We start from the raw sequence: 57,671 nt of genomic DNA, 5'->3' as shown, positions 1-57,671 counted from the left end.
GTCAGCGACGCCGAGGTCGAGGCGGCGCTCCTGCACCTGATCGGTTCCGAGCCGGTCGACGCGTTCCTCGACCTCGGTACCGGCACCGGCCGCATCCTGCAACTGTTCGAGGGCCTCTACCGGCGCGGCGTCGGCGTCGACGCCAGCCGCGACATGCTGGCGGTGGCGCGCGCCAACCTCGATCGTGCCGGCATCACCAAGGCGTCGATTCGCCACGGCGACATCTTCAACCTGCCGCTCGAGCGTGACGAATTCGACGTGGTGACGATCCACCAGGTGCTGCACTTCCTCGATGAGCCGGACGCGGCGATCGCCGAGGCGGCGCGCATGCTGCGCCCGGCCGGCCGGCTGGTCATCATCGATCTCGCGCCGCACGATCTGGAACATCTGCGCGACGAGCACGCCCATCTGCGCCTCGGCTTCCCTCACCAGCTGGTGCAGGAGTGGCTCGAGCAGTCGGGGCTGACCCTCGAGCGGACGATCGATCTCACGCCCGCCGGCGGCGGCGCCGACGCGCTGACGGTGACGATCTGGCTGGCGCGCGACCAGAGACCCGTGGAGAGCGCCGTCGGCGCCGAACCGCTCATCGCCATCGGACGGAGGATCTGACATGACGACTGGCCACGGCGCTTCCCGTCGGCAAACCCCCGGACTGTCCTTCGAGTTCTTTCCGCCCAGGACGGCGGACGGAGAACGGCAGCTCTGGGAGACGATCGAGGCGCTGGCGCCCTACGCGCCGGACTTCGTGTCGGTCACCTATGGAGCGGGCGGCTCCACCCGCGAGCCGACGCTCGCCACGGTGTCGCGGATCCTGCGCGACACGCCGCTTGCCGCCGCCGCGCACCTGACATGCGTCGGCGCGCGCAGGGGCGAGGTGGACGCCGTCGTGGAGGAATTCCGCGCCGCCGGCGTCCGCCACTTCGTGGCGCTGCGCGGCGACCCGGCGGGCGGCGTCGGCGCCGCCTACCAGCCGCATCCGGGCGGCTACGCCAATGCCGCCGAACTTGTCGCCGGCCTGCGGGCCATCGGCGATTTCGAGGTGTCGGTCTCTGCCTACCCGGAAAAGCACCCCGAGAGCCGCGACGTGTCCGCCGATATCGACATGCTCAAGCGCAAGGTCGACGCCGGCGCCACACGGGCGCTGACCCAGTTCTTCTTCGACAACGACCTTTTCGAGCGCTATCTCGGGCGGGTGCGCGCGGCCGGCATCGACATTCCGATCGTGCCGGGCATCCTGCCGGTCCACAATCTGGCCCAGGTGCAGAAATTCGCCGGACTTTGCGGCGCCACCGTGCCCCAGTGGCTTGTCGAGCGCCTCGCTCCGCTGGACGACCGACCGGACGCGCGCACAGCGATGGCCGCAGACATCGCCGCGCGCCAAATGGAAGGGCTGATTGCGCTTGGCGTCGCCGAATTCCATTTCTATACGATGAACCGTTCGGGCCTCGTCGGCTCGGTGCTCGACCAGGTCGGCTTCGGGCACCAGCCGGGTACGGCCCGCAACTCAGCGACAGGCGCCGCCGCGTGATGTGATTTGGACGCACGCGTGCGACGGCGCCACACATAAAAAACGCATGACGCCTTGCGGGGTCATGCGTTGGTGTGAACGGGTCACGAATTGGTTTCTCTGCGTTTATTTGTCCGTTTGGACGACGCTGTCGCTCAGATGAAAATCATGGTGGCGACGAAGAGGAATGCTGCACCGATCATCAGAACATTCAAGGAATGTGTGAGTCCCATGGCTTACCTCCTTGCGTTGCGCGGGCATCATAAGTCCGAAAAATCCCGCTTGAAAAGTTGTTTGTGTGTTGCACTGCGGCACCACTGCTGGTGCCACAGCTTTTCCACAAGGCTAAATAACTGTTCTTGCAAGATTAATCTCTGACTGGTTTTTTTCACGAAATCTTCGTTTTCGTTAACGCCGATACCGCCGCTTTCACAATTTGTGAACCGCGAATCGGCAGCCGCTGCCGGCTGCCGATCACGTCAGGCGCCTGATCAGGCGACCATCGAGAATCACTAGGCCGGCCATTACCAGCAGCATGCCGGCGGAACCGTTGGCGGTCAGCCGCTCGCCGAGAAAGAGCATTCCGGCAAGGATCGCACTCGGCGGCACCAGCAGCGTCACCAGCGAGGTGTTGGTGGCGCCGGCAGCGGCCATGATCCGGAAGAAGAGAATGTAGGCATAGGCGGTGGAAACGAGCGCCAGCGCGAGCACAGCCATGATGACGCCCGCCGATGGCGCCGGCAGGGCCCAGGGCTGGTCGATCGCGGCGGCCAGCGGCAGCAGCACGATGGTGGAGGCGGTGAGCTGTCCGGCGGCGGTCACCGGGGCCGCAACGTCGCGGAAGCGGCGCCCGTAGGTCGCGGAAAAGCCGTAGGAGAGGGCGGCTGCGATCGGCAGCAGCAGCGACCAGAGGGGCGGGCCGCCGTCTCCGCCGGTGAAGGGGGCCAACGCCTGCGGACCGACGAGGACGGCGGTGCCGACAAGCCCGACGAGGCAGCCCGCGATCTTGGCCGGCGTCATTTTCTCGTCCGCGGTGAGGCGGTTGGCGATGATGACGGTGAAGACCGGCGTCGTCGCGTTGAGGATCGCTGCCAGGCCGGCGCCGATCTGCGTCTGGCCGGTGAAGATCAGGATATGCGGGATGACATTGTTGATCAGTCCCATCGCGAGAAATTCGCGCCAGCGTCGCCGCAATGTCCCATACAGGCCATGGCGTCCGGCAAGGTAGATGTGGAGCGCAAGGGCCGCGAGACCGATCCGTAGCAGCACCAGTGTGACCGGCGGGATGTGCTGCACGGCAATGCGGGCGAAGAAGAAGGAACCACCCCAGATCAGCCCGAGCAGAACCAGCATGGTCCAGGTCTTCGCGGTCATTTCGTATCCGGGGCGCATGTTGGCGGTCTGATCCATTTTTCCTTCTGCCTTGCATCGTTTGCGATCATGCGGGTGCCGCCGTGCGGCCATCGAGCGGGAACGGGCTGCATCCCGTCGTCGCTCGTCGCGAACCCGGCGCAAGCCCCCGCGACACAGCTTTAGCGCGCGGAAAGTTGCCCAGCCACCCGGTTTCGTTATGATCAAGCCAATGGCCATCGACTCGCTCATCACGTCCAGCATTTCCGATACCGCTGCCCATGGTCAGTCGCTCGTCTCGATCGCCCTCGTCATCGCGGTCGCGGCGCTGCTGGGTCTTGCGTTCCTGTGGCTGCGGCAGCCGCCGCTCGTCGGGTTCATCCTTGCCGGCCTTGCGCTGGGACCGACCGGCTCCGGTGCGATCCAGTCTTCCGAGAACGTGCAACTGCTCGCCGAGATGGGGGTGGTGGTGCTGCTGTTCTTCATCGGCATGGAACTGTCGATCAAGGCCTTCGTGCTGACGATCCGCCAGGCGTTGCTCGTGGCGGGCGGACAATTGCTGGCGGCGCTGGCGGGCGCCTGGGTCCTCGGCTTCCTGCTCAATTCCAGCCTGTCGGAGACGATCATCCTGGGTTTCATCTTCGCGCTGTCTTCAACGGTCGTGGCGATGAAGATGCTGGACGACATGGGCATGCTGCGGGGCGAGGCCGGACGCGTCACGATCGGCGTGCTGATCGCCCAGGACGTAGCGGTCGTGCCGATGCTGATCTTCGTCACGAGTCTCAGGGGCGGGGAGATCGACTACGGCGCGCTGGCCGCCAAGACCCTGCTGGCGGTGGGCCTGCTCGGCGGGCTGTTGTGGTGGCTCGGCCGCCGCAACAAGCTGAAGGTCCCCTTTGCCGAGGCGATCGAGGAAAAGGTCGAGATCCTGGCACTCGGCGCGCTCGCGGTCTGCTTCAGCGCGGCCGCCTTTTCCGGCGCACTCGGGCTGTCCACGGCCTACGGCGCCTTCATCGCCGGCATCCTGATCGGCAATACGACCTTGCGCAGCCGGATCATCCCGGTGATCGAGCCGATCCAGAGCGTGTTGCTGGTGGCCTTCTTCCTGTCGATCGGGCTCCTGATCGACCTCGACTTCATCTGGGCCAACCTGTGGCAGGTCCTGTCGGTATCGCTCGTGGTGATCGTCGCGAAGACGGTGCTGAACGTGTTCTTGCTGCGCAAGACCGGAACCGCGGCGTCAACGGCGCTGATTGCCGGGCTGTCGATGGCGCAGATCGGGGAGTTCTCGTTCGTGCTCGCGTCGGCCGGCTTCAGCGTCGGCGCCCTCGGCTATGACAACTATCGCGTGGCGATCGCGGTGACGGCGATCACGCTGCTGCTGTCGCCGGTGTGGACGGCGGTGATGCATCGCCTGGAGCAGGTGGCAAGCGAGCACCTTGAGACCTATCGCAAGGCCATCGCGGTGGCCTATGCCAGCGAGATCAACGCCGTCTCGCGCCAGCGCGTGATCGTCATCGACACCGTCTGGGCGTTCAAGGTGCGCTATCGTGCCGTGCGCAAGGCCATCCGGAAGGGACAACAGCGGCGCCGGGAGGAGCCCCCCGAGACGCCGCCGGTGTGAAACCTGCCGAGCCGGGAAACCGCTTCAGAGCGCGCCGAGCAGCGAGGGGGTCGCCCAGCCGTCGGCCGGCATGCCGAGGCGGAGCTGCTCCTTCTGGATCGCCGCACGCGTGCCCGAACCGAGAATGCCGTCGATCTTGCCGACATCGTGGCCGAGTTCCGACAGCCTGGTCTGTAGGGCCTTCATGCTGCTGTCGTCGAGGCCCTGCTCGGGCTGGCCCTTCTGGTAGGGCGGGGCGCCGCCGAGGCGGGTGGCGAAATAGGCCGCCGAGGTCGTATAGATGAACGACTGGTTCCACTCGAGATAGATGTTGAAGTTCGGGTAGGTGATGAAGGCTGGGCCCTTGCGGCCCTGCGGCATCACCAGCGACGAGGCAAGATCGGCAAAGCGGGTGTCGCCGTCGCGCGGCGTCACGCCGAGCGCGAACCAGTCACCCGCGGTCATGCCGGCCTGCAGGCCGGTCTTCTCCCAGGGCAGATCATCCGGCAGAGACACTTCCTGGATCCACGGCTGTCCCTTGGTGAAGCCGAGGTGCTGGATGAACTTCGCCGCCGTCAGGATGGCGTCCGGCGCACTCTGCTTGACATCGACATGGCCGTCGCCATCGCCGTCGACGCCAAAGGCGATGATGTCCTCCGGCAGCATCTGCACCTGGCCGATTTCGCCGGCCCAGGCTCCGGTCGTGGTGGCCGGGGCGAGGTCGCCGTGCTGGACCATTTCGATCGCCGCGATCAGTTGCGGGCGGAACAGCTCCGGCCGACGGCAGTCGTGCGCGAGCGTCACGAGCGCATTGCGGGTGTTGAAGTCGCCCTGCACCGCGCCGAAGTCGGTCTCCATCGCCCAGAAGGCGGCGATCACCGGACCCGGCACGCCGAATTCATGCTCGGCGCGGGCAAACACGTCCGACAGCTGCTGCAGCTTCTTGCGGCCGATGTCGAGGCGCGACTGGCTGACGGTTCGCTGCGAGAATTCCAGGAAGGTCTGGCGGAAAACGCCCTGGGCGCGGTCGCGCGAGAGCACCTTCTGGTCGATTGCCGCCCCGGCCAGGGTCCGGTCCGCGGCCTCCGCCGACAGCCCCTTCCCGGTCGCCTCCGTCTTCACGCCCTGCAGGAAGGAGGCGAAGTCGCCGCCGCAGGCTGCCTTGGCAGCGCTGTCGGCCGTTTGCGCGATCGCGGTGCCGGAGAGAAGCAGCACCATCAGGGCGCCGATCGGCAGAAGTCTCGGTTGCATTGGGGGTCCTTTCATTCGGTTGCCTCCGATTCTCAGATTAATGTGACGGAAGCAAGAAGGAAGCGCGCGGTGGCGCGTCGAAGGCAGATCAAATCTTTCGTGATATCGCCCGGTTCGGCCAGCGGTTGCCGACTCTACTGCGAGACCTTTGCAAGCCAGCTGTCCCAGTTCTTGCGCGAGCCGGCATAGACGTTGATGTCCGTGTCGCCCTTGATGCCGGGTACGATCCCGGTGCTGGTATACTGCCAGAACGACCATTTGCGGCCGTAGACGTTCTCCGGATGGTCGGCGACCGACCGCAGCCAGAGGTGATACTTGTCGAAGTATCCGACCATGTTGTCGCGATGGAAGTCGACGGTCGTGTAGATGATCGGACGCTTGCCGTAGTGCCTTTCGATCCGGTCGAGGAAGCGCTGCAGCTCGGCCCGCACGACTTGCGGCGGCGGCCGCTTCTTGCAGGTCGGGGAGGCCGGGTTCCATTCGGCGTCCAGAACCGGCGGCAGCTGCACCGCGCTCTTCGGCACGTTGCGGATGAACCAGTCGGCCTGGTCGTCCGGCGTCGAGCAGAAATAGTAGAAGTGGTAGGGCGCGTGTGCGACCCCGGCGGCGCGCGCGCCCCGCCAGTAGCCGTCGAAACGGTCGTCGACACGATCCTTGCCCTCGGTCGCCTTCAGGAAGGCGAAGGACACGCCGGAACGCTTCACCGTCGGCCAGTCGATGTTGCCGTTCCACTTGGACACGTCGATTCCGTGTACCTGATGGTGATGCGGCGTACGGGCGCCGAAGTCCTGCGGGTCGTTGTCCTTGAAGAGCGGCCGTACCGTCGAGGTCGAGACGAGGTCGTAGTCGGTCGTCGAGCACGATGCCGTGAGCAGGGCCAGGGGCAGGAGAGCCAGAGTGAGCCGACGCATGGATGTCCCGGACGGTGGAGGTTGGCGGATACTGCCCGATGCGCGGGATTCGGTAAAGGGGCCCCACGCATCCGGCGTGAGGCCCCTTTGCAGGCAATTGTGGTGAAATTGCCGCCGAAGCGTGTTGATGGCCGTCCTTGAGGTCCGCCGGACGGCCATCTCCGCCGGTCAGAACTTCCAGCCGAGGCCGAACATCACCGAATTGCTGCTGAGATCGGTGTCGACGCCGAGAAGGTCCTTGCTGCCGTAGTCGGTGTAGCGATACTCGGCGCGGCCGACGAGGTTCTCCGTGAAGGCCTGCTCCAGACCTGCACCGATCGTCCAGCCGTTGAAGGTCCCGTCCTCGCTGTCGCCGGTATCACGGTCGGTCAGCTCCGCATTGGTGAAGGCATAGCCACCGGTTGCGTAGACCAGGGTGCGGTCGAAGGCGTAGCCGAGACGGGCGCGGAGCGATCCGCCCCATTTCGTCTCGAGCTCCATCGGAATGCCGCCGAGATCGAAGTTGTCGCTGTTCCAGTCATACTTGACGTCGCCTTCCAGGCCCATCACCCAGGGGCCGGTCTGGTAGTTGTAGCCGGCGTAGCCGCCGAGGGCCCAGCCATCGAGGCCGGGGCTGGCGGAAAAGCCGGCATCGGACGCATCGGCGTCGGTCCAGCCATAGCCGGTCGCGGCACCGACGTAGAAGCCGTTCCAGTCATAGATGCCCGATACTTCGGTCACCTCCAACGGCGCCTCCGGCGGTGCGGCGGGCGCGAGGTCGGCCGCGGAAGCGGACGTCGCGACTGTGGCCATCACGAAGGCAGCGGCGCCGAGATACAATGCTTTCATCGTTGTCTTCCTTATGCTTCGAACCATGCAGACGCAGCCCCAGGCGTCAGCAACGAGATACAACGCTCTCACGGCGCGAGAGGTCCCACAGAAAGACGCAGAAAATCGGGCAGGATGCTGCGCTGCGGCAAAAAGCCCGTCAGCCCGGCAATTTTGCAACGGCCAGCCAGGCGTAGCCGCCATAGGGCGTTTCGGTCGTCAGCCCGGCGCCGCGATCGTCCGCCGCGGCCTGCATCACCGCGAAAAGGTCTGCCCGCGGCGTCACGTGGAAACGTGCCAGCCAGGCCTGCAGCGGACCGCGCAGCAGCGGCAGGCGCTCCTGCTGGCCGAAATCGACGACATGCAGCGATCCGCCGGGATTGAGAGCGCTGAACGCGCAGGCGACGGCACCCTGCCAGACCGGAATCATCGACAGGGCATAGGAAATGACGATCCGGTCGAAACCGTTCGCACCGAAATCGCCGGCGGAAAAGTCCGTCGCGTCGGCGACGCGCAGCAGCGGGCGGGGTCCGGTCGCCCGGCCGAAGCGCTTTTCCGCCGTCTCGAGCATCGCCTTCGAGATGTCCAGGCCGTAAAGGCGTGCCCGCGGGTACAGGTGCGCCATGTGCTCGAGATTGCGCCCGGTGCCGCAGCCGACCTCCAGGACCGATTGTCCGTGATCGGCCGCAAGGCCCTTCAGCAGCCGGTCGCGCCCGAGGAGATAGTATTTGCGTGTCAGGTCGTAGACATGGCGCTGGTAGCGGTACTGCCGGTCCATCCGCTCGGCGTGGCCGACATCCAGCGGCATTCCCTCGTTCCCGCCGCCGCTCGGGCTCATCGCGCCTTCTTCCGGTAGATGTGGAAGCCGCCGTAGATCGCCGAGCGGTCGCGCTTGCCAAGCTCCGCCGATCGTGCCTGCTCGTACTGCCAGAGGTCGAGCAGCGCCGGCGACACCTTGCCGTCGAGGATGCTGCGCTCGGCGGCGGTCCGGAAGATGACGATCGCCCCCTCCGAAGCGGTGCGGGTGATCTCGGTCCACAGGGCGTTGATCTGCTTCTCGTTCATCCAGTCCTGCGCGTCGAGCAGCACGAAGCGGTCGACGGCGCCGGCCGGCCGCTTCGCCAGCAGTTCGGTGAAACTCGCGTGGTGGACGCTGACCCGGTCGGCATTGTCGCGGATGGCGCGGTAATGCTCGCTGCGCAGGTAGTCGGCCGGCCGGCCTTCCTGCTCCGTCGGATAGCGCCGGGCGAAGGCCTGCCAGGCGAAATAGTTGTTCCTGGAGGGGAAGTGGCAGGTGAGTTTTTCCAGGCGCTGCCTCAGCACCGGAGCGAGCGATTTACCGTCGCACAGGCTGGCCAGTTCGTCGAACTGCTGCGGCGGAATGCCGAGGCCGAACAGAGCCGCCTTGCGCGAGGTCATCCAGCGGATCAGCGGGCGCTCGAACAGCGGCGCGATGCGGGTGTCGAAGAAATGTCGCTGTTCGCGCAGCGAGCGAGCCTTGGCGAACTCGCGCGGATCGACACCGTGCAGCCGCGCCACGATGTGGCCGAGCAGGATGAACCGGCCGAGCAGGCCGGTCCGATAGATGTTCCGGTTGAAGACGTCGACGCGCCGGCGCCCGAGAAGACCGCGCCCGTTCCAGTAGTCGCGCGTTTCAGCATCGAGCACGGGCTCGATGAACATGTAGTAGGCCTCGCGATTGGTGTCGGTGTTGCTACCGCCGAGGAAGCGGGTGACGTCGGCGTGCGAGGGCAGGTTCTGGAAGGCGGCGAGCTTCAGCCGGTTCAGCGCCACATGGTGGGGGTTGAGATCGACGACGTCGATGCTTTCCGGTGCGCGCGAGAGATAGGCGAGCATGTTGCAGCCGCCCGAGCCGATGGTGACGATCCGGTGTCGCTCGTTCAGTTCCATCGCCTCGATGTCGACGGCCGGGTCCTCCCAGATCTGCGGATAGACGAGCCCGGTGAACAGCAGTCCGAAGAACCGCTCGGACAGGCCCGCGAGCGAAATCGCCCGGTGCTGCAGCAGTGCCGACTTCAGCTTCGCGTTGCGTCCGTATCCTGCATTCCTGGCCAGTTCACTCATGGCGCCTCTCGTCCTTTGCGTGTTCGGACGGGCATAGCGGCCGCGCGCTACAGTTTGATGACTGCGGCAGTGGACAGGGCTACACGGAAAAGCCGGCCGGCCTCAGGTCGAGCGCCGGATGAATCGCGGCGCGGGGAGGGGCCTTTTCATCCGCACGGAATCCTGATTGTCTGCGGCGCGAACAGGGAGAGACGGATGGCTCGATTTCGGCGTATGGCGACGAAGACGTTGCTCGGCATCGTCATTGTCCTTGCGATTGCCGGTGCCTGGCTGATCGCCCGGCCTCCAGACCTGCTCCGGGTCGGCTCCGCCTACGCTGCCAAGATCGTCTGCTCGAACGTGTTCATCGCCAACCGGGACCCCGACGTCGTTCTCGGCGAGGACGTGCAGGCACCGGGGCATCCGCTGCTGCGCCTGATGAGCCAGTCGGTGGATTTCTCCGAGAGAACCGTTACCGCGGCGCTGCTCGGCGTGTTCGCGCCCGGCTACGCCGCCTATCGCGACGGCTTCGGCTGCGCCGGGGTCCCCGATGGCGACTTCGTGACCGCCCGACAGGTCGTGGCGGAAGTGCCGCTGCCGGAGATCGCGCCGATGGCTGCGGACCGCCCCTGGCCGCAGGGCGAAGCGGGCAGCGAGGATCCGAGGCTGGCCGGTATTCTCGACGACCCTGACTTGCTCGGTCCGGGCATGCGGGCCGTGGCCGTGATCCACAATGGCCGCCTCGTCGGCGAGCGTTATGGCGATGGCTTCCGCGCCGACACGCCGCTGCTCGGTTGGTCGCTGACCAAGACGGTGAACGCGGCAATCGCCGGTCGGGTGATGCTGGAGGGGCGATTGTCGGAGCGGCAGGCCGGGCTCTTCCCGGAGTGGGGCGAGGACGCGCGGGCGAAGATCACCGTCGCCGACCTGCTCGCCATGCAGAGCGGACTTGCGTTCAACGAGGCCTATGGCGAGGTCACCGACGTGACGCGCATGCTGTTCCTCGAGCCCAACATGGCCCGTTACGCCGCCTCCTTTCCGCTGGCGGCCAACCCCGGCGAGGCGTTCAGCTATTCCAGCGGCACGGCCGTGCTGATCTCCCATGTCTTCATGAACGCGCTCGGCGACCGCTGGCGGGCGCTGTCCTATCCCGCCACCGCGCTGTTTGCTCCGCTCGGCATGAGCAGTGCCGTGATGGAGACGGACGAGACGGGCATCTTCGTCGGCTCCTCCTACATGTACGCCACCGCACGCGACTGGGCACGCTTCGCCCAGTTGCTGCTGGACGACGGCCGCTGGAACGGCGAGCGGCTGCTGCCCGAGGGGTTCGTCGCCGCGATGGGGACGCCGGCAGCGGCCTCCAACGGTGCCTACAGCCGGATGCAGAGCTGGATCGACGGGCCGGGAGGTGAGCCGAACTCGCGTTTCGGCCTGCCGCAGGACACCTTCTGGATGCTCGGGCATGACGGCCAGTCGATCGCCATCATCCCGTCGAGAAACATCGCGGTGGTCCGGATGGGGCTGACGCCGGCCTGGCTCGACTACCGCCCGCAGCGGCTGGTCGGCGCGGTGGTGGATGCGCTCGCGGCGGGGTGACTATTTCAGGCCGGTTTCTTCCAGCAGGCCCTTGCGCTTGGCGGTGTAGTAATAGCCGCTGGCATAGAGGCGAACCGCACCGTCGTGCTGGTTGTCGGCCACCATCAGGGCGCCGCGCAGGTATTTCGCACCGTACTTGATGTTGGTCTCGGCGTCGAAGAGCCCGTCGGGCGTGCCTCGGTAGCCCATGCCCTTGGCCGTGTTGTAGCGGATCTGCATCAGGCCGTAATTGCCGGCATTGTAGGCCTTGGGATTGTAGCGGCTCTCGCGCTTGATGACGCGGTGAAGCAGAGTCTCGGGAATCTCGTAGATCGCGGCATATTTGGTGACGAGGTCATCGATCGGCGTGCCGGACTTCTCGATGGCCTGCGATGCCTGGGAGAAGCCGCCGCCGGCCTGTGGCGCCGCGAAGGCGACCGGCTGCAGCGCCGGCTTGGCCAGCGGGACGATCTGGTGCGAGGCGACGAGCTGCTCCAGCCCTTCCGGCTCGCCGGTGTCGAATCCGGGCTCCATCACCGCGGCCTCGAAGGAGGCGGGCATGAATTTCGCGGGCGCCGGCGCCTGTCCGGTCGGGACCGGCATCGCCGACGCCGTCAGCCCCGCGTCGGCACCGCCCGCCTGCGGCGTCGCCGCGGCGATCGCCATGTCGGCGTTGGCGGCCCGGGTCGCTTCCACGACCGTCGACATGGTCTGCACGCCGCCGGTCTGCGTGGCCTCCGCGACGAGTTCGGTCGCGGCCGGATCGATGACGGGCGCCGGCAGCGCGTAGGCCGTCATCTCGGTGCCTGGCTTGGCGATCGGCATGACGGTCTGGACGGCAGCGAGTTCCTCCGCCGGCGTTTCGATGACGCTGGCGCATCCGCCGAGCATCAGCACCGCAGTCGCGCAACCGGCGGACAGGAAACGCTTCGCATGGGTCGGGAACCTGTCTGTCATCAGTCGCTCTCGTCTTGCCTGGAGGCTCGGAAACAGGACGTTTCCGGCACGGCTGCAAATCAACGGCGCTTCGACCGTGTTTCGTCAAATAGCCGATCGCGCCCGACCGGGCAACCCGCGAAGGCCGGGCCGAGAGGGCCGGCGGCCGTGAGGCCGGCTTTGGGGCATGGGAAGGGCCCCCACCCGGCGGCAAAAAAAATCCCCGGAGAGCCCCCCCGGGGAAAGATGGTGTTGCGGGGGGGGGGCGCCCCTCGTTGCGGGGCGAACGACGCCCGGCGCCTGCGTCAGACCGGCGACCACTGCTGGCCGATCACGTCCATGACCTCGCCGAACCACTTCGCACTCGTGTCGAAGTGCTTGCCGCCCTTGATGCGCGGAAACTCGATCGTGCGCAGCTTGCCGTTCTGGTCCTCGTCATGGCCGGTAACGCCGGAAACCTTGTTGAGGGCGCTCTCGACGGCGAGGTCGACCATGCTCTGGATCAGGCGCAGGTCGTCGGCGTTGGCCGGCGCGGAGCGCGCATAGTAACCCGACTTCTGGACCATGGCGCGCTCGGCGCCGAGCAGGCTCGCGAACTGCTTGGAGAACCAGTTGCCGACATTGATCGTGTCGATCTTCACGTGACCGAAGGCATCGCGCTTGATCGTCTCGCCGGCCGCCTCGCGCTCGGCGACGATGGCGTCGAGGCAGGCGCCTTCGGAGACGAACAGCGTCACGAAGCCGGTGGTTTCCATCACCTTGCGCAGGCGGTCGGCCTCGGCCTGCAGGTCGAAGGCGAGCTCCGGCAGGTACAGCCCGTCAATGCTCTTCAGCGTCCGGTTCATCATGAAGCCCTCGACATACTCGTTGCCGGCGGTCTTCTGGATGTAGGCGCGGGCGGTCGCCGCGGTCAGCCAGCCGCAGTGGCGGCCCATGACCTCGTGCACGACCAGCGTCCGCGGCGCGGCGCTCTGCTCGTTGGAGACATTGTCGAAGAAGCCGGCGCCGACTTCGGCCGCCGTCCAGGCGCCGAGCGACTGGCGGATCGGCACGACGTCGTTGTCGACCGTCTTTGGCAGGCCGACGACCGTCAGGTTGTAGCCGTTGGCGCCGAGATAGGCGGCGAGATCCGCCGCAGTCGTGTTGGTGTCGTCGCCGCCGATCGTATGCAGGATGGTCACGCCGTCCGCGGCCAGCCGCTCGGCCGCCACGCGCAACGGGTTGTCGCCCTCCTTGACGAGTCCGCGCTTGACGCAATCGGCGGTGTTCGTCAGCTTCACCCGGCTGTTGCCGATCGGCGATCCGCCGTAGCGGTGCAGCAGATGCGCCTTCTCGCGCACGTCCCTGGTGATCTCGATGCGGTCGGCCAGCAACAGGCCCTGGTAGCCGGAGCGATAGGCAACGAGCTCGATCTCGGGCGCGATGTCCGTGTAGCGTTCGATAAGCCCACCGACAGCGGACGAAAGGCAGGGCGCAAGACCCCCTGCGGTGAGCATTGCGACTTTTTGCTTGGCCATGTTTCCTCCTCGCCGAACGACCTGATCGATCGGCGGATGTCTACTCCAGAATCCCCGGCAGGGGAATCACGGAACGGTACTTATCCGCTGTCCATGACGGAATGATGCGGTCAGGCGCGGCCGCCTGCGGGAACGGCGGCGGCGAATTTCGCCTTGCGGCCGAGCCACACGACAAAGGCGACCGCGAGCGCGAAGCCGAGCGTCGCCGGGTCGATGGCCTCGCCCAACAGCAGCGCGGAAACCGCGAGCGTGACGAAGGTCTGGAACAGCTGCACCTGCGCCACCCGGGCGATGCCGCCGAGCGCTAGGCCGGCGTTCCAGAAGATGAAGCCGCCGAACATCGACATCAGGCCGAGGTAGAGCAGGCCGCCGTACTCGACGAGGCCCGGCGCCGTGATGCCGGTTCCGGCGAAGAGAACGGTCCCGGCGAGCGTGAAGGGGGCGCAGAGGACGAGCGCCCAGCCGATGACTTCCCAGCCGGGCATGACGCGCGCCAGCTTGCCCGACAGTACGTAGGAGAAGGAGGCGGAGATCGCGGCGAGAAGCAGCCAGAAATCGCCCGGCCCCGGATGGAAGCCGCTTTCGCGCAACGAGAAGGCGATGACCAGTGCCGAGCCGGCGATGCCGCATGACCAGAACATCGGGCCCGGGCGCTCGCCATCGACCAGGGCGGCGAAGATCGAGGTCAGGAGCGGCAGCACGCCCAGCACGACGCCGCCGTGACTTGCGGGAATCGTCTGCATCGCGATCGAGGAGAAGATCGGAAAGCCGAACACTGCGCCAAGGCCGACGCCAACGAGCGCCGGCAGATGTTCGCGCGGGAAGGGCCGGCGAAGGACGAGGAGGGCCGTCCCAGCCGCCGCGGCCGCGATCGCGGCGCGGCACATGGTGATGAACAGGGGGCTGAAACCCTCCAGCGCGATCCGGGTCATCGGCAGCGTCGCGCCGAAGATGGTGACGCCGACAAGGCCGAGCAGCATGCCGGCGGCATGGTTGGACAGGAGGCGCACCGGAATATCCTCGCTACAGGCCGTTCGTCATCCGCCTCTGCTCGCACCGGGCGGCCATGCCGTCAAATTCATATGGCTGATCGCTCGATCAAAAAATCAAATGCATCCACTTGATGAGGGCCATCACAAATTTGTGAGACCATATACAATGGTCTAGCGTGGCTTGCTTTTGTGGCCAATGTCTGGTCAAGATCACTATATGTTCTCACACATGGGTAACGCCTGATGACTTCCATCTGGGACCGGCTGGTAACCATGGTCGCCGGGGCGGCCAGCAATGCGCTCTCGGGCGTGGTCGAAGCCATGCGCACGCTGCTCGAGGGGGATCCCGAGACGCGCCGGCAGGTCGCCTTTTCCGTTGCCATGATCGCGCTCTCGGCCAAGATGGCGAAGGCCGACGGGGTCGTCACGACCGCCGAGGTCGATGCCTTCCGCGACATCTTCAAGTTTCCGGCCGACCAGGCCGGCAACGTGGCGCGGCTCTACAATCTGGCGCGGCAGGATGTCGCCGGCTTCGAGGCCTATGCCGAGAAGATGGCCGCGCTGTGCGCCTCCTGCGAGCGCAATTGCCCGATCCTCGAGGACATCATCGACGGGCTGTTCCACATTGCCAAGGCGGACGGGCTGATCCACGATCGCGAAATGGCGTTCCTATCGCGCATCGCCGAGATCTTCGGCATGGCGCTGGAGCGCTTCGAGCAGATCACAGAGCGGCACATCCATGTCGGCGGGCGCGACCCCTACAAGGTCCTCGGCGTCTCGCCGAGCGACGATTTTCCGACCATCCGCAAGCGGTACCGCGTGCTCGCTTCCGAGAACCATCCGGACCGGCTCGTGGCGCGCGGGGTTCCGGCCGAGTTCCATCGCATCGCGAACGACCGGATGGTGGCGCTCAATCACGCCTATGCGGCGATCGAGCGCGAGCGCCAGGCGGCATGACCGCATTCCGTCCCGATTTTTCCGGCGCGGCGGTCGCTCCGTCGCCGAACCACGGCGAGCGCGCCGGCGGTCGCCGGCCCGACATGATCATCCTGCACTACACCGGCATGGAGAGCGCCGAGGGGGCGCTTGCCTGGCTCTGTTCGGAACAAAGCGAGGTGTCGAGCCATTACTTCGTTTACGAGGATGGTCGCATCCTGCAGCTCGTGCCGGAGGAGCGCCGCGCCTGGCACGCTGGAAAGAGCCGGTGGAAGGGTGAGGCCGACATCAATTCCTGTTCGATCGGCATCGAGATCGCCAATCCCGGTCACCCGGGCGGGCTGCCGCACTTCCCGGACGCGCAGGTCGCGGCGGTCGTCGAACTGTGTCGGAACTGTGGCGAGAGGTGGGAGATCGCGCCGGAAAGGGTGCTCGCGCACAGCGACGTCGCACCGATTCGCAAGGTCGATCCGGGTGAAAATTTCCCCTGGCGGCGATTGCATGAGGGGGGGGTCGGGCACTGGGTCGAGCCGGCGCCGATCAGTGGTGGACGGTTCTTCCAGCGCGGCGATGCGGGCGGTCCGGTCGAGGCGTTGCAGGCGATGCTGTCTATCTATGGTTACGCGACGGAAATCACTGGTGTTTTCGACGCGGGAACAGAGGGTGACGTGGCTGCTTTCCAGCGCCATTTCCGCCCCGAGCGGGTCGACGGAATCGCCGATTTCTCGACGATCGACACGCTGCACCGGCTGCTTGTCGGCGTCTCCGAGCGACGGCGCGCGGTCGTATGATTCTCACGAAATATTTCAAATCGTAACACAAGTTTAACCTTTCGCCACATCCTGACCGGATTGGGAATGTCTTTTGCCCGTGCTTTCGGGTTCGGCCGGGCGGCGGTGCTTCCAGCGCCCCTCCTGACATGTCGGCCGAGGCGTTCGGGCGTTCGCCGGTGGGAGCCAGGGTCTCCTCCGCGTTTGCCCTTGGTCCGTGTTCTCTGAGGGGCGGACCACTCCACGAATGAAAATCGTTGCGCGGGACTTCGGCCGAGGGGTCGGGGCCTCAAGGCCTAGCCGTGCGCCTATGTGACCGGAGATTTTGGAATAGATGAGGAATTCGATTACGGCCGCGGGGGCGGCTTGCCTTCTTGCAGTGCTTGCGCAGACCATTTCGGCGAATGCCGGCCCGATTGACGGCGCCTCGGAGAAGAAGTCGCTCAAGACGGTGACGCGGACCGCGGGGTATCCCAAGCTGGGCGCGCCGGCCGGCTACTCCACCCTGATCAAGACCTATGCGAAGCAATATGGCGTTCCGGTCGACCTGGCCCATGCCGTCGTACGCGTCGAAAGCAACTTCAATGCCAAGGCGCGCGGCGCCGCCGGCGAGATCGGGCTGATGCAGATCAAGCCCGCGACGGCTCGTATGATGGGCTACACGGGCAACGCCAAGGGACTGTACGACCCGGAAACCAACATCAAGTACGGCATGAAGTACCTCGCCAAGGCTCACGATCTCAGCGGCGGGACCACCTGCGGCACGATCCTGAAATACAACGCCGGCCACGGCGCAAAGCGAATGAACCCGGTCTCCAAGAACTACTGCGGCAAGGTTCAGAACCTGCTCGATCTCTGATCTGGCAGGATCGGACTGGCGGACCTGCCGCCCGTTCAGGGCCCCGGACCGGAAACGGTCGCGGGGCCCTTCCTTTTGACCGGGGCGACGAATGGGGAGGTGCTCGCCCGCGAGCGTCGTGCTATGGCGGTCGCGGTCGGGGAAGGGGCGGTCAATGGTGCGGCAGTTCGAGTATGTGGTGGTCGGCAAGGGCATGATGGGGACGGCGGCGGCGCGCCATCTGGCGGCTGCGGGCGCCGATGTCGCCATCGTCGGCCCAGACGAGCCGGCCGACCGGGAACGCCACGACGGCGCATTTGCCAGTCATTACGATCAGGGCCGCATCACCCGCTCCATCGATCGTGACGCCGACTGGGCGCGACTGGCCCGTCGCTCGATCGCCCGCTACCGTGCGATCGAGGCGGAAAGCGGCATTTCCTTCTTCACCGAGGCAGGTTGCCTGATCAGCGGAGCCCGGCCCGACGGTGGGGGCGGCTATCTCGACGACGTCGTGGCCGCACGCGACCGGCTCGGCATCGACGCCGAGGTCCTGGATCGGCGCGCCCTTGCCGAGCGCTTTCGCTGGTTCGACGTGCCAGCGACCTCGGCCGGCGTGTACGAGGCCCTCGGCGCGGGGTACATCGACCCGCGGGCATTGGTCGCGGCCGAGACGGTCTGTGCCGAAAGGGCCGGCGCCGTCGTGATCCGCGCAGAGGTCGAGGCGCTCAGGCCCACGCCGCGGGGCGTGGAGATCAGGCTGCGCGGCGGCGAGGCCGTCCATGCCGGGCGCGTGCTGGTAGCCGCCGGCGGCTTCTCGATCGCAGCGGGCCTGCTGCCGCGCCCGGTCGACCTCACCGTCAAGGCGCGAACCGTGCTCTTCGCCGAGATCGCCCAGGACGATCTGGCCGCGTATGCCGGAATGCCAGCCTGGATCGACGAGAGCTGGCGACCCGACGAGCACTTCTACCTGCTGCCGCCGATCCGCTATCCGGACGGCAAGTGGTACCTGAAGATCGGCGGCGATCCCGCCGACGTGGTGCTGCCGGACGTTACCGCTGTCCGTGCCTGGTTCCGCGGCCGCGGCAGCGCCGACGCCGCGCGCCATCTCCACCGGGTGCTGATGCGTGCGCTGCCGGGCCTGAGGCCCGCCTCGCTCTCCAGCAGCCCTTGCGTCACCACCTTCACCGCCCATGGCTATCCCTATGCCGGCTTCGTCGACGGCGACCGGGTGGCGTTGCTGGCCGGCGGCTGCGGTGCGGCGGCCAAGAGTTGCGACGAGATCGGCCGGATCGGGGCGCGGCTCTTGGCGTCAGGCCGGATCGACGAGCCGGACTACGGCACCGATTTCGCGGTACGCTGCCGCTAGGACCGGTGTCGTTGTTTTTTCTGGCCTTTGTGACCGCCTTTCGCTAAGGAACGCGGGCCAGTTGGCCGGGCAGCCGCGCCGCGCAAGGGCCGAAAGGCCGCGTGGTGAGGAAAGTCCGGGCTCCACGGAAACACGGTGCCGGATAACGTCCGGCGGGGGCGACCCCAGGGAAAGTGCCACAGAAAGCAAACCGCCTTCCACGGAAGGTAAGGGTGAAAGGGTGGGGTAAGAGCCCACCGCGGACATGGCGACATGGACGGCACGGTAAACCCCACCGGGAGCAAGACCGAATAGGGATGACGCGAACGGCGCAAGCCGCTTCAGCCCGTTTCCGGGCCGGTCATCCGGGTGGGTTGCACGAGGCCTGGCGCAAGCCCGGTCCCAGATGAATGGCTGCCACGTTCCGGCCCCGGCCGGAGCCATACAGAACCCGGCTTACAGGCCAACTGGCAATTTTTCTCCTTCTCGATCCGAATCGGTTGGACGCCGGCCCCGCGGCACGCCGTTGCGGTGCCTCACGGGGGCGCTGGCCTCCCTTTTTTTCGGAGCAACTGGCCCGACGCCGCCGCGCGGAGAAGGCTGACCCCGGCTTCGTGTTCGATCCGATTTTTGATTGAATCCAGAGGCTTGTCTGTCCGATCGTAACCATTCGTTAAACTTAACGGCTTATAAAGATTTGCTGGTTTCAATCCCGGGAACGGATCCGCTCCCATTGACGCCCATATGGTCCCATGGTATCCCATAAACATACCGCACAGGGGCGAATGATCGCCCGTCCATCGCAAAGTATCGAGGTGCTCCAATCGGGGGCGGCGCAGCGTGAAGGCGGCGTGTCCGATGCGATTCGTGCGGTCGGGTTCTGTGGGGATTTTCCGGTGCCGGCGGGTTCGGTGCCGGTCAGGGAAGCGGACGTAGCGCGTCATGAACCGGTTCCTGTCCAATGCGACAAACAGGATCGATGCCAAGGGGAGGGTGTCAGTGCCTTCGCCGTTTCGGTCGGTGCTTGCGCATCGCGACGTCCGGGAGCTCTATTGCTTCCAGGATTTTGTGTTTCCGGCGATCAGCGTCGGCGGCCCGGACCTGCTCGATCGCTTCGAGCGGCAGATCGCCAGCGAGGATCCGTTTTCGCCGGAGGCGAACCAGATGTCGCTCCTCATTCACGGGGGCGGGGTCTTCATGAAGCTCGATTCCGAGGGGCGGTTGATGGTCACGGACTTCATCCGCGACTACACCGGCATCACTGCGGACGTAACGTTCGTCGGGCGAGCGGATCATTTTCAGCTTTGGGCGCCGCAGACGTTCGAGGCAATGCAGGCGGCGGCCAGGACGGAGCGCAGATTGCGAGGTCTGGGCTCGGGATAAGGTGGAGAGACGGGATGGCGGCGGATATTGGCGGAGGACATTCTGAAGCCGATGGCGGACCGGTCCGCCACATTCCGGTTCTTCTGGACGAGGTGATCGCGGCGCTGCAGCCGCAGCCGGGCGAGGTTATTCTCGACGGCACGTTCGGCGCCGGCGGCTACACCACGGCCATCCTGTCGAAAGGGGCGACTGTGATCGCCCTCGACCGCGATCCGAGCGCCATCGAGGCCGGGCAGATTCTGGTTGCGGCCTCCGGCGGACGCCTGTCCCTCGTCCATTCGCGCTTTTCCGACCTTGCGCGCCATGCCCCGGCCGACGGGCTTGACGGGGTCGTGCTCGACATCGGCGTTTCCTCCATGCAGATCGACGAGGCGGAGCGTGGCTTCTCCTTCCAGAAGAGCGGGCCGCTCGACATGCGCATGTCGAGCGCGGGCGTTTCCGCCGCTGACGTCGTCAACCGGGCGAAGGTTTCGGACCTGATCCGCATCTTCGGGTTCCTCGGCGAGGAAAAGCAGGCCGGGCGCATCGCCCGCGCCATCGAGAAGCGACGGGCCGAGCAACCCTTTGCCACCACCCGCGACCTTGCCGGGCTGATCGAAGTCGTCACGCCGCGCAAGGCAAAGGACAAGATCCACCCCGCCACGCGCGTCTTCCAGGCGCTGCGCATCTTCGTCAACGACGAGCTCGGCGAGCTGGCGCGGGCGCTGTTTGCCGCCGAGCGGGCGCTGAAGCCGGGCGGGCGCCTCGTTGTCGTCAGCTTCCATTCGCTGGAAGACCGGATCGTCAAGAAGTTCTTCCAGGACCGGTCCGGCAAGGCCTCGGGATCGCGCCACCTACCGGAGATCCATCAGCGCGCCGCAACCTTCGCGCCAGTTGGGAAGTCCATGGTGGTCGCAGGCGAGGAGGAATGCGCGATCAATCCGCGCGCGCGGTCGGCCAAGCTGCGGGCGGGCGAACGCACCGCGGCACCGCCGGGCGCGGACGATCTGTCCATTTTCGACCTGCCCGAGCTTGCAAGTCTCGAGAAGATTGGAGGCTGAAGGATGTTCCGTACCTTTGATTTCATCCTGGTTGTCGTCATGACGGTGGCCGCGACGGCCACCTACACCATCAAGCACAAGGCCGAGAACAGGCTGGAGGAAGTCCGCAAGCTCGATGCCGAAATCCGGCTGGAGGAGCAGACGATCGACCTTTTGCGTGCGGACTGGGCGCTCCTGACCCAGCCGGCACGCCTGAACCGGCTGGTGAAGATCTACGGGCAGGACCTCCAGCTGGTGCCGACCGAATCGACCCAATTGGCGCAGCCGATGGAATTGCCGATGCGGGCCGATGAGTTGCTGGCGCTGGAAGCGGAGCAGGCCGACGACGCCGGTACCGCCGCGGCAAAGGCCGGCGGTCGCGGACAGGGCACGGACAAGATCGCAACAGGATCGGTGGCGCGCTGATGTCGTTTCTCTCCCGCATCATGGACGTCAAGAGCAAGGCTCACTTCTCCCATGGCGGCAGTGGCCGCCCGGCCGATGCCGGCGTCGCCACCGCCTTCCAGGGCTACCGCAAGCGCAGCGGCAAGCAGGCCCGCAGCCGCGTCGCGGTGATCATGGCCTGCTTCGGCCTCGCCTACTGCGTCGTCGGCGGGCGGCTCGTGCAGTACGGCATGGCGCAACCGGAGTCGGTGTCCAGCATCGGCCCGGCCGACAACCTGCTCGCCTCGCGCCCGGACATCATCGATCGCAACGGCGAACTGCTGGCGACCGACATCCGCACGGTCTCGCTCTATGCCGAGCCGCACAAGATCGTCGACGTCGACGAGGCGTTGGAGCTGCTGCAGACGGTCCTGCCCGAGCTGGACCCGAAGACGACCTACAAGAAGCTCACCTCCAACTCGCGCTTTCAGTGGCTGCAGCGCCAGCTGACGCCGAAGCAGCAGAGCCGTATTCTGGCGCTGGGGATCCCTGGCGTCGGGTTCCGACCGGAGAAGCGTCGCTTCTATCCGAGCGGCAAGGCTTCGGCCCACATCGTCGGCTACGTCAATATCGACAATCGCGGCATCGCCGGGATGGAGCGCTATATCGACAATCAGGGGCTGGCCGATCTGGCCGCACTCGGCATGACGAGCGACGCCAAGCTGGAGCCGGTGCGGCTGTCGATCGATCTGCGCGTGCAGTCGATGCTGCATGACGTCCTGACCGAGGCCATGACGAAATACGAGGCGGAAGCCGCCGGCGGCGTGGTGCTGGATGCGCACACCGGGGAGGTGCTCGCCATGGCGTCGGTGCCGGACTACGACCCGAACAATCCCGCCGAGAGCGCCAAGGACGGCTGGCTCAACCGCATGTCGGACGGCACGTTCGAGATGGGCTCGACGTTCAAGACCTTCACGACCGCGATGGCGCTCGATTCGGGCAAGGTCACGCTGAAGGACAGCTTCGATGCCCGCTACCCGATCCGCATCGGCGGTTTCACCATCAAGGACTTCCACGGCAAGCACCGCGTGCTGACGGTGCCCGAGATCTTCCAGTACTCCTCCAACATCGGCACCGCCAAGATGGCCGACATCGTCGGCATTCCGGGCCAGAAGGAGTTTCTCACCCGCCTCGGGCTGCTCACCAAGATGCAGACGGAACTGCCGGAGGTGAAGACGCCGAGCCAGCCGCGCGAGTGGAAGAAAATCAACTCGATCACCATCTCCTTTGGCCACGGCGTCTCGACCACGCCGTTGCAGACGGCGGTCGCCGGCGCGGCGCTGATGAATGGCGGCAAGTACCTGCCGCCGACCTTCCTGCCACGGGAGCGCGAGGAGGCCGACGCCATCGCCCAGGCGGTCGTCAAGCAGAGCACCAGCGACGACATGCGCTACCTGATGCGGGTGAACGCCATGAGCGGCTCGGGCAAGCGCGCGCTGGTGCCCGGCTTCAACGTCGGCGGCAAGACCGGCACGGCGGACAAGGTCGTCAACGGCCGCTACGCCAAGAACGGGCTCAACTTCAATGCCTTCCTCTCCGCCTTCCCGATCGACGATCCGCGATATGTCGTGCTGACCTTCATCGACGCCCCCAAGAGCGGCGAAGGGGGCGGCCGTACCGCCGGATCGAATGCGGCGCCGATGGTCGGCGAGATCATCCGCCGCAGCGCCCCACTTCTCGGTGTAAAGCCGAAATTCGGGGAGGACGGTTCTGCCTTGCTCGTGTCTTATTGAGCGCAGAATGAACGGGGAGGGCCGATTCGCGGGCGAAGCGGCGTCCACCGACGATAAGAAGAGCTGCACATGAAGATCACAGACCTTGCCGGAAGCGAGATTTCAGGGCTGGGCGCCGCATCCGCAACCGAGATTGGCGGGATCGCCGCCGACAGCCGCAAGGTCACGACCGGCGATCTCTTCGTCGCCCTGAACGGGACGAAGACCGACGGCGCCGCCTATGTCGCCGACGCCGTCGCACGCGGCGCTGCGGCGATCGTGGTCGGGCGCGGCACCCAGGTGGAGGCGCCGGTCCCGGTGATCGCCGTGGACGAGCCCCGCCGCTTCCTCGCGCTCGCCGCCGCGCGGTTCTTCGGACGCCAGCCGGAAACAATGGTGGCCGTCACGGGCACGGCCGGCAAGACTTCGGTCGCCTCGTTCACGCGCCAGATCTGGGCGCATGCCGGCCACGCCGCGGCGATGATCGGCACCACCGGCGTAACGGCGCCGGGCCGGGAGGAGTACGGCTCGCTGACGACGCCGGATCCGGTGGCGCTGCACCGGCTGCTCGCCGAACTCGCCGAGGCCGGCGTTACCCATGCGGCGATGGAAGCCTCCAGCCACGGCCTCGACCAGGCGCGGCTCGACGGCGTCCGCCTTTCGGCCGCCGCCTTCACCAACCTCGGCCGCGACCACATGGACTATCACCCGACGGTCGAGCACTATCTGGCGGCCAAGATGCGCCTGTTCGACACGCTGCTGCCCAAGGGGGCGCCGGCCGTCATCTTCGCGGACGACGAGTGGTCGGCGGCGGCAATGGCAGCCGCCAACGGGGCGGGTCTCGATGTCCGCAGCGTGGGCCGCAAGGGTACCTACCTGACGCTGAAGCGGGTGGAGCATTTCCGCCACAAGCAGACCGCGGAGGTGCATTTCGGCGACGACATCTTTGAAGTCCATATCCCGCTGGCCGGCGATTTCCAGGTCGCCAACGCCCTCGTCGCGGCAGGTCTTGCCATGTCGACCGGCGTCTCGGCCAGGGACGCGATGGCCGCGCTCGGGCATCTGGCCGGTGCGTCCGGACGGCTCGAACTCGTCGGCCATGCCAGGAACGGGGCGCTCGCCTACGTCGATTACGCCCACAAGCCGGATGCGCTTGAGAACGTGCTGACGTCGGTCCGCCCCTTCACCACCGGTCGGGTGATCGTCGTCTTCGGTTGCGGCGGCGACCGCGACAAGGGCAAGCGCCCGATCATGGGCGAGATCGCCAGCCGGCTCGCCGATGTCGTCATCGTCACGGACGACAACCCGCGCTCGGAGGTGCCGGACGTGATCCGTGCCGAGATCATGGCAGCCGCGGCCGGCGCGACGGAAATCGGCGACCGGGGCGCGGCGATCCGCGCCGCCGTCGCCATGCTGTCGGTGGGCGACACCTTGATCGTTGCCGGCAAGGGGCACGAGGAGGGGCAAACGATCGGAGGCGTCACGCTGCCGTTCTCGGACCATGCGGAAATCCGCAAAGCGCTGGAGGAGCTTGACCTTTGACCATGCTCTGGACCATCGAGGACCTGATCGCGGCCACGCACGGCCGGCCGCTCGGCCCGATGCCGGCGGGGATCTCCGGCATCGCCATCGACAGCCGCTCGATCGGCCGCGGCGAGGCCTTCTTCGCCATCAAGGGCGACCGGGTCGACGGCCATGACTTCGCCGGCCTCGCCTATGCCAACGGCGCAGCGCTGCTGGTGGTCAGCGAGGGCAAGCTACCGGCGCTCGGCCGCCTGACCGCGCCGATGCTGGTCGTCAACGACGTCCTGCAGGCACTCGTCGACCTCGGCTGTGCGGCGCGCGACCGCAGCGCCGCCAAGGTCATCGCGGTGACCGGGTCGGTCGGCAAGACTACGACCAAGGAAATGTTGCGGCATTCGCTCGCCGCCTGCGGCACCGTCCATGCCTCGGCCGCGTCCTTCAACAACCACTGGGGCGTTCCGCTGACACTGGCACGCATGCCGGAGAACACCGCCTATGGCGTGTTCGAGATCGGCATGAACCATCCCGACGAGATCCGGCCGCTGGTCAAGATGGTGCGACCCCACGTCGCGATCGTCACCACCATCGCCGCCGCCCATCTCGGCAATTTCAAAAGCCTCGAGGAGATCGCGGACGCCAAGGCCGAGATCTTCGAGGGCACGGTCGCCGGCGGGCACGCTCTGATCAATCGCGACATCGACCAGTACGAGCGTCTGGAAGAGGCTGCCAGGGCCGCTGGCGTCGAGCATATCCACAGCTTTGGCGCCGATCCCCGCGCCGAGTTCCGTCTGGTCGAATTCATGGCAGGTCCGCAGGGCAACGTGCTCTGGGCCTCGGTGGGCGGGAAGACGCTGGAGATCCCGATGGGCGCGCCGGGCCGCCACATTGCCGAGAACGCGGTGGCGGTCCTCGGCGCGGCGCATCTGGCCGGCGCCGACATCGAGCGGGTGATGAACGCGCTGGCCTCGATCCAGCCGGAGCAGGGGCGGGGTCGCCGCTACCGCCGTCGCATCGACGGCGGTCACTTCACGCTGATCGACGAGAGCTACAATGCCAATCCGGCGTCGATGCGCGCGGCCATCGCGCTCTTGCGCGACACCGTGCCGGGCGACGGCGGCCGCCGGATCGCGGTGCTCGGCGACATGCTCGAGATGGGGGAATTCTCCGCGCAGGTTCATGCCGAACTGGCGCAGCCGCTGGCGGAGGCGGGGATCGAGGACGTGTGGATCGGCGGTTCCGAGATGGCGGCGCTGCGCGAAGCGCTCGGCGAGACCGTCCGGGTCGAGTACCGGCCGGATGCCGACCGCGTCCAGGAACTGGTGCTCGAGGCGGTGCGTCCGGGCGACGTGGTTGTGGTCAAGTCGTCGAAGTCCACGGGATTCAGCCGGATCGTCGCCGCGTTGCTTGACAAATATGAGGCGTTCTCCGACACGGAGCGCGCCGAATGAATGAGCCGCGTGCCCTCGGGCGCGCGGCTTCTTGACGATTGGCACATGCGCATGGCCCTGGACCGGACCGGCCCCGGGTGCAGGCGCGAGGGGACGCGCCGGGGAAGCCCTGCGTGTGAATGTTTCGATATAGGGGCGGTCACTCTCCGATCCGGACTGTCTCCGGCGGCCGCGACCCCCGCAGAACCTTTGGGGAAAGGTCACGAATGCTGCTTTGGCTAGTCGAACTGGCGGATCAGGTCCAGGTCTTCAACCTGTTTCGCTACATCACGTTCCGCACCGGGGCCGCGCTGTTCACCTCCGCCGCCATCGTGTTCCTGTTCGGACCGTCGATCATCGCCTCGTTGCGCGTGCGGCAGGGCAAGGGGCAGCCGATCCGTGCAGACGGGCCGCAGACACATTTCAAGAAGGCCGGCACGCCGACCATGGGTGGGATCATGATTCTTGCCGGTATCGTCGGCAGTTCGCTGCTGTGGGCCGACCTGTCGAACATCTATGTCGTCGCCACGCTGCTCGTGACGCTGGGCTTCGGTGCGATCGGCTTCTACGACGACTACCTCAAGGTGACGAAGCAGACGGAGAAGGGTTTCTCCGGCAAGGCCCGTCTCGGCCTTGAATTCGTCATCGCCGGCATCGCCACCTATTTCATGATGCGCGCCGCCATTTCCTCAGGCGCTGCAGGCTCGGCCCTCGGCACCTCCGTGGCCTTCCCCTTCTTCAAGGATTTGCTGCTCAATCTCGGCATCTTCTTCACCCTGTTCGGGGGCTTCGTGATCGTCGCCGCGGGCAATGCGGTGAACCTGACCGACGGGCTGGACGGCCTTGCAACCGTGCCGGTGATGATCTCCGCCGCCTCCTTCGGCGTCATTGCCTACCTCGCCGGCAACGCCGTGTTCGCCAACTACCTGCAGATCCACTTCGTACCGGGCACGGGCGAACTCGCGGTCATCCTCGGCGCGGTCATCGGCGCCGGGCTCGGCTTCCTCTGGTTCAATGCACCGCCGGCCGCCATCTTCATGGGCGACACCGGTTCGCTGGCCCTCGGCGGGCTGATCGGCACGGTGGCCGTGGCCACCAAGCACGAGGTCGTCATGGCCATCATCGGCGGCCTGTTCGTGATGGAGACGTTGTCGGTGATCATCCAGGTCGCGTCCTTCAAGATGACCGGCAAGCGCGTGTTCCTGATGGCGCCGATCCACCACCACTTCGAAAAGAAGGGCTGGACCGAGAGCCAGGTGGTGATCCGCTTCTGGATCATCGCCGTCATCCTGGCGCTTGTCGGCCTCTCGACGCTGAAGCTGCGGTAACTTCGATGATCGCGGTCACCACCCTCAAGGACAGGAACGTCGCGCTCTTCGGGCTCGGGGGATCGGGCCTGGCGACTGCCCAGGCCCTTGCCGCCGGCGGGGCGAGGGTTCTCGCCTGGGACGACAACCCGGACAGCGTCGCTGCGGCCGCGGCGGCCGGCATCGCCGTGGCCGACCTGCGCCACATCGACTGGGCGGCGATGTCGGTGTTCGTGCTGTCGCCGGGCGTGCCGCTGACGCATCCCAAGCCACACTGGAGCGTAGACCTCGCGCGGGCCGCAGGCGTCGAGATCATCGGCGACGTCGAACTCTTTGCCCGCGAGCGCCGTGCGCACGCGCCCGACTGCCCGTTCATCGCGATCACCGGCACCAACGGCAAGTCGACGACGACGGCGCTGATTGCGCACATTCTCAAGGCGAGCGGACGCGACACGCAACTCGGCGGAAACATCGGCACCGCCGTGCTTACGCTCGAGCCGCCGAAGCCCGGCCGGTTCTACGTGGTCGAATGCTCCTCCTACCAGATCGACCTGGCCCCGACGGTCGACCCGACCGCGGGCATCCTGTTGAACCTGACGCCGGACCACCTCGACCGTCACGGCACGATGCAGCACTACGCCGACGTCAAGGAACGCCTCGTCGCCGGTAGCGACACGGCGATCGTTGCGGTCGACGACAGCTACACCGCGCGGATCGCCGACCGCATCGAGCGCTCCGGCACCAGGCTCGTGCGCGTCTCGCGCCGGCACCCGTTGGCCGACGGCATCTTTGCCGACGGGACGCGGATCCGGATCGCCCACGGCGGGACGGCGCGGCAGATGGCCGACCTGACCGAGATCCAGACGCTCAGGGGCGGCCACAATGCCCAGAACGCCGCGGCGGCGATCGCCGCATGCCTGGCCGTCGGCGTCAGCGAAGAAGAGATCCGCGCCGGCCTTGCCTCCTTCCCGGGCCTGAAGCACAGGATGCAGCCGGTGGGCCGCAGGACTGGCGTCGTCTTCGTCAACGACTCCAAGGCGACCAACGCCGAGGCCGCCGCGCCGGCGCTGTCGAGCTACGACCGCATCTACTGGATCGCGGGCGGCCTGCCGAAAGAGGGCGGCATCGCCAGCCTGTCCGGCTTCTTTCCGAAGATCGCCAAGGCCTATCTGATCGGCGAGGCGGCGGCCGCCTTCGCAGCGACGCTGGGCGACGCGGTCGCCTACGAGATTTCCGGAACGCTGGAGCGGGCCGTGCTGCACGCGGCGGCGGATGCCGGGAGGGACGAGACCGGGCCGGTTGCCGTCCTGCTGTCCCCGGCTTGCGCAAGCTTCGACCAGTACAAGAACTTTGAAGTCAGGGGCGATGCCTTCGTCGGCCACGTCGCCGCCCTCCCGGGCGTGACCATGCTGATCAAGGCGAACGGTTAGGGGAGATACGATGGTTAGTCGTGCCGAGCGGGGTCCGGTTGCCGACTGGTTCTGGACGATAGACAGGTTCTTTCTGGCGGCGTTCATCCTGTTGCTGGGGATCGGCTTCATGCTGTCCTTCGCCGCCAGTCCCGCGGTGGCCGAGCGGCTCAACCTCGACAGCTTCCACTTCGTCAAGCGCCACGCCGCCTTCCTGCTGCCGGCGATCGCCACCATGGTGGCGATCTCGTTCCTGTCGCCACGGCAGGTCCGGCGAACGGCGGTGATCCTTTTGGTCGTGTCGCTGGCGATGATGGTGCTGGCGCTGTTCATCGGCGTCGAGGTCAAGGGTGCTCGGCGCTGGATCTCGCTCGGCAGCCTGTCGATCCAGCCGTCCGAGTTCATGAAGCCGGCCTTCGTCGTGATCTGCGCCTGGCTGTTCTCCGAGCACGCACGGCAGCCGGAAATTCCCGGCAACCTGTTCGCCATCCTGCTCTTCGGCATCGTCGCTGCCCTGTTGGTGGCCCAGCCCGACCTCGGCCAGACGATCCTGGTCACCGCCGTCTGGGGCGGCATGTTCTTCATGGCCGGCATGCCCTGGATCTGGATCGTCCTGCTCGGCGGGGTCGCCGTCGGCGGCTTCGTCTCGGCCTATTTTCTCTTTGACCACGTGGCCGGCCGCATCGACCGGTTCCTCACCGGCGAAGGAGACACGTTCCAGGTCGACACCGCGCGCGAGGCGATCATCCGCGGCGATTGGTTCGGCAAGGGACCGGGCGAGGGCGTGGTCAAGCGCATCATTCCCGACAGCCACACCGACTTCATCTTCTCCGTCGCGGCGGAGGAGTTCGGCATCGCCTTCTGCATGGTCATCGTCGCGGTCTTCGCCTTCGTCGTGCTGCGCGGGCTGAACCATGCCTTCAAGGAGCGCAACGATTTCACCCGCTTTGCCGTTGCCGGCCTGGTGCTGCTGATCGGCACCCAGTCGATGATCAATGTCGGCGTGAACCTCGAGCTCTTGCCGGCCAAGGGCATGACCCTGCCGCTCATCTCCTATGGCGGCTCGTCGATGATCGCCATCTGCGTCACGGCGGGCTTCATCCTGGCGCTGACGCGCCACCGGCCGGAAAAGCGCGCCGTCGAGCGGAGCCTTTTTCGCTCCGGAATGATCGCCGCGGAGTAGATCGATGAGCAAGGGCATTATCCTGCTGGCCGCCGGGGGGACCGGAGGCCATCTCTTTCCCGCCGAGGCGCTGGCGCACGAACTGAAAGCGAGCGGCTGGTCCGTGCACCTCGTCACCGACAGCCGTGCCGAGCGCTTCGCCGGCCGGTTCCCGGCCGACGAGATCCATGTCGTGCCGTCGGCGACGATCGGCTCGAAGAACCCGGTGAAGGTCGTCACCTCGCTCCTGACGCTGTGGAAGGGCCTGCGCGCGGCGCGCAGGCTGCTGTCGCGGTTGCGGCCGCATGCCGTCGTCGGGTTCGGCGGCTACCCCACGCTGCCGCCGCTGCTTGCGGCGACCGGGATGGGGATTCCGGCGATGATCCACGAGCAGAACGCGGTGATGGGGCGGGCCAACCGGGCGCTGGCCGCGCGCGTGCAGGCCATCGCCGGCGGCTTCCTGCCCGAAGACGTGGGAAGCCATGCCGCCAAGACCGTGACTACCGGCAACCCGGTGCGGCCGGCGGTTGTCGAAGCCGCCGCGGTGCCCTACGAGCCGCCGTCGGCGGATGGCGAGTTCCGTCTCGTCGTCTTCGGCGGCAGCCAGGGCGCGCAGTTCTTTTCGAAAGCGGTGCCGCAGGCGGTCTGCCGGCTCGGCGACGCCAAGCGCGCGCGCATCCGCGTCACCCAGCAGGCCCGCCCGGAAGACCGCGAAGGCGTCGTCGCCATCTACGACCGGCTCTCGGTTCCGGCGGAGGTCTCGCCGTTCTTTGGCGACATGGCCGAGCGGCTGGCCAAGGCTCATTTCGTCATCTGCCGGTCCGGCGCCTCGACGGTGTCGGAGATCGCCGTCATCGGCCGACCGTCCGTGCTGGTGCCCTATCCCTACGCCCTGGACCATGACCAGGCGGCGAACGCCGCCGCCCTGGCCGCCAATGGCGGGGCGCAGGTGATCGCGCAGGCCGAGTTGTCGGCCGAGCGGCTGTCGCAGATCATCGCCGAGGCGATGAGGAGCCCGGAGCGCCTGGCGGCGATGGCCGAGAGCGCCCGCAAGACCGGCAAACCCGACGCCGCGCGCTTGCTCGCCGGGATGGTAGAGGCTATTGCGGGCGGAAAGTCGATCGCTGAATTCAAAGGAGAACGGCCATGAAGATGCCGAAGAGCATAGGGCTCGTTCATTTCATCGGGATCGGGGGCATCGGCATGAGCGGCATCGCCGAGGTGCTGCACAATCTCGGCCATCGGGTGCAGGGCTCCGACCAGTCCGACAGCGCCAATGTGCAGCGCCTGCGCGAGAAGGGCATCAAGGTATTCGTCGGCCACCAGGCCGAGAACATCGGCGACGCCGAGGTCGTTGTCGTCTCGACCGCGATCCGGCCGAGCAACCCTGAGCTTGCGGCGGCCCGCGAACGGCTGCTGCCGGTGGTGCGCCGGGCGGAGATGCTGGCCGAGCTGATGCGCTTCCGCAACGCCATTGCCATCGGCGGCACCCATGGCAAGACCACCACCACCTCGATGGTGGCGGCGCTGCTGGAGGCCGGCGGCCTCGACCCGACGGTCATCAACGGCGGCATCATCAATGCCTATGGCACGAACGCGCGCATGGGCGAGGGCGAATGGATGGTCGTCGAGGCGGACGAATCCGACGGCACCTTTCTCAAGCTCCCGGCCGATGTCGCGGTCGTCACCAACATCGATCCCGAACACCTCGACCACTACGGCAGCTTCGACGCCGTGCGCGCGGCCTTCCGCCAGTTCGTGGAGAACGTACCCTTCTACGGCTTCGGCGTCATGTGCCTCGACCACCTGGAGGTTCAGGCTATGGTGAGCCGCATCGAGGACCGCAAGGTCATCACCTACGGCGAAAACCCGCAGGCCGACGTGCGCTTCGGCAACGTACGCATGGACGGCGCCACCTCGGTCTTCGACGTCGAGATCCGCAAGCGCCGCACGGGCCAGGTGATCGAGATGAAGGACCTGCGCCTGCCGATGCCGGGCCGCCACAACGTCTCCAACGCCACCGCCGCGATCGCGGTGGCGCAGCGCCTCGGCATCAAGCCGGAAGCCATTGCCAGGGGGCTGGCGTCCTTCGGCGGGGTGAAGCGGCGCTTCACCCTCACCGGCACGGTCAACGGCATCAGCATCTACGACGACTACGGACACCATCCGGTCGAGATCAAGGCGGTGCTGAGGGCGGCGCGCGAGGCCTGCCAGGGGCGAATCATTGCCGTGCACCAGCCGCACCGCTACAGCCGCGTGCACAGCCTGTTCGAGGAATTCGCCGGCTGCTTCAACGACGCCGACACGATCATGATCGCGCCGATCTACGCAGCCGGCGAGGAGCCGATCGAGGGAACGACCGCGGAAGCGCTGGTTTCCCGGATCAAATCCGGCGGGCATCGCGATGCCCGCTACCTTGAGGGGCCGGAGCAACTTGCCTCCACCATTTGCGAGATTGCTAAGCCCGGCGACTTTGTGGTTCTCTTGGGAGCTGGCAGCATCACCTACTGGGCTGCAGCGCTGCCCAATGAACTTGCAGGCATTTCGGGAAACACGGCATGAAACAGGTGGATGGCGGGAAGTTGCTGGCGTCGCTGGGCGACGGCCTCAAGGCGGTTCGCGGCAGGCTGACGGCGGACGCGCCGATGGACCGTGTCACCTGGTTCCGGGCCGGCGGCCTCGCCGAGGTCATGTTCCAGCCGCATGACGTCGACGACCTCGTGACCTTCCTGAAGCTGTTGCCGGACAGCGTGCCGCTGATGGTGGCTGGCGTCGGCTCCAACCTGCTCGTGCGCGACGGCGGCATCCGCGGGGTCGTCATCCGGCTCTCGGCGAAGGGCTTCGGCGACCTTGAACTGGTGGGCGACAGCCGGATCAAGGCCGGCGCCATCTGCCCCGACAAGAACATCGCGGCGATGGCGCTGGATCACGGCATTGCCGGCTTCGAGTTTCTCTACGGCATCCCGGGCTCGATCGGCGGGGCGCTGCGCATGAATGCGGGCGCCAATGGCGGCGAGACCAAGGACCTGCTGGTCGAGGTGCACGCGGTCGACCGCAAGGGCAAGTTCCACGTGCTGTCGAACGCCGATATGGGCTACAGCTACCGCCAGTCGAGGGCGCCGGAGGGCTTGATCTTCACCCATGCCGTCTTTGCCGGCCAGTCCGGCGACAAGGCGCAGATCCGCGAGAAGATGGATGCCGTCCGCCAGCATCGCGAGACGGTCCAGCCGATCCGCGAGAAGACCGGCGGCTCGACCTTCAAGAACCCCGAGGGGCACTCGGCCTGGAAGCTGATCGACGAGGCGGGCTGCCGCGGACTGATGATCGGCGGGGCGCAGATGTCGCCGATGCACTGCAACTTCATGATCAACACCGGGCAGGCGACGGGATACGAGCTGGAATATCTCGGCGAGACCGTACGCAGCCGCGTGCTCGAGCACTCGGGCATCCTGTTGCAGTGGGAGATCAAGCGCGTCGGAAACTTCATGCCGGGATACGAGATCAAGGAATTCCTCGGCCGGGCGACCGCCTGAGGCTTCCTCCCCCGGGAGTTGCCTCGCCGACATCCGCCTCGGGCCGTTACCGTCCGGAGCCGGAACCGTCGCGACGCGCTTTGCCCACCCCGCCCCGCCTGGAAAGGCTGCCGGTCCCATAGATTGTTAACACCCTGCCACTAGCATCGTGCGCGCTTTGGAGCAGGTGATGATCGAGCGCGTCAAGACATGGGTCAACAGTCAGCTCGCCCTCGGGGAGTTCTCCTCGCGGCGGCAGGTCATGCGCCGTTCGGCTGTGATGGCGGGGCGGATCGCCGCGCTCGCCTGCACCATGGTCGTGGCCGCGCACTGGATCCTCGAGGTGGCCGGAATGCTGCCGTACGACCTGATCGACGCGCTCGTCATCGGAATAGTCGTCACCCTGTTCGTGTCGCTGACGGTTGCGTTCGCCGCCTATTACGTGGTCGGGCTTGCCGTCTATGACCTGACGGTCTCACGCGCCGAGTTCGAACGCCTCAGCCGCACCGACTCCCTCACCGGCCTGCTCAATCGCCGGGCCTTTCTGGAGGCCTTCCAGGCTGCCGTTTCGCCCGCATCGCTGGCAATCCTCGACATCGACCGGTTCAAGTCGATCAATGACACGCTCGGCCACGTGGCGGGCGACGAAGTCATCGTCGCCGTCGCCCGGGAACTGGAGCAGTTGAGCGGCGGGCGACACATCGTCTCGCGGATCGGCGGGGAGGAGTTCGCCGTCCTTTTCTGCGATGTGGCGCCGGAGCAGACGATGCGGCTGGTCGAGCAGACCTGCGCGCGGATCCAGGGCAGGACGGTGGTGTCCGGCGCGCGCGAGATCGCCGTGACGGTCTCGGCCGGCGTTGCGGATCATCGTCGCGGGCGCAGTTTCGACGACCTCTTCACCCATGCCGACCGGGCGCTCTACCTGGCCAAGGTCTCGGGGCGCAATTGCGCAGTGCACGAGCGGGAGGTCGAGCGCCTGTCGCCGCCGGCACGAAACCAGGAACGCAGCATCGCGGACCCCGATCGCAACGCCGCCCACGGCCGGTCCTGACGGGCCTTGCGCCGTCCTCCTGTGACAGCGTGCGCTTTGCCTGCGCGGGCGGCGCGCGACGCCTGCCGCATACTTTTCCTTGCGTCGCCGTCAACTCTCTGATTCCACGGGGAAAACGGGGGTTGCTCTTTGATTCGGGCAGGTGGTTGGTCAGCGGCTGCCCGAAGCGGTTAACGAAAGTAAACCGTTCGTTAACCATAATGCCGTTGTAGTCGGGTGATCTCGCGGATCGAGTCGGGCGGGTGCAATCAGGTCCACGCAAGCGAGATCGGGTAGTGTGCAGGAGTCCGGGGGTTGAGATGAGCAAGCATGTGGCAGTGCTGATGGGTGGCGTGTCCTCCGAGAGGCCCGTAAGCCTCTCGTCCGGCAACGCCTGCGCTGACGCGCTCGAGCGGGCGGGCCATCGTGTCACCCGTGTCGACGTCGGGCACGACGTGGCAACGGTGCTTTCGGAGCTGAAGCCCGAGGTGGCCTTCAATGCGCTGCACGGTCCCTTCGGCGAGGACGGCACGATCCAGGGCATTCTCGAATACCTGCAGATTCCCTATACCCACTCCGGCGTGCTCGCCTCGGCGCTCGCCATGGACAAGGCGCAGGCGAAGATCGTGGCGAAGGCGGCCGGCATCCCGGTTGCCGAGGCCCGGGTGATGGACCGGTTCGAGTTCACCTCCCGGCACCCGATGAAGCCGCCCTACGTGGTCAAGCCGGTGTGCGAGGGGTCGAGCTTCGGCGTCGTCATCGTCAAGGAGGATCAGCCGCATCCGCCGCAGGTCATCACGTCCGACGCGTGGCGCTATGGCGACCGGGTGATGGTGGAGCGGTACGTCCACGGGCGCGAGCTCACTTGTGGCGTCATGGGCAATGTGGCCCTTGGCGTGACCGAGGTGGTGCCGCAGGGCCACGGTTTTTACGACTACGACGCCAAGTACGTGAAAGGTGGATCGAAACACGTTCTTCCGGCGCAAATTTCACCAAATATTTACCAAAAAATACAAACACTCGCACTCAAGGCGCATCAAGCGATCGGGTGCCGCGGCGTCAGCAGATCGGACTTCCGGTACGACGACCGTTTCTCCGAGAATGGCGAGATTGTGTGGCTGGAGATCAATACCCAGCCCGGCATGACCCCGACCTCCCTGGTGCCCGAGATGGCCGAGCATGCCGGCCATTCGTTCGAAGAATTCTTGACCTGGATGGTGGAGGACGCGTCTTGTTTGCGTTGACCGGCCGAAAGAAAAGCAGGAGCCGACAGGCAAGCGCCTCGGATCTCGCCGAGGCGGACGGCGGTCGCGTCCTGCCGCGCCCGCTGCGCCGGATCGTCCGCTTCGCCGTCGGTCTCGCGGTGGGGCGCGTGCACATCCCGCGCCACGCGGGGACGATCGCCGCCGTCTCGTTTCTTGCCGCCACCGGCTTCTACGGCATGTCGCTCGGCGGCCACTCGCACGACTTCGCCCAGGCGACGACGACGGCCGCCGGCTTCGCCATCGACGACGTCAAGGTGTCCGGCGCGCGCGAGACGTCCGAGATCGACATCCTCGAACAGCTTGGCCTCGATGGCACCACCTCGCTCGTGGCGCTGGACGTCGAGGAGGCGCGGCAGAAGCTGATGGGGCTGCCGTGGGTGGAACAGGTATCGGTGCGCAAGGTCTATCCCGGCACGATCGAGGTCGTCCTGAAGGAGCGAACGGCGTTCGGCATCTGGCAGCACGGCAACGATCTCTCCCTGATCGAGAAGAACGGCAGCGTGATTGCGCCGCTGCGAGACAACAAGTTTTCGACCCTGCCGCTGTTCGTCGGCCGCGACGCGGAAACGGCGGCCGCCGATTTCGACAAGCAGTTCGACGCCTGGCCGGACATCAAGGTCCGCGTGCGGGCCTATGTCCGTGTCGCCGGCCGGCGCTGGGACCTGCGGCTCGACAACGGTGTCGTCGTCATGCTGCCGGAAACCAACATTGCCCGGGCGATGCATGTGCTGTCGGAATTCGACGCGCAGCAGGGTCTTCTCGAGCGCGACATCGCCGCCGTCGACCTGCGGCTCGAGGACCGCACAACGATCCGCCTGACGGAAGGGGCCGCCGCCCGCCGCAAGGTGGTGCTGGAGCAACGGACGAAGGAACTCAAGAAGGTGACCGATCGCTCATGAGTATCTTCGGCTCCTCCCATTTCGGTCTCCCGCGCCTGAAGCCGCTGAACGCCAAGCGGTCGCACGTCGTCTCCGTGCTCGACATCGGCTCGACCAAGGTCGTCTGCATGATCGGCCGGCTGACGCCGCGGCCCGAGAGCGAGATCCTGCCGAACCGCACGCACTCGATCGAGATCATCGGCATCGGCCATCACCGCTCGCGCGGCGTCAAGAATGGCGTGATCGCCGACCTGGACGCGGCCGAGAGCGTCGTCCGGCTGGCGGTCGACGCGGCCGAACGCATGGCGGGGCTGACCATCGACAGCCTGATCGTCAATGTGTCCGCCGGCCGCCTCCAGAGCGACATCTACACCGGCACGATCGATCTCGGGGGCCAGGAAGTGGAGGCCGCCGACCTGCGCAAGGTGCTCGCCGCCGCCGGCCAGCGCTCGCTTCGGAGCGACCGTGCCATCCTGCACTCGCTTCCGACCGGCTTCTCCCTCGACGGCGAGCGCGGCATCCGCGATCCGCTGTCGATGTTCGGTGACGTCCTCGGGGTCGACATGCATGTGCTGACGGCCGAGCGTACCGCGCTCAAGAACCTCGAGCTCTGCGTCAACCGCGCGCATCTGTCGGTCGAGGGCATGGTGGCGACGCCCTATGCCAGCGGCCTGTCGGCCCTCGTCGACGACGAGGTCGAACTCGGCTGCGCCTGCATCGACATGGGCGGCGGCACGACCACCATCTCGGTATTCGCCGAGGGCAAGCTCGTTCACGCCGATGCGGTCGCGCTTGGCGGCCACCATGTGACAACCGACATCGCCCGCGGTCTTTCGACCCGCATCGACGACGCTGAGCGGCTCAAGGTGGTGCACGGATCGGCCCTGCCGAACGCCTCAGACGAGCGCGACATCGTCGCGGTCCCGCCCATCGGCGAGGACGACCGCGACCAGCCGACCCACGTGCCGCGGGCGCTGCTGTCGCGCATCGTCTGCGCCAGGATCGAGGAAACTCTGGAACTGATCCGCGACCGCATCCAGCGCTCGGGCTTCTCGCCGATCGTCGGCAAGCGGATCGTGCTGACGGGCGGCGCGAGCCAGCTCACCGGCCTGCCGGAGGCGGCGCGGCGGATTCTCGCGCGCAACGTCCGCGTCGGCCGGCCGCTCGGCGTCTCGGGCCTGCCGGCCGCCGCCAAGGGCGCGGCCTTCTCCACGGCGGTGGGACTGATGATCTACCCGCAGGTGGCGGAACTGGAGGCGCATTCGACGCAGGGCGGCATGCTTGCGTCGCTTGCCGGCGGCAGCGGCCGCATCGCCCGGGTCGGGCAGTGGCTGAAGGAGAGTTTCTGATGCGTTTGTCGCGGGTGTTTGCGTAGGCGGAAGAGCGAATACGGGTTTTTGAGGAATTGGCCGGTGCGGCGATGCGGGCCAGAACAGACAGAAGGAACAACGACAATGACTATCAAGCTGCAGAAGCCGGACATCACTGAGCTGAAGCCCCGCATCACCGTGTTCGGTGTCGGCGGCGGCGGCGGCAACGCGGTCAACAACATGATCACCGCCGGGCTCCAGGGCGTCGACTTCGTCGTCGCCAACACCGATGCCCAGGCGCTGACGATGACCAAGGCCGAGCGCATCATCCAGATGGGCGCCCAGGTCACCGAGGGCCTCGGCGCCGGCTCGCAGCCGGAAGTCGGCCGCGCGGCCGCCGAGGAGTGCATCGACGAGATCATCGATCACCTCAACGGTACGCACATGTGCTTCGTCACCGCCGGCATGGGCGGCGGCACCGGCACCGGGGCCGCGCCGATCGTCGCGCAGGCCGCCCGCAACAAGGGCATCCTGACCGTCGGCGTCGTCACCAAGCCGTTCCACTTCGAAGGGGGCCGCCGCATGCGGCTCGCCGAGCAGGGCATCCAGGAGCTGCAGAAGTCGGTCGATACGCTGATCGTCATCCCGAACCAGAACCTGTTCCGGATCGCCAACGACAAGACGACGTTTGCCGATGCCTTCGCCATGGCCGACCAGGTGCTCTACTCAGGCGTCGCCTGCATCACCGACCTGATGGTCAAGGAGGGCCTGATCAACCTCGACTTCGCCGACGTCCGCTCGGTCATGCGCGAGATGGGTCGGGCGATGATGGGCACCGGCGAAGCCTCCGGCGAAGGCCGCGCCATGGCCGCCGCCGAGGCTGCGATCGCCAACCCGCTGCTCGACGAGACCTCGATGAAGGGCGCGCAAGGCCTGCTGATCTCGATCACCGGCGGCCGCGACCTGACCCTGTTCGAGGTGGACGAGGCCGCGACCCGCATTCGCGAGGAGGTCGATCCGGACGCCAACATCATCCTCGGCGCCACCTTCGACGAAGAACTGGAAGGCCTGATCCGCGTCTCCGTCGTCGCCACTGGAATCGACCGCGCAGCGGCGGAGGTTCCGAGCCGGAATGCCGACTTTCGCGGTTCGAGCAAGCCGCTGATCCGTCCGTCCGCCGCCGTCCCGGTCCAGCCGCAGGCGGTGCAGCCGGCAGCGCCCGCTGCGGCGACGAGCCAGCCGGCACAGCCGGCCGCAACGGTGGCCCAGCAGCCGCTGCGGCACGCCGATCCGATCTCCGAGACGATCCTTGCGGCCGAACTCGGACTCGAGCGCGAACTGGCCCTTCCCGAGGCGAAGGCCGCTGCCGCGCCGCAGGAAGAGTTCCGCCCGCAGAGCCGCATCTTCGCCGCTGCCCCGGCGGCCGAGGCACCCGTCGCCCGGCCGGCGCCGATCCAGCCGCCGCAGTACCAGAGCGCGCCGGTCGCCCAGCGCCCCGAGCCCTCGGCGCCGATCATCCGTCAGGAGCCGGTGGCCAGCCGCATGCCGAAGATCGAGGATTTCCCGCCGGTGGTGAAGGCCGAGATCGACCATCGTGCACAGCAGCCGGCGCATGTGCAGCCGGAGGAGCGCGGCCCGATGGGCCTTCTGAAGCGCATCACCTCTTCGCTGGCGCGTCGCGAGGACGACGAGCCGCAGGCGGCAGTCGATCCGGCACCCGTCCAACAGCGCCGGCCGCAGCTGTCGCCTGAGGCCAGCCTCTATGCGCCGCGTCGCGGCCAGCTCGATGATCACGGCCGCGTCAGCCCGCAGCCGCGCACGCTGAGCGAGGACGACCAGCTCGAGATCCCGGCCTTCCTGCGCCGGCAATCGAACTGAGGTTGTAACGGTTGATGACAAGGGACCCGGATCCGTGATCCGGGTCTTTTCATTTTATATAAAAGTTTCAATGTGATGGCATGTGTGTCAAACCCGTAACATATCGAAAGAAACAGTGATTTGTAACGAGATTGGCACACAACTACATTCCGCCCGGAAACGGAGGCATGGCATTGATTCAAGGGCGGTTTTTCCCTCCTTGCCATGAATCCGGTAGCGCAGCCCGAATCGTCGATGCCGGCGGTTGCGGTGCGCGCTGAAAGAAATCGATCGTCGGTGCGGCGCCGGCGCAAGACAAGGCTAGAATAAAATGTCCATCAGTTTGCTGGGTTTTCAGACGACGATCTCGAGCCCGGTCACCATTTCGGGCACGGGCGTCCACTCCGGCGCAGTCGTCTCGATCACCTTCCATCCGACCGAGGCCGACAGCGGAATCGTCTTCCAGCGCGTGCACGACAACGGCGCGATCACCGAGTACCGCGCGGTATCCTCCCAGGTCGGCAATACCGACCTCTGCACCGTCCTCGGCTTTTCGGCGGAGAAGTCGATCGCGACCATCGAACACGTGATGGCGGCGCTCTATGCGCTATCGCTCGACAACGTTCTGATCGAGGTCCACGGCGCGGAAATGCCGATCATGGACGGCAGCTCGGCTCCGTTCATCGAGGCGATCGACCAGGTCGGCCTTCGTCCGTTGGCGGTCAAGCGCCGCTACATTCGTGTCATCAAGCCGGTCCGGGTCGAGTCCGGTGCGTCCTGGGCGGAATTCACCCCCCATGACGGCACCCGCTTCGAAGTCGAGATCGACTTCGACTGCCCGCTGATCGGCCGCCAGGCCTGGAGGGGGGAACTGACCCCGGCGACGTTCCGCAGCGAGCTGTCGCGGGCGCGCACCTTCGGCTTCATGCGCGATGTCGAGCGGCTGTGGGCTGCCGGTTATGCGCTCGGCTCGTCGCTGGAAAACTCGGTCGTCATCTCGGATGACAACCAGGTGATCAACGTCGAGGGGCTGCGCTACGGGGACGAGTTCGCGCGTCACAAGACGCTCGACGCCGTCGGCGACCTGGCGCTGGCCGGTGCTCAGTTCATCGGCTGCTATCGCTCCTATCGCGGCGGACACAAGATGAACGCACATGCGCTGAAGGCGCTGCTCAACGACCGTTCGGCCTACGAGGTGGTGGAGGCTTCGGCGCCGCGCGCCCGTGCCGGCCAGCGTGAGCTTGTCGCCGTGAACGCACCGGAGTTTGCTCCCTGGTCGGCTTGAGGACCGGGAGCAAACGACCGGCGTTGTTGTGGTTTCCCACAATCCTTGCCACAAAATTGCGTTAATGCTTCGCCATGGCGTTGCGGGCCGCGCGACTTTGAGGCTAGAAACGCGTTCAATGAGCGGCGCCCATCGAGCGGCGCCGCATCGATTTGGGATTGTCAGATGAAATTTGCAGGGACTGTTGGTGCGAAGCGATGGACGCGGATTGCCTGCGTTGCTCTCCTGGCCGCGACGCCATTGGCGCTGACGGCATGCCAGTCCGATCCCGACATCGACATCACCAAGCTGACGGTCGAGACCGATCCGCCCGAGGTTCTCTACAATCAGGGCCTGGCTAACCTGAACGCCGGCAAGGTCACGGAGGCCTCGCGCAAGTTCGAGGCCATCGACCGGCAGCACCCGTTCTCCGAATATGCGCGCAAGGCGCTGGTGATGACCGCCTTCGTCAACTATCGCCAAGGCCGGACGGACGAGGCGATCGCGGCCGGCAAGCGCTATCTCAATCTCTATCCGGAATCGCAGGACGCGGCCTACGCCCAGTACATTGTCGGGCTTGCCTACGCCAAGCAGATCCCGAACGTCACCCAGGACCAGCGCGCCGCCAACAACACGATCGAGGCGATGCAGAACGTCATCACCAAGTATCCGGATTCGGAATACGTGGAAGACGCCCAGATCAAGATTCGCTTCGCGCGCGACCAGCTGGCCGGCAAGGAAATGCAGGTCGGCCGTTACTATCTGGAGCGGAAGGAGTACCTCGCCGCCATCTCGCGCTTCCGCGCGGTGGTGGAGAAGTACGGAAACACCAACCAGATCGAGGAAGCCCTCGCGCGACTCGTCGAAACCTATTATGCCATGGGTATCGTCAGCGAGGCGCAGACCGCCGCGGCCGTGCTCGGACACAATTACCCGGACAGCCAGTGGTATGCGGACTCCTACAAGCTCCTGCAGTCCAAGGGGCTTGAGCCACGGGAGAACGCTGGATCCTGGATTTCGCGCGCCGGCAAGAAACTCATCGGCGCCTGAGCTGAGAGATATGGTCGCGCATGCTGGCACAGCTTTCGATCCGCGATATCGTCCTGATCGAACGACTTGACCTGGGCTTCGAGGCCGGGCTCTCGGTCCTGACCGGCGAGACCGGCGCCGGGAAATCCATTCTGCTTGACAGCCTGTCGCTTGCGCTCGGCGGTCGCGGGGACGGCGCACTGGTCCGTCACGGTCTCGAGAAGGGGCAGGTGACGGCGGTGTTCGACGTGCCGCCCGGCCATCGCGCGCGTGCGCTGCTGCGCGAGAACGGCATCGACGACGACGGAGACCTCATCTTCCGCCGGGTTCAGTCCGCGGACGGGCGCACCAAGGCCTATGTCAACGACCAGCCGGTGTCGGTGCAACTGATGCGACAGGCCGGCCAGCGCCTCGTCGAGATCCACGGCCAGCACGACGACCGGGCGCTGATCGATACCGATGCCCACCGCATCCTGCTCGACGCCTTCGGAGGGCTGGGCGAGGCCGTGGGCCAGGTGACGACGCTCTACCAGCGCTGGAAGGAGGCCGAACGCGCGCTTCGCCGCCATCGCGAGAAGGTCGAGGCGGCGGCGCGCGAGGCGGATTACCTGCGGTCCTCGGTGGAGGAGCTGGAAAAGCTCTCCCCGCAGGACGGCGAGGAAGAGGTGCTGGCCGAGGAGCGGGCGCGGATGATGAAGGCCGAGCGGATCGCCGGCGACATCAGCGAAGCCAGCGACTTTCTCAACGGCAACAGTTCGCCCGTCCCGGTGATCGCCTCGATGGTGCGCCGGCTGGAGCGCAAGAGCCAGGAGGCGCCGGGCCTCCTTGAGGAAACGGTCGAACTGCTCGGCCGCGCCGTCGACCAGTTGTCCGACGCGCAGATGGCCGTCGAGGCGGCGCTGCGCAAGACCGAGTTCGACCCGAAGCTGCTGGAGCGGACGGAGGAGCGCCTGTTTGCCCTTCGCGCCGCCTCGCGCAAGTACTCCGTCCCGGTCACCGGCCTGCCGGCGCTCGCCACGCGGATGATCGCCGATCTCGCCGATCTCGACGCGGGCGAGGAGAAGCTGGCCAAGCTCGAGCTGTCCGTCGCCGAAATGCGCACCGCCTATGCGGCGGCGGCGCGCGCGCTCTCCGAGCGCCGCCACAACACGGCCGAGGCCCTGGCTGCGGCGGTGATGGCGGAGCTTCCGGCACTGAAGCTCGAGCGCGCCCGGTTCATGGTCAACATCACGACGGAGCCGGACGGGGGCAGCGAGGACGGCATCGACACGGTCGAGTTCCACGTGCAGACCAACCCCGGCACCCGGCCCGGCCCGATCATGAAGGTGGCGTCGGGCGGCGAGCTGTCGCGCTTCCTGCTGGCGCTCAAGGTGGCGCTTGCCGACCGGGGCTCGGCGCCGACCCTGGTGTTCGACGAAATCGACACCGGCGTCGGTGGCGCGGTGGCCGATGCCATCGGCCAGCGGCTGAAGCGGCTGTCGTCGACGGTGCAGGTGCTGTCCGTCACCCACGCGCCGCAGGTCGCGGCCCGCGCGGCCACACATCTTTTGATCTCGAAGGCTCCGGTCGAGGGCAGCGAGGCGGTCGCCACCCGCGTCGCCCGGATGGACGAGGGGGCGAGGACCGAGGAAATCGCCCGGATGCTGGCCGGGGCGTCGGTCACGGAAGAGGCGAGGGCAGCCGCGGCGCGGCTACTGTCGGGCGGCGGCTGAGTCCTGGCCGGCGCGCGCCGCATGGCTGTGACCCACGATGCACGAAGCTGTTCTCGCTCGCGGTTAACATCGGCGCGAAGCCAGGTCTTTTTCGCCGGGCCATCTTTCGCATCTATCAATTTTCCTTTCGTCCCAGTTGCACTAGAACCAACTCGCTGAATCGCGCGGAGTGAGCCATGGCGACCGAAAAGACCCCCGTCGAAGACCTGAGCGAGGTCCAGGCTGCAGCCGAACTCGCCTTCCTGGCGGCGGAAATCGCCCGACACGACGCGCTCTATCACGGCAAGGACCAGCCTGAGATCTCGGACGCGGAATACGATGCGCTGAAGCGGCGCAACGACGCCATCGAGGCGCGCTTCTCGGCCCTTGTTCGCGACGACAGCCCCTCGCGGCGGGTCGGTGTCGCCCCACTGCCGAGCTTTGCGCCGGTCGTCCACGCCCGGCCGATGCTGTCGCTCGACAACACCTTCTCCGACGAGGACGTGCGCGACTTCATCGCCTCGGTCTACCGCTTTCTCGGCCGCCTGCCGGACGGCTCGATCGCGTTCACGGCCGAGCCGAAGATCGACGGGCTCTCCATGTCGATCCGCTACGAGAACGGGCGGCTCGTCAATGCCGCCACGCGCGGCGACGGCACGACCGGCGAAAACGTCACCGCCAACATCCTGACCATCGCCGAGATCCCGAAGCGGCTGCCTGCGGGCGCGCCGGCCGTGGCCGAGGTGCGCGGAGAGGTCTACATGGCCAAGAGCGACTTCCAGGCGCTGAACGCGCAAATGGCCGCCGAGGGCAGGCAGACCTACGTCAATCCGCGCAACACCGCTGCAGGTTCGCTGCGCCAGCTCGATCCATCGGTGACGGCGAGCCGGAAGCTGCGCTTCTTCGCCTATGCCTGGGGCGAGATGTCGGCGATGCCGGCCGAGACCCAGTTCGACATGGTGGACGTGCTCAAGTCCTGGGGATTTCCGGTCAATCCGCTGATGAAGCGGCTGTCCGACGTGGAGGCGATCATTGCGCACTACCGCGAGATCGGCCTCGCCCGGCCGGAGCTCGACTACGACATCGACGGTGTCGTCTACAAGGTCGACCGGCTCGACCTGCAGGAGCGGCTGGGGTTCCGCTCGCGCTCGCCGCGCTGGGCGACGGCGCACAAGTTCCCGGCGGAGCAGGCGCTGACGACGCTGACGGCGATCGACATCCAGGTCGGACGCACCGGCGCGCTGACGCCGGTGGCGCGGCTGGAGCCGGTGACGGTCGGCGGCGTGGTCGTCACCAACGCGACGCTGCACAACGAGGACTACATCCGCGGCGTCGGCAACAGCGGCGAGCCGATCCGCGAGGGGCGCGACATCCGCGTCGGCGACGTCGTGGTGGTGCAGCGCGCCGGCGACGTGATCCCGCAGGTCGTCGACGTCGTGCTGGAAAAGCGCCCGGCCGATGCCGTGCCCTATGCGTTCCCGCAGACCTGCCCGGTGTGCGGCAGCCACGCCGTGCGCGACATCAACGAGAAGTCCGGCAAGGTCGACGCGGTCCGGCGCTGCACCGGCGGCTTCGTCTGCCGCGCGCAGGCGGTGGAGCACCTGAAGCACTTCGTCTCCCGCAACGCCTACGACATCGAGGGGCTGGGGTCGAAACAGATTGACTTCTTCTTCGAGGCCGAGGACCCGGCGCTGTCGATCCGCACCGCGCCCGACATCTTCACGCTGGAGCAGCGCCAGGCCGCGTCGCTGACCAAGCTCGAGAACATCGAGGGCTTCGGCCGGGTCAGCGTGCGCAAGCTTTTCGACGCAATCAACGCGCGGCGCGACATCGCGCTCCATCGCTTCATCTATGCGCTCGGCATCCGCCATGTCGGCGAGACCACCGCCAAGCTGCTGGCCCGGGCCTACGGCACCTATGCGGCCTTCGAGGCCGGTATGAAGGCGGCGGCGCCCCTGAGCGGGGAGGCGTGGAACGAACTCAACGACATCGACGGCATCGGCGAGGTCGTCGCGCGGGCGATCGTCGAGTTCTTCAAGGAGCCGCGCAATCTCGACGTGATCGAGCGGCTGCTGAAGGAGGTCCGGCCGGAAGCGGCGGCAGCACCGGCTGCCGGCGACAGCCCCGTGGCCGGCAAGACCGTGGTCTTTACCGGCTCGCTCGAGAAGATGACGCGCGACGAGGCCAAGGCGATGGCCGAGCGGCTCGGCGCCAAGGTTGCCGGATCGGTCTCGAAGAAGACCGACCTGGTGGTGGCCGGCCCGGGGGCGGGCTCGAAGCTCGACAAGGCACGCGAATTCGGCGTCGAGGTCATCGACGAGGACCAGTGGTTCGAGCGGATCAAGGCGTGAGCCTTTCGCCGGAGAGCGCCGCTCAGCCGTTCCGCTGGCGGCGATCGGGGCCTTCCTGGATCACGACCAGCGCGCCGACCAGCCGCTCGCCCTCGGCGTAGCAGGGCGTCAGCCTGCGCCTGATCACGACGACCTTGCCGCCGGTTTCGCGAGCGTTGGTGTGCTCGACGATCTCGCCGGAGAAGCAGCGGTCGAGATTGGTCTTGATGCGGGCGTCGAAACGCTCCGGCCCGACGACATCGCGCAGGTGGCGGCCCATCAACTCGTGCGGCTTGCGGCCGAGGTGCGCCGCATCGGCGACATTGGCATAAAGATAGCGGTAGTCGGTCGTGACGACCGAGACCCGCTCGGCGAGCCGATCGAGCTGGCCGACGTCGAGCGCGCCGTTGAGGATCGGGTCCGAGACGCTGGGGAGGCCGTTGCTGTCGGCCGGTCGGGTCCGCACGGTGATGTAGCGCCTCAGCAGCGATTCGATCAGGTCAGCGTTGATACGCACCAGGCATGCGTCGTCCGCGCCCTCGCGCAGGACCCGCAGCAAGGCCGTGAACTGCGCATGCTGTTCCGCCGCGTCGCCGGCCTGGTGATCCACGAGCGTCTTCAGCGACGATACCATCTCCCGGTCAAGGCGATCGACGAGCGGCGTATCGTCCGCGGCGACGGCCTGCTGCAAGCGGCGATAGCGGTCCCAGAAAGCCTCTGTCAGGCGTTCCGTCGCCCCAGCAGGGCCCGTACGGGCCGTCCGAGATTCCATTTTCGTCATTGGTCCCGCCTAAGACGTGGCCGTCACAATCCCCGATTCGGCCAGCTCCAGAGTTGTGCTGAGGATAGGACTGTTCGACTTTGCGGTGAAGCGAAAAACGGCATCGCGCAACGCCAATTCCATGCGGCTGCAGCCGGTCAGTGCACGACCAGCATGCCCGCGTCGACCCGCCGCTTCAGGTTCCTGTCGACCGCCAGCCGGTCCTCGCAGGTGTGGAACCGCCCGGAACACTGCGCGCTCAGGCTGAGCAGGTCGTCAAACAGCGGCGAGCTGGGCAGGCCGGCCGCTGCGAGCAGGCGCGCGGCGAGAAAGGGGGCATCCTCTGCCTGCCGCAGGAGGCCGTAGTCGAGACCGGTGCCATAGGCCTGCACGGCGAAAAAGGTCTCGTAGATCGGCGAGCGCAGGTCGGTCAGGATCGGCCTGCCGGGATGCCGCGCCAGCATGGCATCGCGCGTGGCCGAGGACTGGTGGTCGCCGAACTCGGCAACGACGCTGCCGCGCGGTCCGGGCGCCGCACGGCGGCTTTCGAGGAACGCCCGGAGATCCGCCCGCGCCACGGCGACCCGACGCATGTATTCGTTGATGTCCGCGGCCTGCGCGAAGACATGCTTCGGGTCGGAAGGCGCCGGCAGCAGCACGCTGTCATAGGGGGCGTGGCTGTACATGGTCTGGATGTGCAGGAACAGCGGCCGACCGTCGTTCGCGCGGTGCTCGGCGACCAGCGCCTCGGCGTAGGAGAAGTAGTCGCTGTCACGCGCCGTCATCGGCTTGATGCCGAGGCGGTCGGCGTCATGGACCTCCTGGAAGCCGATCGACTTCAGAAACGGCCCCTCGTGCATCGCCATGAACTCCATCGGCATGATGCTGACCGTGCGGTAGCCGCAGCGCGCGAGCACCTCCGGCAGGGATCCCTTGACCCTGTCCTGCAGCAACTGCGTCACATAGGCCGCCTGCCAGCCGAAGTCGGCCGTCGACAGCCCGGTGAGCACCGAGAAGTTGGTCATCCAGGTGCCGCCGCCGACCGTTTCGACGAACAGCGGCTTGATCGTGCCGTCGCCGGAACGAAAGCTGTCGACGATCTCGGGCGGGGTCGTGATCTCCGGCAGCGCGAGCGGCGAGGTCTGGCTTTCCGAAAGGATCATGAACAGATCGGGCCGCGCCCGCGCCGGGCCGCAGTCGACCGTGTCTGCCAAGGGCTGTCCGGTCGGCAGGTGCGCCAGCCGGCGCGAGAGCGGCAGCCCCGTGACCAGATCCGGCAGGTTCCAGACCGACAGCGGTAGGGCGGAAGCGTTGTAGCCGCCGATGTAGGGCAGGAAGCTCGCCTCGTCCGGATCGTGCGCCGGATGGGCCGCATAGGCCGCCCCGGCGAGGGCGAAGACGGCGGGAAAACGAAGCGCGAGCGGTACCGCCAGCGGCCGGTCGGCGCGATAGAGCCGGGCGAGGAACAGGATCGCTCCGCTAAGCACCGTCACGGTGACGATGGCGATCGATGTGAAGTTGGCGACCAGAAACTCGATGACGGAGCTGTCCAGACCGGTGAAGACGAAGTCATAGGCATGCAGCGCCAGCCCCTTGAGCCGATGTTTCGTCATCGACACCAGGGCGGCCAGGACAACAAGCGTGCCTGCCGTGTAAAGCGAAAAGACGTAGCGCCGGGTCACCGCAAAGATCAGGGCGGCCATCGTCAGGGTGGCGGCGAAGGTATAGGGCATGAATCGCCAGCGCGTATCGAAATAACGCACGAGCACAAAGTAGACGACCGCGCTGACGAGTACGCCGGCGGGGTGCGTCAATGCCGCAAACAACCTTGCGATGTTTGGTCCGGTGAAGTTCATTGTTCGAAGGCCCCGCATGGCAGGCAGAATAGAGCAGGGCCGTGGTCGGCGTGACACAAAACTGTCATGACGGTTAACGCGCGGCAATGGCGGGCGCTACCGGTCCGGCAGGCCGTTGCTGCCGTTTGCCTTGGTCCACCGGCGGCGGGTCAGGCCCGCCGCCGACGGTCTGGGTAAATGCCCGACTATCCGTTGGACTTTCTTACCTTCTTCTTCTTGTTCTTGCCGGCCGGGGTGTCTTCATGCGGCCGTTCTGGCCGCGGTCCCTTGCCGCCGAAACCGGCGTGCCCGGGCCCCCTGTCCTTGAAATCCTTGCCGCGGCTGGGCTTCGCCTTACCCTTGTCTTTCCAGCCGGGCGCCCCGCCGGCGTCCCGGTCGGTCATTGCCCCGTCGCGTTCCTTGCGGATCGCGGCTTCATCGCGCGGATTCGCCCGATTCTCGAACTTCCGCTTGTCGTTGCCGCGCTCGCCGAAGTCACGCTCCTTGCGGAAGCGCTGTGGCTTGTCGAACGGCGGCTTGCCCTGCTTGCCGGGCGCCATGTCCGGCGCGCCATCCAGCGCCTTGACGCGGATGTTCTTGTCGATCAGCCGCTTCGGGCCGATCGTCGCCAGGAACGCCTCGGCAATCTCGGCGGAGAGTTCGACATAGGTCTCTTCCTGCTGCATCCGGATCGCGCCGATGTCGTCCTTGGTCAGATTGCCGGCGCGGCAGAGCATCGGAATCAGCCAGCGCGGCTCGGCGTTCTGCCGGCGCCCGACCGACAGCGAGAACCAGCGCCCTGCGCCAAAGTCTTCGCGCGGGCGGCGGGCGGGACGCTCGGATGCCTCCGCCGGGGCTCGCTCGCGCGCGGGGCGCTTGCGGCTCAGGTCCACCTCCGCGAGGTCCTCGGGCGCCGAGCGGCCGGCGCGGTAGAGGCGGACGAAGGCGGCGGCGACCTGCCGCGGCTCGAAGGCGGACAGAAGCGTGTCGACAAAGCCGCTTTCCTCCTCGGCGATCGCCTCGCCAAGCAGCGGGTCGGCCAAGAGCCGCTCGTCGTCACGGCGAAGGATGTCGTCGGCGGAGGGCGGCGAGGCCCACTCGGCCTTGATCTTGGCCAGCGCCAGCAGACGCTCGGCACGGCGCAGCGCGGGGAGGGGGACGATCAGCGCGCTGACGCCCTTGCGCCCGGCGCGACCGGTGCGGCCGCTACGGTGCAACAGCGTGTCCGGGTTGGTGGGCAGGTCTGCATGCACGACAAGCTCGAGATTGGGCAGGTCGATGCCGCGCGCGGCGACGTCGGTGGCGATGCAGACGCGGGCACGGCCGTCGCGCATCGACTGCAGCGCATGGGTGCGCTCGTTCTGGGTGAATTCGCCCGAGAGCGCCACCACCGAGAAGCCGCGATTGTTGAGGCGTGCCGTCAGGTGGTTCACGGCGGCGCGCGTCGAGCAGAACACGATCGCAGTCGGCGCCTCGTAATAGCGCAGCACGTTGATGATCGCGTTCTCGCGGTCCGCGGGCGTCACCGCCAGGGCCCGGTAGTCGATGTCGACGTGCTGACTGCGTTCGGCGGTCGTCGTCACCCGGATGGCGTCGCGCTGGTAGTTGCGCGCCATGTCCTCGATCGCGCGCGGAACGGTGGCCGAGAACATCAACGTGCGCCGGTCGAGCGGCGCGGCGTCGAGGATGAATTCGAGGTCCTCGCGGAAGCCGAGATCAAGCATCTCGTCGGCCTCGTCGAGGACGACGGCGCGCAGTTCGGACAGGTCGAGCGCGCCGCGGTCGATATGGTCGCGCAGGCGGCCGGGCGTGCCGACGACAATGTGGGCGCCGCGTTCCAGCGCGCGCCGCTCGTTGCGAATGTCCATGCCGCCGACGCAGGAGGCAATGGCGGCGCCGGTCTCGCCGTAGAGCCATTCCAGTTCGCGCTTGACCTGCAGGGCGAGTTCGCGCGTCGGTGCGATCGCCAGCGCGAGCGGCGCCGCGGCCGGACCGAAGCGGTCCGCGCCCAAGAGCAGCGTCGGCGCCAGCGCCAGGCCGAAGGCGACGGTCTTGCCCGAACCTGTCTGGGCCGACACCAGCACGTCCGCGTCGTTCAGCTTCGGGTCGGACACCGCCTTCTGGACGGGGGTCAGCGTGGTGTAGCCGCGTTTTGCCAACGCGCTCGCCATCGCCGGAGCGAGGCCTTCATATTCGGTCATCTCAGGTCTTTCGGATATCGTCGGTTAGGGCATCCCTCGCGATGGCGGGGGCCGTCTCGCGCCTGCGCCTGATGGCTGCAAGTGCTTGTCGCGGCGTTCCTACTGTGAAGCCGGGGAAATGTACAGGCACAATCACGCATGGGTACAGGGTCGGCACCGCCCGAGGCAGCATGGCGATTGTGTTTTTGCGTTGCACAAGATAGAAAGCGCCGCTGCCGCGAAAAAGCCAAGATGCTTCCGGCGGCCGGTGCCCGGGGGAGCGGGTGCCTGTAGGACCGGAGGATGCGCCCGATGCAGACCATCACCACCATCGCGGGCTTGCGCGCGGCTCTCGCGCGCCATCGCGCGGCCGGCAAGGCGATCGGCCTGGTGCCCACCATGGGCTATCTCCACGCCGGCCATCTTGAACTCGTCCGCCGGGCGCGCGCGGAAAACGCGGTCGTCGTCGCCTCGATCTTCGTCAACCCGCTGCAGTTCGGCGCCAACGAGGACCTTTCCCGATACCCGCGCGACCTGCCGCGCGACCAGGCCATGCTTGAGGCCGGCGGCGTCGACCTTTTGTTCGCGCCGACGGTCGCGGACATGTATCCGCGGCCGATGGAGACGGTGGTCGACGTGCCGACGCTCGGCGCCGAACTCGAGGGATCGGTACGGCCGGGGCATTTCGCCGGCGTCTGCACCGTCGTCACGAAACTTTTCAACATCGTTGGTCCCGACCGCGCCTATTTCGGCGAAAAGGATTTCCAGCAACTGGCCATCATCCGCCGCATGGTCGCGGATCTGGCGCAGCCGCTCGAGGTGATCGGCGTGCCGACCGTGCGTGAGGCCGACGGGCTCGCCTGCTCGTCGCGCAACGTCTACCTGTCCGAGGAACAGCGCGCCGCCGCCGTGGTCGTGCCACGCGCCCTCGACGAGGCGGACCGGCTGATCGCCGCGGGCGAGCGCAATGCCGGCAAGATCGAGAAGGGCGTGCGGTCCTTCATTGCCGCCGAGCCGCTGGCCGAGCCGGAGGTGGTCGCGCTGCGCGACCCCGTAACACTCGCAGAGATCGCCGAAGTCGGCGAGAGCCCCGTTCTTCTGTTGCTTTTCGTCCGGTTCGGTAGCACGAAACTGCTCGACAACCGGATCATCGGCGGCAAGGGCGGTCAAGCAGCAAAGGTAGCCTGAACATGAGCGTACATGCAACGAAGCGGCGTCTTGCCCCCGCGGACATCAAGGCCCTGAAGGGCCAGCGACCGATCGTCAGCCTGACGGCCTACACGACGCCGATCGCCAAGCTGCTCGACCCGCACGTGGATTTCATGCTGGTCGGCGACTCGCTCGGGATGGTGCTTTACGGGCTGGATTCGACCGTCGGCGTGACGTTGGAAATGATGATCGCGCACGGCCAGGCGGTGATGCGCGGCTCCAGCAATGCCTGCGTGGTCGTCGACCTGCCGTTCGGCTCCTACCAGGAATCGAAGGAGCAGGCCTTCCACAGCGCCGCGCGGGTGCTGAAGGAAACCGGCTGCAGCGCGATCAAGCTCGAAGGCGGTGCGGAGATGGCCGAAACGGTGGCCTTCCTGACCCAGCGCGGCATTCCCGTGCTCGGCCATGTCGGCCTGATGCCGCAACTGATCAATACCACCGGCGGCTACCGCTCGCTCGGGCGCAACGACAAGGAGGCGGAGAAGATCCGTCGCGACGCCACGGCGATCGACGAGGCGGGCGCGTTCGCCATCGTGATCGAGGGGACGGTCGAGCCGGTGGCGCGCGAGATCACCGGCACGCTGAGCGCCCCGACCATCGGCATCGGCGCTTCGCCGGCCTGCGACGGCCAGGTGCTCGTGGTGGACGACGTGCTCGGCGTCTTCACCGACTTCAAGCCACGCTTCGTCAAGCGCTTCGCGAATCTGGCGCCGCTGATGAGCGAGGCTTTCGCCGCCTATGCCGACGAGGTCAAGGCGCGGACCTTCCCGGCACAGGAACACACCTTCCAGGTCAAGCGACCCTGAAGGGTGCGTTCCGCTCCGGGCCCGCTGCCGCCGTGCCGTGCCGGCGGTCGGCGCAATGGTTCAGAAATTTCGATGAGTGCATCAGGCCAATTCAATTGCGCTGAACGCAGGTCGGGACTAAGCGGGTCTCCTGACGGTCAGGAGATGGTCCCTTGAGCAAGCCCGATTTCTTCGAAGGCCTGCGCGCCGGAACGCCGGTGTGCATTTCGGCCGCGCCCTTCGGCGCGTTGTTCGGCGCGGTCGCCGTGGCCAACGGGCAGACGATCGCCGAGGCCGCGCTGATGAGCATGACCCTCTTCGCCGGCGCCAGCCAGCTCGTCGGCATCGAGCTGTTCGGCCAGAAGATCGCCCCCTGGGTGATCGTGCTGTCGATCTTCGCGGTGAACTTCCGCCACATCCTCTATTCCGCCGCGCTCGTGCCCTACGTCCGGCATTTCACCCCGGTGCAGAAGTTCTTCGCCTTCTTCCTCCTGACCGATCCGCAGTTCGCCGAGACGGTCCGTCGGGGCGAGAGCGGGCGCAAGGTCAGCTTTGCCTGGTACATCGGCTTCGGGCTGGTGATCTACGTGCCGTGGCAGGTGATGACGGTGCTCGGCGGCATATTCGGCCAGCTCATCGGCGATCCGGAGATGATCGGCATCGACGTGTTGCTGCCGATCTACTTCATGGCGCTGGTCCTGGGTTTCCGCAAGCGGGCGAATTTCCTGCCGGTCGTCGCCATGAGCGGCGCTGCCTCCGTAATCGCCTACCACACCGTCGGCTCGCCCTGGCACGTCAGCATCGGCGCCATCGCCGGCATGCTGCTCGCCGCCGCGCTGCCGGTGAAGCGCGATGCCCGCCGACAGGGCGCGGCCGGGGAGGCTTGAGATGGACGGGCTTTTCCACCTCGACATGGTGCTGATCATCTTTGCCGGTGCGGTCGCCACCTTCTGCACCCGCATCGGCGGCTATCTGCTGATGATGCAGATGAAGACGATCCCGCCGCGGCTGGAGGCGGCGCTGAATGCCGTCCCGGCGGCGGTGCTGACGACGCTGGTCGCGCCGGCCTTCTTCACCGGCGGCCCCGACGTGCAGGTCGCCATGGCAGCCGCCCTGATCGCCAGCCTGCGCCTTTCCGTGCTGCCGATGCTCGTTGTCGGCTGGTGTGCGGTCATGCTGATGCGCTACGTGCTCGGCGGCTGACGACGGTCCATGCGATCGCCGGATCGGGGAGCGGCTGACGCCGGTCCGGCAGGCATGTCCGATGCTCAGACGCCGTGGCTGAACGGCGCGGTTGCGGCCGTCAGCCAGTCGCGGGCGCGCCGGTCCTCGATTAGCGGCATCAGCCCCTCGCGCGTGCGGGCGTGGTATTCGTCGATCCAGTGCAACTCCTCGCGCGTCAGGAGTTCGGTCAGGATCAGCCGCTTGTCGATCGGGCAGAGCGTCAGGGTGTCGAAGCCGAGCATCTCGGTATCGCCGCCCTTGACCGCGGCCGCCGGCAAGACGTGGATCAGGTTCTCGATGCGGATGCCGAAGCTGCCGGCGCGATAGTATCCGGGCTCGTTCGACAGGATCATTCCCGGCAGGATTTCCTGCGTCGACAGCCGGGCGATGCGCTGCGGCCCCTCATGCACGGACAGATAGGAACCGACGCCGTGGCCGGTGCCGTGCGCGTAATCGGCGCCGGCCTTCCACAGGGCGATCCGCGCCAGCGGGTCGAGGTCGCAGCCGCGCGTGCCCTTCGGAAAACGGGCGGTGCTGATCGCAATCATGCCCTTGAGGACCAGCGTGAAGAAGCGCTTCTGTTCCTCCGGCACGTCACCGATCGCAACCGTACGGGTGATGTCGGTCGTGCCGTTGATGTACTGCGCGCCGGAATCGATGAGGAACAGCGTGCCGTCGTCCAGCCGTGCATCGGTCTCGGTCGAGACCCGGTAGTGGATGACGGCGCCGTGGGCGGCCGCGCCCGCGATCGTGTCGAAGGATATATCCTTCAGCGGGTTCTGCATGCGCTCGCCCACCGCGGCGCGGCAAGCCTCGAGCTTCTTTGTCGCCGCGATCTCGGTGAGCGTGCCCGCAGGCGCGTAGTCCAGCCAGGCCAGGAACTCGACCATTGCCGCGCCGTCCTGCAGGTGCGCCTTGACCGAGCCGGCAAGCTCGACTTCGTTCTTGCAGGCGCGGGGGAGGCGGGCCGGATCTCCCGCCTCGACCACCGTGCCGCCGGCGGCCCGGATCGCCTCGGCCAGCGCGAACGGTGCCTGGTCCGGGTCGATCAGCAGCCGCTTGCCCGCCTGCGACAGGGCCGCGATCCGCTCCTCGAAGGCGGAGGGCGGGGCGACGTCGGCGAGCTGCGTGAGGTAGGCCTCCTCCTCGATCCCGGTCTTGCGCTTGTCGACAAAAATCTCCGCCTTGCCGTCGGCATGGACGATGCCGCGGGCGAGGGGGTGGGGGGTGTGCGGAACGTCGCTGCCGCGGATGTTGAACAGCCAGGCGATCGTCGAGGGATCGGTCGCCGCGAAGGCGTCGGCACCGGCCTCGCCGATCTTGCCGGCGATGGCGGCAATCTTGTCCTTGGCGAGTGCGCCCGCGAATTCCAGCGGCTGGATACGGACGCGACCGAGCGGCGCGGCCGGCCGGTCGGTCCAGAGACGATCGAGCGGATTGTGATCGAGCAGGACAAGCCTGCCGTCGACGCCGGCGAGCGCCTTTTCAAGCTTGCGCACCTCCGCCCCGGTGTGAAGCCAGGGATCGATGCCGAGCCGCAGGCCCTTCGTCGCGTGCTTGGGGAGCCACTGATGCGGAGGCTCGCCGACGAGGTCGCCGCGCTTGAAGACGCTGGCGTCGACCTGCTCGGCCAGCTGCGTCACGTAGCGGCCGTCGACGAACACCAGCGCTTCGCCGCGCAGCACCAGCGCGATGCCGGCCGAACCGGTGAAGCCCGTCAGCCAGGACAGCCGCTCGGCGCTTGCCGGCACGTATTCGCCCTGGAACTCGTCCGCGCGCGGCACGAGGAAGCCGTCGATCCCGAGCGGGTCGAAGCTGGCGCGCAGCGCCTCGACGCGTTCGCGGCCGAATTGCGGGGTAGAGGTGACGTCAAAACTCTGGAACATGGCTTGTTTCCGAACGGGGATGGATTCGTCGAAACCCTAGTGCATCCCGGGGGGATTGGGAATCCGCCGCGGTTGACTATCGGCTTCGGCGTCGCGCGGGAGCGTCTCGAAGCTTGGCGATCGGCGCTGGCCTGATTCTTGACCCATGCGTTTTGCGCATATCTCCCATGAGCAAATTCTTCTGTCATAAATTTTCGGCTCGGCTATAAAGCGGCCATCGAAACGAACGCAAAAAGCGCTCGAAACGAAATTAAAACGAAGGTTTCGCCGCAAGGCGTTCCAGCTAGGTGCTCCGATCAGGCGCTTGCCCGGTCACTCCTCCTCCCTCCTGCGGGTAGGCGTTCGGAGCACTTGGATGTCCGCTCGAGCGCTCCTCCTCCTCAGGCTCGCGGACAGGTCGGGAAACCGGCTGATGGGCGGTGCCTCTGGCACCGCCTTTTCTCTTTCCAGAGCCTTCCGGCCGCAACCCTGCGCGGCCGGAAGGATTCCTGTCAATCTCTCCAGGCGAAGGCGGATGGCGGCCGCCGCGCCAGGTCCGCTCGACCGGCCTCAGGGCCGGTCGAGGTGGATCGTCACCCAGCCGTTGCGCCAGATGGTGCGCACGTGGCGCAGCCCGGCGCCGCTATAGGCGGCGATCACCTTCCAGCGCTGGCTGGCCAGGATTCCCGACAGCACGACCTGTCCGTGCGGCGCCAGATGCGCCACCAACTGCGGTGCCATGCGCATCAACGGGCGGGCGAGGATATTGGCGATGATCAGGTCGAATGGGCCATGCCGGCGGAAGGCGGTGTGATGAAATCCGGGCGCCGTTTCGAGGGTGATGCCGGAGGCGATCCCGTTCTTGCGCACGTTCTCGCGGGCCACCCTCGTTGCAATCGGATCGATGTCGGTCGCCAGCACCGGGATCGGTGCGAGCCGGCGGGCGGCGATGGCGAGCACGCCGCTGCCGGTGCCGAGATCCAGCGCGGAGCAGATCCTGCGCGAACGCATCACGGCCTCGATCACTTCGAGGCAGCCGGCGGTCGTGCCGTGGTGGCCGGTGCCGAAGGCCTGGCCGGCGTCGATCTCGATCGCGATCTTGCCCGGCCCGGCCGTGCCGCGGTCATGCGAGCCATGCACGACGAAGCGCCCGGCGCGCACCGGCTGCAGCCCCTCGAGCGACTTGGCGATCCAGTCGACGTCGGGGATCTGCTCGCGCTTGATGTCGGCGCCGGGAAAGTCCGCCTTCAGCAGCGCGGCGAAACGCGCGCGGATCTCCTCCTCCTCATCGGCCATCAGGTAGACCGAGGCCTCCCAGACGTCGGCCTTCTCGTCGATCTCCATGGTGGCGATGGCATAGCCCTCGTCCTCGAAGGCGTCGGTCATCAGCGCGAGGATCGCGTTGGCGTCCTCTTCGGTCGTGGTGATGAAAAGGCGAATCTCGCTCACGGTCGGGTCGTTCCCTGCTTGCCGGGCCGATCGTGTCCGGCCCGTTCCCTGCGGCATCCGCTAGCATGTCTGGCACACGGAGCAAAGCTGTTCGGCAGGCTGGCGCGCCGGGTCCGGCGCGGTGATCACAGCCTCTGTGCCGGCCCCGGCTTCCATGGCGGCACAGGGATCACCCCTCGATGAGGTTCTCCAGCTTCTGGACGGCCACGTCCGGGCTCTCGCCATAGGCGATGGTCCCCCGGAAGCGGCCTTCCCGATCAAGCAGGAAGACGGATGCGGTGTGGTCCATCGTGTACTCGCCGTCAGGATTTTTCTCGTCGACCGGCACCTTGCGGGCGTAGACACGGTAGCCCTTGACCATCTCCATCACCTTGTCCGCCGGGCCGGAGATGCCGGTGATCCGACTGGA

General features: G+C 66.8%; 48 protein-coding genes and 1 other RNA gene (2 of these 49 only partly in view). 34 read left to right on the top strand and 15 right to left on the bottom strand.

All coding sequences use genetic code 11. The features are described from left to right. Together ACXAGF_RS12355 and metF are read left to right on the top strand one after the other, a co-directional pair. Window positions 1-609 carry the 3' portion of an ArsR/SmtB family transcription factor gene (locus ACXAGF_RS12355; protein WP_475017437.1) on the top strand. Its footprint begins 405 nt before the window's first position, so 609 of the gene's 1,014 nt are visible here — the last part of the coding sequence; the start codon falls outside the window, past its left edge; it ends in the stop codon at window positions 607-609. A 1-nt stretch (window position 610) separates the two neighbouring features. Beyond that, window positions 611-1,528, top strand: coding sequence for a methylenetetrahydrofolate reductase [NAD(P)H] (metF, locus tag ACXAGF_RS12350; protein WP_475017436.1), 918 nt, complete (start codon window positions 611-613; stop codon window positions 1,526-1,528). A gap of 453 nt (window positions 1,529-1,981) precedes the next feature. Here metF and ACXAGF_RS12345 read toward each other — a convergent pair whose 3' ends face one another. Further along, window positions 1,982-2,881, bottom strand: coding sequence for a DMT family transporter (locus ACXAGF_RS12345; RefSeq protein WP_475017434.1), 900 nt, complete (start codon window positions 2,879-2,881; stop codon window positions 1,982-1,984). A 208-nt stretch (window positions 2,882-3,089) separates the two neighbouring features. Between ACXAGF_RS12345 and ACXAGF_RS12340 the strand changes: the two genes are divergently transcribed. Continuing rightward, complete coding sequence (locus tag ACXAGF_RS12340) at window positions 3,090-4,481, top strand: cation:proton antiporter domain-containing protein (protein ID WP_475017432.1); 1,392 nt, start codon at window positions 3,090-3,092, stop codon at window positions 4,479-4,481. A 24-nt stretch (window positions 4,482-4,505) separates the two neighbouring features. Here the strand turns inward: ACXAGF_RS12340 and ACXAGF_RS12335 are convergent, their stop codons facing one another. The 5 genes from ACXAGF_RS12335 to ACXAGF_RS12315 all read right to left on the bottom strand — a co-directional run bounded on the left by ACXAGF_RS12335 (window position 4,506) and on the right by ACXAGF_RS12315 (window position 9,514). Next, window positions 4,506-5,678, bottom strand: a complete 1,173-nt coding sequence (locus tag ACXAGF_RS12335; protein WP_475019273.1) for a lytic murein transglycosylase — start codon at window positions 5,676-5,678, stop codon at window positions 4,506-4,508. Window positions 5,679-5,845: 167 nt separating this feature from the next. After that, on the bottom strand, window positions 5,846-6,622 hold the full coding sequence (locus ACXAGF_RS12330) for a glycoside hydrolase family 25 protein (protein WP_475017430.1): 777 nt from the start codon (window positions 6,620-6,622) through the stop codon (window positions 5,846-5,848). A gap of 168 nt (window positions 6,623-6,790) precedes the next feature. After that, the gene (locus tag ACXAGF_RS12325) at window positions 6,791-7,450 is read right to left on the bottom strand and encodes an outer membrane protein (RefSeq protein WP_475017426.1); all 660 of its coding nucleotides are present in this window, start codon (window positions 7,448-7,450) and stop codon (window positions 6,791-6,793) included. Between the two features lie 139 nt (window positions 7,451-7,589). Continuing rightward, a complete protein-coding gene (locus ACXAGF_RS12320) occupies window positions 7,590-8,267 on the bottom strand; it encodes a class I SAM-dependent methyltransferase (RefSeq protein ID WP_475017424.1) in 678 nt (225 codons plus the stop codon). Next, window positions 8,264-9,514, bottom strand: a complete 1,251-nt coding sequence (locus ACXAGF_RS12315; protein ID WP_475017422.1) for a BtaA family protein — start codon at window positions 9,512-9,514, stop codon at window positions 8,264-8,266. The genes ACXAGF_RS12320 and ACXAGF_RS12315 overlap by 4 nt, the downstream gene beginning before the upstream one ends. A 195-nt stretch (window positions 9,515-9,709) precedes the next feature. Here ACXAGF_RS12315 and ACXAGF_RS12310 point away from each other — a divergent pair, with 195 nt between their 5' ends. Further along, complete coding sequence (locus ACXAGF_RS12310) at window positions 9,710-11,089, top strand: serine hydrolase domain-containing protein (protein WP_475017419.1); 1,380 nt, start codon at window positions 9,710-9,712, stop codon at window positions 11,087-11,089. On the opposite strand, the gene ACXAGF_RS12305 is transcribed toward ACXAGF_RS12310, so the two are convergent. From ACXAGF_RS12305 to ACXAGF_RS12295, 3 genes are all read right to left on the bottom strand, one after another. Next, window positions 11,090-12,025, bottom strand: coding sequence for a lytic transglycosylase domain-containing protein (locus ACXAGF_RS12305; protein WP_475017417.1), 936 nt, complete (start codon window positions 12,023-12,025; stop codon window positions 11,090-11,092). A gap of 284 nt (window positions 12,026-12,309) precedes the next feature. After that, window positions 12,310-13,521 carry a pyrophosphate--fructose-6-phosphate 1-phosphotransferase gene (locus tag ACXAGF_RS12300; protein ID WP_475017415.1) on the bottom strand — a complete coding sequence of 404 codons (1,212 nt, stop codon included), beginning with the start codon at window positions 13,519-13,521 and terminating at the stop codon, window positions 12,310-12,312. Between the two features lie 110 nt (window positions 13,522-13,631). Further along, the gene (locus ACXAGF_RS12295; protein WP_475017414.1) at window positions 13,632-14,531 is read right to left on the bottom strand and encodes a DMT family transporter; all 900 of its coding nucleotides are present in this window, start codon (window positions 14,529-14,531) and stop codon (window positions 13,632-13,634) included. 225 nt (window positions 14,532-14,756) lie between these two features. Here ACXAGF_RS12295 and ACXAGF_RS12290 point away from each other — a divergent pair, with 225 nt between their 5' ends. The 26 genes from ACXAGF_RS12290 to ligA all read left to right on the top strand — a co-directional run bounded on the left by ACXAGF_RS12290 (window position 14,757) and on the right by ligA (window position 45,976). Next, complete coding sequence (locus tag ACXAGF_RS12290) at window positions 14,757-15,470, top strand: TerB family tellurite resistance protein (RefSeq protein ID WP_475017412.1); 714 nt, start codon at window positions 14,757-14,759, stop codon at window positions 15,468-15,470. Continuing rightward, the gene (locus ACXAGF_RS12285) at window positions 15,467-16,240 is read left to right on the top strand and encodes an N-acetylmuramoyl-L-alanine amidase (protein WP_475017409.1); all 774 of its coding nucleotides are present in this window, start codon (window positions 15,467-15,469) and stop codon (window positions 16,238-16,240) included. Before ACXAGF_RS12290 ends, ACXAGF_RS12285 begins: the two co-directional genes overlap by 4 nt. 313 nt (window positions 16,241-16,553) lie before the next feature. Continuing rightward, the gene (locus ACXAGF_RS12280; RefSeq protein ID WP_475017406.1) at window positions 16,554-17,078 is read left to right on the top strand and encodes a lytic transglycosylase domain-containing protein; all 525 of its coding nucleotides are present in this window, start codon (window positions 16,554-16,556) and stop codon (window positions 17,076-17,078) included. A 154-nt stretch (window positions 17,079-17,232) separates the two neighbouring features. Next, window positions 17,233-18,423 (top strand): NAD(P)/FAD-dependent oxidoreductase, encoded by a 1,191-nt coding sequence (locus ACXAGF_RS12275; RefSeq protein ID WP_475017404.1) that lies wholly within the window; start codon window positions 17,233-17,235, stop codon window positions 18,421-18,423. Window positions 18,424-18,480: 57 nt separating this feature from the next. Continuing rightward, an RNA gene (gene rnpB / locus ACXAGF_RS12270) (RNase P RNA component class A) lies at window positions 18,481-18,877 on the top strand. A gap of 467 nt (window positions 18,878-19,344) precedes the next feature. Continuing rightward, on the top strand, window positions 19,345-19,785 hold the full coding sequence (mraZ, locus tag ACXAGF_RS12265) for a division/cell wall cluster transcriptional repressor MraZ (RefSeq protein WP_475017402.1): 441 nt from the start codon (window positions 19,345-19,347) through the stop codon (window positions 19,783-19,785). Window positions 19,786-19,799: 14 nt separating this feature from the next. Continuing rightward, on the top strand, window positions 19,800-20,825 hold the full coding sequence (rsmH, locus tag ACXAGF_RS12260) for a 16S rRNA (cytosine(1402)-N(4))-methyltransferase RsmH (RefSeq protein ID WP_475017400.1): 1,026 nt from the start codon (window positions 19,800-19,802) through the stop codon (window positions 20,823-20,825). 3 nt (window positions 20,826-20,828) lie between these two features. Continuing rightward, complete coding sequence (gene ftsL / locus ACXAGF_RS12255; RefSeq protein ID WP_475017397.1) at window positions 20,829-21,230, top strand: cell division protein FtsL; 402 nt, start codon at window positions 20,829-20,831, stop codon at window positions 21,228-21,230. Then, complete coding sequence (locus tag ACXAGF_RS12250) at window positions 21,230-22,981, top strand: peptidoglycan D,D-transpeptidase FtsI family protein (protein ID WP_475017396.1); 1,752 nt, start codon at window positions 21,230-21,232, stop codon at window positions 22,979-22,981. Before ftsL ends, ACXAGF_RS12250 begins: the two co-directional genes overlap by 1 nt. Before the next feature lie 69 nt (window positions 22,982-23,050). Next, entirely contained in the window at window positions 23,051-24,502 is a 1,452-nt protein-coding gene (locus ACXAGF_RS12245; protein WP_475017393.1) for a UDP-N-acetylmuramoyl-L-alanyl-D-glutamate--2,6-diaminopimelate ligase, read from the top strand. Next, a complete protein-coding gene (locus ACXAGF_RS12240) occupies window positions 24,499-25,932 on the top strand; it encodes a UDP-N-acetylmuramoylalanyl-D-glutamyl-2,6-diaminopimelate--D-alanyl-D-alanine ligase (protein WP_475017391.1) in 1,434 nt (477 codons plus the stop codon). Before ACXAGF_RS12245 ends, ACXAGF_RS12240 begins: the two co-directional genes overlap by 4 nt. Before the next feature lie 206 nt (window positions 25,933-26,138). Further along, window positions 26,139-27,239: a phospho-N-acetylmuramoyl-pentapeptide-transferase gene (mraY, locus tag ACXAGF_RS12235; protein WP_475017389.1), complete on the top strand. Its 1,101-nt coding sequence runs from the start codon at window positions 26,139-26,141 to the stop codon at window positions 27,237-27,239. A gap of 5 nt (window positions 27,240-27,244) precedes the next feature. Further along, window positions 27,245-28,648 (top strand): UDP-N-acetylmuramoyl-L-alanine--D-glutamate ligase, encoded by a 1,404-nt coding sequence (gene murD / locus ACXAGF_RS12230; RefSeq protein ID WP_475017387.1) that lies wholly within the window; start codon window positions 27,245-27,247, stop codon window positions 28,646-28,648. Between the two features lie 10 nt (window positions 28,649-28,658). Then, a complete protein-coding gene (ftsW, locus tag ACXAGF_RS12225; protein ID WP_475017385.1) occupies window positions 28,659-29,810 on the top strand; it encodes a putative lipid II flippase FtsW in 1,152 nt (383 codons plus the stop codon). 4 nt (window positions 29,811-29,814) lie between these two features. Further along, complete coding sequence (gene murG, locus ACXAGF_RS12220) at window positions 29,815-30,939, top strand: undecaprenyldiphospho-muramoylpentapeptide beta-N-acetylglucosaminyltransferase (protein WP_475017383.1); 1,125 nt, start codon at window positions 29,815-29,817, stop codon at window positions 30,937-30,939. Next, entirely contained in the window at window positions 30,936-32,351 is a 1,416-nt protein-coding gene (gene murC / locus ACXAGF_RS12215; protein WP_475017382.1) for a UDP-N-acetylmuramate--L-alanine ligase, read from the top strand. Before murG ends, murC begins: the two co-directional genes overlap by 4 nt. Further along, complete coding sequence (murB, locus tag ACXAGF_RS12210) at window positions 32,348-33,322, top strand: UDP-N-acetylmuramate dehydrogenase (protein WP_475017380.1); 975 nt, start codon at window positions 32,348-32,350, stop codon at window positions 33,320-33,322. The genes murC and murB overlap by 4 nt, the downstream gene beginning before the upstream one ends. Before the next feature lie 169 nt (window positions 33,323-33,491). Continuing rightward, entirely contained in the window at window positions 33,492-34,352 is an 861-nt protein-coding gene (locus ACXAGF_RS12205; RefSeq protein ID WP_475017378.1) for a GGDEF domain-containing protein, read from the top strand. Between the two features lie 299 nt (window positions 34,353-34,651). Continuing rightward, the gene (locus tag ACXAGF_RS12200) at window positions 34,652-35,575 is read left to right on the top strand and encodes a D-alanine--D-alanine ligase (protein ID WP_475017376.1); all 924 of its coding nucleotides are present in this window, start codon (window positions 34,652-34,654) and stop codon (window positions 35,573-35,575) included. Further along, on the top strand, window positions 35,563-36,495 hold the full coding sequence (locus ACXAGF_RS12195; protein ID WP_475017374.1) for a cell division protein FtsQ/DivIB: 933 nt from the start codon (window positions 35,563-35,565) through the stop codon (window positions 36,493-36,495). Before ACXAGF_RS12200 ends, ACXAGF_RS12195 begins: the two co-directional genes overlap by 13 nt. Continuing rightward, a complete protein-coding gene (gene ftsA / locus ACXAGF_RS12190) occupies window positions 36,492-37,823 on the top strand; it encodes a cell division protein FtsA (RefSeq protein WP_475017372.1) in 1,332 nt (443 codons plus the stop codon). Before ACXAGF_RS12195 ends, ftsA begins: the two co-directional genes overlap by 4 nt. A 105-nt stretch (window positions 37,824-37,928) precedes the next feature. Further along, a complete protein-coding gene (gene ftsZ / locus ACXAGF_RS12185) occupies window positions 37,929-39,662 on the top strand; it encodes a cell division protein FtsZ (RefSeq protein ID WP_475017370.1) in 1,734 nt (577 codons plus the stop codon). A 310-nt stretch (window positions 39,663-39,972) separates the two neighbouring features. Beyond that, entirely contained in the window at window positions 39,973-40,926 is a 954-nt protein-coding gene (lpxC, locus tag ACXAGF_RS12180) for a UDP-3-O-acyl-N-acetylglucosamine deacetylase (RefSeq protein WP_475017368.1), read from the top strand. A 165-nt stretch (window positions 40,927-41,091) separates the two neighbouring features. Next, window positions 41,092-41,955, top strand: a complete 864-nt coding sequence (locus ACXAGF_RS12175; RefSeq protein WP_475017366.1) for an outer membrane protein assembly factor BamD — start codon at window positions 41,092-41,094, stop codon at window positions 41,953-41,955. A 20-nt stretch (window positions 41,956-41,975) separates the two neighbouring features. Further along, window positions 41,976-43,646, top strand: coding sequence for a DNA repair protein RecN (gene recN, locus ACXAGF_RS12170; protein ID WP_475017364.1), 1,671 nt, complete (start codon window positions 41,976-41,978; stop codon window positions 43,644-43,646). Window positions 43,647-43,822: 176 nt separating this feature from the next. Then, entirely contained in the window at window positions 43,823-45,976 is a 2,154-nt protein-coding gene (gene ligA, locus ACXAGF_RS12165) for an NAD-dependent DNA ligase LigA (RefSeq protein ID WP_475017362.1), read from the top strand. 22 nt (window positions 45,977-45,998) lie between these two features. Here the strand turns inward: ligA and ACXAGF_RS12160 are convergent, their stop codons facing one another. From ACXAGF_RS12160 to ACXAGF_RS12150, 3 genes are all read right to left on the bottom strand, one after another. Next, a complete protein-coding gene (locus ACXAGF_RS12160; RefSeq protein WP_475017360.1) occupies window positions 45,999-46,736 on the bottom strand; it encodes a PAS domain-containing protein in 738 nt (245 codons plus the stop codon). A gap of 137 nt (window positions 46,737-46,873) precedes the next feature. Next, window positions 46,874-48,529, bottom strand: a complete 1,656-nt coding sequence (locus ACXAGF_RS12155) for a sulfatase-like hydrolase/transferase (protein WP_475017358.1) — start codon at window positions 48,527-48,529, stop codon at window positions 46,874-46,876. A 227-nt stretch (window positions 48,530-48,756) separates the two neighbouring features. Next, window positions 48,757-50,751, bottom strand: a complete 1,995-nt coding sequence (locus ACXAGF_RS12150) for a DEAD/DEAH box helicase (protein ID WP_475017355.1) — start codon at window positions 50,749-50,751, stop codon at window positions 48,757-48,759. A gap of 291 nt (window positions 50,752-51,042) precedes the next feature. Here ACXAGF_RS12150 and panC point away from each other — a divergent pair, with 291 nt between their 5' ends. From panC to ACXAGF_RS12130, 4 genes are all read left to right on the top strand, one after another. Beyond that, window positions 51,043-51,918, top strand: coding sequence for a pantoate--beta-alanine ligase (panC, locus tag ACXAGF_RS12145; protein ID WP_475017353.1), 876 nt, complete (start codon window positions 51,043-51,045; stop codon window positions 51,916-51,918). Between the two features lie 2 nt (window positions 51,919-51,920). Then, window positions 51,921-52,745, top strand: coding sequence for a 3-methyl-2-oxobutanoate hydroxymethyltransferase (gene panB / locus ACXAGF_RS12140; protein ID WP_475017351.1), 825 nt, complete (start codon window positions 51,921-51,923; stop codon window positions 52,743-52,745). Between the two features lie 152 nt (window positions 52,746-52,897). Next, entirely contained in the window at window positions 52,898-53,611 is a 714-nt protein-coding gene (locus ACXAGF_RS12135) for an AzlC family ABC transporter permease (RefSeq protein ID WP_475017349.1), read from the top strand. A gap of 1 nt (window position 53,612) precedes the next feature. Next, entirely contained in the window at window positions 53,613-53,927 is a 315-nt protein-coding gene (locus tag ACXAGF_RS12130; RefSeq protein ID WP_475017347.1) for an AzlD family protein, read from the top strand. 65 nt (window positions 53,928-53,992) lie between these two features. Here the strand turns inward: ACXAGF_RS12130 and ACXAGF_RS12125 are convergent, their stop codons facing one another. The 3 genes from ACXAGF_RS12125 to ACXAGF_RS12115 all read right to left on the bottom strand — a co-directional run. Then, window positions 53,993-55,834, bottom strand: coding sequence for an aminopeptidase P family protein (locus ACXAGF_RS12125; RefSeq protein WP_475017345.1), 1,842 nt, complete (start codon window positions 55,832-55,834; stop codon window positions 53,993-53,995). Between the two features lie 549 nt (window positions 55,835-56,383). Continuing rightward, window positions 56,384-57,262 (bottom strand): 50S ribosomal protein L11 methyltransferase, encoded by an 879-nt coding sequence (locus ACXAGF_RS12120; RefSeq protein ID WP_475017343.1) that lies wholly within the window; start codon window positions 57,260-57,262, stop codon window positions 56,384-56,386. Between the two features lie 169 nt (window positions 57,263-57,431). Continuing rightward, a protein-coding gene (locus ACXAGF_RS12115; protein WP_475017341.1) for an SCO family protein crosses the window boundary here: on the bottom strand, window positions 57,432-57,671 show its end. Its footprint extends 360 nt past the window's final position; only the last 240 of its 600 coding nucleotides appear in the window; the start codon falls outside the window, past its right edge — the gene reads right to left on this strand; its stop codon occupies window positions 57,432-57,434.

Source organism: Mycoplana sp. ABR4_002 (genome assembly GCF_056159645.1).
This window is presented reverse-complemented; position numbering and strand designations above follow the sequence as displayed.

Coding starts and splice junctions, on each gene's coding strand:
- ACXAGF_RS12335 (WP_475019273.1), bottom strand. CDS start 5,678: ATGGTGCTGCTTCTCTCCGGCACCGCGATCGCGCAAACGGCCGACAGC.
- ACXAGF_RS12160 (WP_475017360.1), bottom strand. CDS start 46,736: ATGACGAAAATGGAATCTCGGACGGCCCGTACGGGCCCTGCTGGGGCG.
- ACXAGF_RS12340 (WP_475017432.1), top strand. CDS start 3,090: ATGGCCATCGACTCGCTCATCACGTCCAGCATTTCCGATACCGCTGCC.
- panB (WP_475017351.1), top strand. CDS start 51,921: ATGAGCGTACATGCAACGAAGCGGCGTCTTGCCCCCGCGGACATCAAG.
- mraZ (WP_475017402.1), top strand. CDS start 19,345: ATGAACCGGTTCCTGTCCAATGCGACAAACAGGATCGATGCCAAGGGG.
- ACXAGF_RS12305 (WP_475017417.1), bottom strand. CDS start 12,025: ATGACAGACAGGTTCCCGACCCATGCGAAGCGTTTCCTGTCCGCCGGT.
- metF (WP_475017436.1), top strand. CDS start 611: ATGACGACTGGCCACGGCGCTTCCCGTCGGCAAACCCCCGGACTGTCC.
- ftsL (WP_475017397.1), top strand. CDS start 20,829: ATGTTCCGTACCTTTGATTTCATCCTGGTTGTCGTCATGACGGTGGCC.
- ACXAGF_RS12345 (WP_475017434.1), bottom strand. CDS start 2,881: ATGACCGCGAAGACCTGGACCATGCTGGTTCTGCTCGGGCTGATCTGG.
- panC (WP_475017353.1), top strand. CDS start 51,043: ATGCAGACCATCACCACCATCGCGGGCTTGCGCGCGGCTCTCGCGCGC.
- ligA (WP_475017362.1), top strand. CDS start 43,823: ATGGCGACCGAAAAGACCCCCGTCGAAGACCTGAGCGAGGTCCAGGCT.
- ACXAGF_RS12150 (WP_475017355.1), bottom strand. CDS start 50,751: ATGACCGAATATGAAGGCCTCGCTCCGGCGATGGCGAGCGCGTTGGCA.
- ACXAGF_RS12320 (WP_475017424.1), bottom strand. CDS start 8,267: ATGAGCCCGAGCGGCGGCGGGAACGAGGGAATGCCGCTGGATGTCGGC.
- murB (WP_475017380.1), top strand. CDS start 32,348: ATGAAACAGGTGGATGGCGGGAAGTTGCTGGCGTCGCTGGGCGACGGC.
- ACXAGF_RS12285 (WP_475017409.1), top strand. CDS start 15,467: ATGACCGCATTCCGTCCCGATTTTTCCGGCGCGGCGGTCGCTCCGTCG.
- ACXAGF_RS12330 (WP_475017430.1), bottom strand. CDS start 6,622: ATGCGTCGGCTCACTCTGGCTCTCCTGCCCCTGGCCCTGCTCACGGCA.
- ACXAGF_RS12205 (WP_475017378.1), top strand. CDS start 33,492: ATGATCGAGCGCGTCAAGACATGGGTCAACAGTCAGCTCGCCCTCGGG.
- ftsZ (WP_475017370.1), top strand. CDS start 37,929: ATGACTATCAAGCTGCAGAAGCCGGACATCACTGAGCTGAAGCCCCGC.
- murD (WP_475017387.1), top strand. CDS start 27,245: ATGATCGCGGTCACCACCCTCAAGGACAGGAACGTCGCGCTCTTCGGG.
- ACXAGF_RS12250 (WP_475017396.1), top strand. CDS start 21,230: ATGTCGTTTCTCTCCCGCATCATGGACGTCAAGAGCAAGGCTCACTTC.
- ACXAGF_RS12290 (WP_475017412.1), top strand. CDS start 14,757: ATGACTTCCATCTGGGACCGGCTGGTAACCATGGTCGCCGGGGCGGCC.
- ACXAGF_RS12245 (WP_475017393.1), top strand. CDS start 23,051: ATGAAGATCACAGACCTTGCCGGAAGCGAGATTTCAGGGCTGGGCGCC.
- ACXAGF_RS12275 (WP_475017404.1), top strand. CDS start 17,233: ATGGTGCGGCAGTTCGAGTATGTGGTGGTCGGCAAGGGCATGATGGGG.
- ACXAGF_RS12130 (WP_475017347.1), top strand. CDS start 53,613: ATGGACGGGCTTTTCCACCTCGACATGGTGCTGATCATCTTTGCCGGT.
- mraY (WP_475017389.1), top strand. CDS start 26,139: ATGCTGCTTTGGCTAGTCGAACTGGCGGATCAGGTCCAGGTCTTCAAC.
- ACXAGF_RS12310 (WP_475017419.1), top strand. CDS start 9,710: ATGGCTCGATTTCGGCGTATGGCGACGAAGACGTTGCTCGGCATCGTC.
- ftsW (WP_475017385.1), top strand. CDS start 28,659: ATGGTTAGTCGTGCCGAGCGGGGTCCGGTTGCCGACTGGTTCTGGACG.
- ftsA (WP_475017372.1), top strand. CDS start 36,492: ATGAGTATCTTCGGCTCCTCCCATTTCGGTCTCCCGCGCCTGAAGCCG.
- lpxC (WP_475017368.1), top strand. CDS start 39,973: ATGTCCATCAGTTTGCTGGGTTTTCAGACGACGATCTCGAGCCCGGTC.
- ACXAGF_RS12200 (WP_475017376.1), top strand. CDS start 34,652: ATGAGCAAGCATGTGGCAGTGCTGATGGGTGGCGTGTCCTCCGAGAGG.
- ACXAGF_RS12300 (WP_475017415.1), bottom strand. CDS start 13,521: ATGGCCAAGCAAAAAGTCGCAATGCTCACCGCAGGGGGTCTTGCGCCC.
- murG (WP_475017383.1), top strand. CDS start 29,815: ATGAGCAAGGGCATTATCCTGCTGGCCGCCGGGGGGACCGGAGGCCAT.
- ACXAGF_RS12325 (WP_475017426.1), bottom strand. CDS start 7,450: ATGAAAGCATTGTATCTCGGCGCCGCTGCCTTCGTGATGGCCACAGTC.
- murC (WP_475017382.1), top strand. CDS start 30,936: ATGAAGATGCCGAAGAGCATAGGGCTCGTTCATTTCATCGGGATCGGG.
- ACXAGF_RS12280 (WP_475017406.1), top strand. CDS start 16,554: ATGAGGAATTCGATTACGGCCGCGGGGGCGGCTTGCCTTCTTGCAGTG.
- recN (WP_475017364.1), top strand. CDS start 41,976: ATGCTGGCACAGCTTTCGATCCGCGATATCGTCCTGATCGAACGACTT.
- rsmH (WP_475017400.1), top strand. CDS start 19,800: ATGGCGGCGGATATTGGCGGAGGACATTCTGAAGCCGATGGCGGACCG.
- ACXAGF_RS12315 (WP_475017422.1), bottom strand. CDS start 9,514: ATGAGTGAACTGGCCAGGAATGCAGGATACGGACGCAACGCGAAGCTG.
- ACXAGF_RS12125 (WP_475017345.1), bottom strand. CDS start 55,834: ATGTTCCAGAGTTTTGACGTCACCTCTACCCCGCAATTCGGCCGCGAA.
- ACXAGF_RS12175 (WP_475017366.1), top strand. CDS start 41,092: ATGAAATTTGCAGGGACTGTTGGTGCGAAGCGATGGACGCGGATTGCC.